This is a genomic window from Methylobacterium terricola, assembly GCF_006151805.1.
Taxonomy (GTDB): domain Bacteria; phylum Pseudomonadota; class Alphaproteobacteria; order Rhizobiales; family Beijerinckiaceae; genus Methylobacterium; species Methylobacterium terricola.
Map to the genome: position 1 here is coordinate 272,554 of NZ_VDDA01000002.1, position 55,120 is coordinate 327,673.

Genomic DNA, 55,120 nt, shown 5'->3' on the forward strand with positions numbered 1-55,120 from the left:
AGTGAGATGAGCGCGCAGACCAGCACGGAGACCGTCCCGGTCGAGGCCGTACGGGGCAGCCTCAACGGCTGCCTGGGCACACCCGCGTTCCGGCGCTCGCCGAAGCTCGCCGCCTTCCTGAGCTACATCGTCGAGGAGGAACTGGCCGGGCGCGGCGAGGCCATCAAGGCGTACACGATCGCCACGCAGGCCCTGCGCCGGTCGGACAGCTTCGATCCGAGCAACGATCCGAGCGTGCGTGTCGAGGCCGGCCGCCTCCGGCGCGTCCTCGACGAGGTCTATGCCGGCGAGGGCCGCCGCCTGCCGGTCCGCATCGTGGTGCCGGTCGGCGGCTATCGCCCGGTCTTCGAGCTTCAGGCCTCCGAGGAGCCGGGCCCGGATCCCGCCGCCCTGCCCGCCCCGTCCCCCGACCCGGTGCCCACGCCGGCCCCCCCGTCCGCCGCGCCGGCGTGGCGGACGGGGGGCGGTCCGATCGGCGCCCAGGCGGGCGCCCAGGGGCAGGTCCGCCTGCTGGCGCTGTTTGAGACCCGCGGCCAGGCCGTGCTCGCCCTGCTGCTCGCGCTGATCGCGGTCCTGCTCGCCCTGGAGATCGTGCTCCAGATCTACGTGCTGGCCTACGTCTGAACCCCGCCCCGTCATCCCCGGCCTGCGCCGTCGCCACGGAACCGAACGACGACTGTCCCTGTTCAGTCACGTCGATGACGTGACGTACGGGAGTTTGCCATGCGCAAGATGATCGCCGGTACCGTGCTGGCCGTGGGTCTGGCCGGATTCGCCGGGGCTGCGGAGGCCAAGGGTTGCATCAAGGGCGCCGTCGTCGGCGGTATCGCCGGCCATGCCGTCGGTCACACCTTCGCGGGGGCGGCGGCGGGCTGCGCCCTCGGCCGGCACCAGGCCAACAAGCGCCAGCGCGACCGCGACGCGACGGCGCAGCCCGCCCCGCGCTGAGGGCGCCCTCGCTGCGCCGCAGCATCGTCCCGCCAGTCGCCGGCCCGGTCCCGAAGGTCGAGCTTGGCCGTTACGAGGCCCGAATGCTCAGGGCCGCTTACGGCGAAGCTTGAACAGGGATCGGCTGAGCTCTGCGAGCGTCGCCGTTTTATCGCCACATCTCGCCGGCTTCTTGCACCTCACAGGCAGGGAAACCGGGGCGATACATCAGATGCGACGTCGAGTGGACGGACCGGCGCAACGGGGCGGCCTGCGGATGGCGGGGGCCCGCGGGGACGTTCTCTCGGGGGACGTCCTCTCCTTCGGCGGCGGCGCCCGTGCCGCCCAGGGCGGCGTTCCGGTCCTGGCGCGGACGCTGCTCGCCGCCGGGTGCCTGGCGGCGGGCCTCTCCGCCCTGCTGCACCAGTACGGCAGCGATCTCGTCACCGCCCGCCCGGCCGTCACCCTGATCATGGCCGACCTGCTGGTGATGCCGCAGCCGAAAATCCAGACGCTCAAGCCGCAGGTCTCCCCGCCCCGCGAGGCCACCGCGATCGCGCCGCTGCGCGAGCCGGTCCACGACCTCGACACCGCCCTCGGCTCGTCGGGCGTCGACCGGGTCTCCTACGACGACCTCCTGGCCGCCAGCACCGGGGGCGACCCCAACGAGGTCCTGACCTTCGGCCCGATGCGGATCCGCCGCCACCTGGTCCAGACCATCGTGCGCGCCGCCGCCACCGTGCGGACCGACCCGGTGCTGCTGATGGCGGTGGCCGACAAGGAATCGAGCTTCCTGACCGAGGTCCAGGCGCGGACCTCCTCGGCGACCGGCCTGTACCAGTTCATCGAGCGGACCTGGCTCCAGGTGATGCGGGAATTCGGCGCCCAGCACGGCTATGCCCGCGAGGCCGGCCTGATCGGCGACGACAACGGCGTCGCCGATCAGGCCGAGCGCGCCCGCATCCTCGACCTGCGCCGCGATCCCTCCCTCTCCGCCGTGATGGCCGGCGAGATGCTGAAGCGCGATGCGGCCCGCATCGCCGCCCGGATCGGCCGCGAGCTCACCCTCGGCGAGACCTACCTCGCCCACTTCCTCGGGCCGGACGACGCCGAGCGCTTCATGGCCAAGGTGGTCGAGGAGCCGAGGGCCGAGGCCGCCGCCCTGCTGCCGAAGCCCGCCAAGGCGAACCGCCCGATCTTCTACGAGCGCGTCGGCCGCCGGAAGGCGCGCAGCCTCACGGTGGCGCAGGTCCACGACAAGTTCGAGGCGATGATGAGCACCCGCGGCGCCCGCTACCGCGATGTCGGCGCCCTGATGGGCATGATGGCCTACGCCGCCGAAACGCCCTGAGACACGCGGCTCTGATCCGACGCGGCCTGTTCGGGTCGCCGATACCCCGCTGGGGCACCAGCCCGGCGGCGGCCTTCCCCGGCGTGAAAGCTCTTGGTCCGAAAAAGGTTTCCCGGCCGGGCTCCTGCTGGGGAAACCTCGCCGCCCCTCGCGGCTTATTCTCCTGACGACGGACATCAGATCAGGAGGTGGCGATGGGCGTGGCAGGCGCCGGACGCCGGACAGGCGGTACGCAACTCACCCCCACCCTCTCCCTCGACGCCCTCGGGTCCGGCCTCGCCGCCGCCTATGACGGGCTGATGCTCGACGCGGTGCCGCAGCGGCTGAGCGCCCTCCTGCGCGACCTGGAGGCGCGCGAGGCGCAAGGCGGCGGCGAGACGATCCCCGATTCGCCGCGGCCGAGCGGTACGGACGGGTCCGCCTCCTGGAGCGCGGCCGGGCGGCTCGCTTTGCTGGTCGGCGACGTGCTCGGCGCCGGCGAGGCCGCCGCCCTGATCGCCCGGGCCGGGCTCGAGGCCGTCCATTGCGCCGATCCGGATGCCGGCCTCGAGGCCCTCCGGCTGCGCGCCGACGAGGTGGCGCTGGTCCTCATCGGCCTGCCGACCGCGCGGGACGGCCATCTCGACGGGGCGGGCCTCGCCCGGGCGGTCGCCACGCTCTGGCCCACCCTCCACCTCGTCGTCGCGCAGCCGCGGAGCCTCGAGGCCCGGGTGCCGGAGGCCCACCTGCCGCCGCAGGCGGTGCCCCTCGACCGGGGACCCGATCTCTTGTCCCTCGCCGAGACCGCCGCGCGCAGCCCGCGTCCGCCTGTCGCGTGAGCCGAGGGGGTGTTGCGGGTGCTGCGCGGACCGGCGGGCGTCCTCCCGGACGGCGCAGCCCGCGCGAGCGCCGTCGATTTGATCGATGTCGTCGATTTGATCGATACGGCATTCCTGCCTTATTCTCCCATGACCCGCCGCGCCGGCATCGGCCAGACGCGGCTGTCGGGGGACCGGAGGCCGGAGGGACCGGCCGGCACGGACGGACCAGTCGGATCGGGGGATCTGCCATGAAGACGAACGAGCGCGACACCAGCTACCGGGACGATTACGCCGCGACGGCGGGGCAGCAGGCGGCCTTCTTCCGCGAGCAGGCGGAGCGCCACCGCCAGCAGGCCGAGCAGGCCCGGGTCTTCGCCGACCTGAGCCCCGGCGAGGAGGGACGCGAGCAGAACCGGCGCGCCGAGCGGCTCGAGACCCTGGGGCGTCACGGCGACACCATGGCGGCGGCCTTCGAGGCCCGCGCCCGGCGCACCTGACCGCCGCCCCACCCGGACGACCCGAACCTTGGTATGCCGCCGCGGCCACCGGCTGCGGCGAGCCGGAGTCCTCGTGCCGATCCTCACCGTCGACCACGTCACCACCTATCGCTACCGCCAGCCGGTCGGCTTCGGCGAGCATCGGATCCTGTTCCGCCCCCGGGACAGCTGGGACCAGCGCCTGATCGAGGCCTCCTTGGCGATCACGCCGGAGCCGCACAGCCTGCACTGGATCCACGACGTGTTCGGCAACTGCGTGGCGGTGGCGCGCTTCCGCGGCCGCGCCGCCGAGCTGAGATTCTCCTGCCGCATCACCCTGGAGCACACCTCCGACCCGCCGCTGGCCTTCGCCCTGGCGCCGCGCGCCGCCCGCCATCCCTTCGCCTACGATGCCGACGAGATGCCGGACCTCGCCCGCTACATCGAGCGCCGGCACGCGGACCGCGCCCGGGCGGCCGATGCGAGGGCGGTGGAGGCGTGGGCCCGCAGCTTCCTCGACCCCGACGGCACCGCCGACACCCGCGCCCTGCTCGCCGCGATGAATGCGGCGTTGCGCCGCGACTTCACCTATGCCGCCCGGATCGAGAAGGGCGTCCAGGAGCCGGCCGAGACCCTGCGGCTGCGCCGGGGCACCTGCCGCGACTTCGCTCTCCTGATGATCGAGGCGGTGCGCGCCCTCGGCCTCGCCGCCCGCTTCGTCTCTGGCTACCTCTACGTGCCCGAGCGCGACGGCGTCGCGATCCATGCCGGCGGCGGCTCGACCCATGCCTGGGTCCAGGTCTACCTGCCGGGGGCGGGCTGGGTCGAGTTCGACCCCACCAACGGCATCGTCGGCAACCGCGACCTGATCCGCGTCGCCGTCGCCCGCCATCCCGGCCAGGCGGTGCCGCTCCACGGCAGCTGGATCGGACGGCCGGAGGATTTCCTCGACATGAACGTCGTGGTCCGGGTGACCGAGACGCCCGGTGCCGTCGAGCGGCCGGCGGTCCCGACGCAGGAGGCGGAGCGGCTGGTCGCGGATTAGCCGGGGCGGCGCAACTTCCCTCAGGGCCTGCCTCTTCTTCGGGCAACCTCCTGGGTCGCCGGGGCCTTACCCTGTGTTGTACCGCAGGGGCGCCGACGCGCCGGCCGCATCAGGGAGCAGCACCGTCATGAGGATCCGGACCGGGTACGCGATCACCTTCGATTCCCCGGCCCCGACGCCGATGCTGCTGATGCTGAGCGTCCACCCGTCCCGGCTCGGCGATTGCGTCACCTCGCCGGCGCTCCGCTTCGACCCGCCGATCCCGGCCCGGGACTATGCCGACCGCTACGGCAATACCTGCACCCGCATCGTCGCGCCGCCCGGGCGGCTGACGGTCTCGGCCGATTTCCTGATCAACGATACCGGCTGGGCCGACGATTACGCGCCGGACGCGATCCAGCATCCCGTCCAGGACCTGCCGGACGACGTGATGGTCTACCTGCTCGGCAGCCGCTACTGCGACACCGACAAGCTGTCGAACACCGCCTGGCAGCTGTTCGGCCACACGCCCGAGGGCTGGGCCCGGGTGCAGGCCATCGTCGACTACGTCCACAACCACATCCGCTTCGACTACCAGCGCGCCGATTCCACCCGCTCGGCCCTCGACGGCTTCAACCAGCGCGAGGGCGTGTGCCGCGACTTCGCGCATCTCGCCGTCACCTTCTGCCGCTGCATGAACATCCCGGCGCGGTACTGCACCGGCTATCTCGGCGATATCGGCGTGCCGGCGGTGCCGGACCCGATGGATTTCTCGGCCTGGTTCGAGGTCTATCTCGGCGGGCGCTGGTACACGTTCGATGCCCGCCACAACAAGCCGCGGATCGGCCGCATCCTGATGGCACGCGGCCGCGACGCCACCGACGTGGCGATCTCGACCAATTTCGGTCCTTCGCTGCTGGCGGGCTTCCAGGTCCACACCGACGAGGTCGTCTGACCGGCGGCGTTCGTTCGGATGCCGCGGGTCGGATCAAGCGATCGTGAACCCTCCGCCGCAACTCGGTACTGCAGCCCCGGATCAAGCGTCGCTTTAACCGGGAACCGCCGAGCCGCGACAGCATTGTACAGCAAAGGTAATTGCTGAGGTAAGGCTCCGGCCATGAAGATCTTCGCTGCGGCCCTGGCGGGCGTTATGAGCATGTGCGTTCTTGCCTCGGCGCCGTCCAAGGCGGCGCCCTACGATCCGTTCGATGCCAATCCGGGCGAGGATTACTACGCCGGTCAGCCCTACGATGCGCCGAGCTACCGGACGCAGGGCTATTCCGGCCAGGCTCAATCCTACCAGGGCCAGGGCGCCGGCAGCACCGAGCAGGCCCAGGTCGCCCCGATCCCGCGGGAGCTGGTGCCGTTCAACGGCGGCTACGCCCCGGGCACGATCGTGGTCTCGACCGCCGAGCGCCGCCTCTACCTGGTGCTCGGCGACGGCATGGCCCTGCGCTACGGCGTCGGCGTCGGCCGCCCGGGCTTCACCTGGTCGGGCACCAAGACGATCACCGCCAAGCGCGAATGGCCGTCCTGGACGCCCCCGAAGGAGATGCTCGCCCGCCGGCCCGACCTGCCGCGCTACATGGCCGGCGGCATCGACAACCCGCTCGGCGCCCGCGCGATGTATATCGGCGGTACGCTCTACCGGATCCACGGCTCGAACGAGCCCGACACGATCGGCCAGGCGGTGTCCTCGGGCTGCATCCGCATGACCAACGACGACGTCACCGACCTGTATTCGCGGGTCAAGGTCGGCGCCAAGGTGGTGGTGCTGAACTGAGGGGCTCCGGCCTCCCCCCTTCTCGACAAAAAAGGGCCGCCCTCGGGCGGCCCTCTTCGTGTCACGGGACCACGTGGCCCGGTGCCGGCGGCTGCGGCGCGCTGAAGCTCGCCAGCGGCACGTCGCAGAAGCAGCGGGCGCCGAGCGGGCGCGGGCCGGGCAGCGGGCAGGAATACGGCCGCGGGCCGGTGAGGCCGCGCTGCACCGCGTCGCAATTGTAGCCGACCGCGCGCCGCGGGGCCGGGCGCTCGTAGCGGTCGTAGCCGTAGCCGGGGGGCGTGTCCTCCCGGTAGTACTGGGCTTGGGCCGAGCCGGTCAGGACCGCGACCAACAGGACGGCCGACGACAGGCCGGCGCGAACGAACCCTCGCATCATTGCGTTCCTCTCTGGCGGGGAGTTACCCTGCGGGACACCGCGCGCCGCCGCGGGCCCCCGGGCGCCGCATCGGTAGCCGAACCGCCCCGCCCCGGCAAATCGCGGGAGCGCCGTCGGCACCACCTGGTCGTCAAGCCTTGGAGATCCGCCGTGACCACCTCGGCCGAATGGCAGCGCACCCTCGACGCGGTCGTCGCGCTCGCGGAGGACATCGCCCGGCTCTCGCCCGACTGCGCCGACCGGGCGATGCAGATCGTGCGGCTGATCCGCGCCGTCGACCCGCCGCCCCGCGGGGCGGGTGGAGGCTGCCTCGACGAGGCGGAGGATCTCGACATGGCCGATCTGGACGTCGGCCCGTTGCACCGCAGCAAGGCGGCGGACGGGGCCTGACGAAAAAAGCCGCGCCCCCTTCAGGGCGCGGCCATGCGAATCGGTCCGGCGTTGCCCGGCCGACCAACGGGCCTCAGCCTTGGGACGCGGCGTCCTTGGCGGTGTTGGCGGTGTTGCGGGCCGCCTCGGCCCCCTGCTGCATGGCGTTGCGGGCGTGCTCGGCGCTCTGCTGCATCGCCTGCTTGGCGTTCTCGGCGCCCTGCTGCATGGCGCTCTGGGCAAGGCCACCGAACTCGCGGGCCTGGCTCTGCATGGCGGCGAACTGGCTGCGCACGAACTCGGCCTGGTGCTGCATCGCCTCCTGCACGTCCTTCGAGCGCACGAGCTTCTGGGCCAGGTCGAACGCGGCGTTCACGTTCTGCTCGGCGAAGGAGAAGCCGCGGGTCGAGGTCTCCTGGGCGTTGTTGCGGGCGAGCTCGGCCGAGCCCTGGAGCGTGTCGGCGGTCTTGCGCGCGGCGCCGATGAACGAGTCGAACGCCTTGCGGGCCTGCTCGACGCTCTTCTCCGCGAAGTCCCGCATCTCGGTCGGGATCTCGTAGTTCGGGGTCTGGTTCATGTTCGTCTCCTCTGTCTTTGGCGCCGCCCGCGGCGCGGCACGCTGGGCGCCCGGCGCTTTTTTAGGGTCCGGCGCGCGTTGTGCACTGCACAATAGCACGCCCCAGGGCCATATGCCACCTTTCCGCGGGTCGTTAAGGTTGACGGCGAGATAACGCGGCGACTGCGCATTTCGTGCCGGTGCGAGAAGGGGTCAGTTGGTTTAAAGCAGTGCGGATGGGTCCGGTTTTCGCCGGAGCCCGGTGCGGCGTGCGGCGCCTGGGGAGAAGCAGTGGGTCGGGACGTGCTCTTCGAGACGACGATCGAGGCCCTGCGGGCCGTTCCGGCCTTCGGGCAGCGGATCGCCGGACCCGACCGGGCCTTCCTGCTGCTCGACCGGGGCGCGACGCACCTGCTTCACGCCTCCCCGGCGGCGTCCTCCCTGCGCGAGGCGATCGCCGATGCGGAGGGGCGGATCGATCCGTCCCTGAACCTGTCGGGCCAGCTGCGCGGCTCCGCGAGCCTGCCCGTCGGCACGGGCCAGCCGCGGCTCGAGCGCCTGCGCCTCGCCGGGCCCCTCGCCCCGCCGCTCCTCTGCGCCTGCCTGCCGGCCGCCCTGCCGGACGGCAATCCCGGCCTTGCCGTCGCGATCCTCGATCCGCTGCCCGCCCGCCGCCCGCGCCGCGCGCCGGCCGCCGTCGTGCCGGGGCCCGCTCCCGAGCCTGCGCCGGAACCCGAGCGCGAACCCGCACCGGAACCCGAGCCCGCGGCCCCCTCTCTCCCGGCCTCCCCGCGGCCCGGCCTGCGCTTCCTGTGGCGCAGCGATGCCCGCGGCTGCCTCGTCGAGGCGACGGCGGCGCTGCCCGAGTCCGTCGGCGCCTCTCCGGTGGGCCGGACCTGGGACGATCTCCTGGCCGGCCCGGTTGAGGCGGAGCCCGGCCTCGCCGAATCGCTGGCGGAGCGCCGTACCTTCCGGGCGGTGCCGGTGCGCTGGCGCCTCTCCGGCACCCGGCAGGCGGTCGCCGTCGATCTCTCCGGCGCGCCGCGCCTCGGCGCCGGCCGCGCCTTCGCGGGTTTCAGCGGCTTCGGGGTGATCCATCCGGACCGGGTCGTCCCGGCGACCGACCGGCCGGAGGCCGCCGTGAAGGCGCCGCGCCCGACCCTGCGCGAGCGCGCCGCCGCGGTGATCGCCATCGGCCGCCCTGTCGCCGGAGAGATCGCCGCCGGAGAGATCGCCGCCGAGACGTCGCCGCGGTCGGGCGACCGGGAGGCGGCGGCGCCCGGGCGGCGGGACGCGCCCCGTCCCGTGGCCCTGCCGAACATCGCGGACGATCCCCGCGACCTCGCCTCCCTCGCCGGCGCCACGATGGCGGAATTCGCCGGTCTGATGGCGGCGCCCTTCGCGCAACTCGGGATGAGCTGGGGCTTCGGGGCCCGTCCGCCCGCCCCGCCGGCGGAGCCCCCCGCCGAGGCGGAGGCGGCGCCGACCCTCGCCGCGCCGGCCCCGCCGGCCGAGCCCGGCGCGACCCCGCCCCTGCCCGACGAGGAGCCCCGCGCCGCCTCGCTCTCCCTCAACGAGCACGCGGCGTTCCGCGAGATCGCCCGGGCGCTCGGGGCCCGCTTCGCCGGCGATCCGGAAGGCGCCGAGCCGCTCTCGCCGGTCCAGGCCGGCGCGGCGGGCCGGGGCGCGGTGACGCAATTCCGCGGCGCGCACGCCCTCGCCCGTCTCCCCGAGCGCGGCGCCGAGGTGGCGCTCGCCCGCCTGGTCGAGCGGCTGCCGGTCGGGCTCCTGGTCCATCGCGGCGACGAGGTCCTGCTCGCCAACCGGCCCCTTCTCGCCCTGTCGGGCTACGACAGCCCGGAGGCCCTGGCGGCGGCCGGCGGTCCCGGCGTGATCTTCCGCGGCCGCGATCCGGTGGCGCAGGCCGGCCCCGGCGAGAGCGCGCCGGTCGCGCTGGCGACCCGGAGCGGCGGCTCGGTGCCGGTCGGCGTCACCGTCGGCACGGTCGAGTGGGACGGCGCCCCCGCCAGCCTCCTCACCATCCGGCGCCTGCCCGAGGCCGACCCGGCCCAGTCGCTCGCGGCGGCCGAGGCCCATCTCGCCCATCGCGACGCCCATCTGCGCGAGACCACCGCGATCCTCGACGCGGTCACCGACGGGGTGGTGGTGCTCGACGACGAGGGCCGCGTCGTCGGGATGAACCGCGGCGCGCAGGGCCTGCTCGGCGCCGATCCCCGCGAGGTCGCGGGCGAGGCCCTGACGAGCCTGCTCGCCGCCGAGAGCCGCCCGGCGGCCCAGGCCGCCCTGCTGCGGGCGAGCGCCGGCAACGTCGCGACCACCGCCGAGGAGGTGCTGGCGCGGGGCGCCGACGGGCCGCTGCCCCTCGTCCTCACCCTGGCCCCGGTGGCGAGCGGGCCGCAGCGCCGCGTCGCCGCGATCCTGCGCGACGTCTCGGGCGTCCGGCGCACCGAGGCCGAGTTGCAGCGCGCCCGCCGCGAGGCCGAACGCGCCAGCGCCCAGAAATCCGACTTCCTGGCGACGATCAGCCACGAGGTCCGCACGCCGCTCAACGCCATCATCGGCTTCGCCGAGGTGATGCTGGAGGAGCAGTTCGGCCCGGTCGGGAGCGAGCGCTACCGCGACTACCTGCGCGACATCCGCGCCTCCGGCGAGCACGTCGTCAGCCTGGTCAACGACCTCCTCGATCTGGCCAAGATCGAGGCCGGCCATCTCGACCTCGCCTTCGCGGGCCTCGGCCTCAACGACCTCGTCGCGGCGTCGGTCTCCCTGATGCAACCCCAGGCCGCGCGGCAGCGGGTGGTGATGCGCACGAGCTTCGCCCCCGGCCTGCCGGCGGTGCTGGCCGACCAGCGCTCCCTGCGCCAGGCCGCCCTCAACGTGATCTCGAACGCGATCAAGTTCACCGATGCGGGCGGCCAGGTCATCGTCTCGACGGCGACGACCGATCGCGGCGGCGTGGCGCTCCGGGTGCGCGACACCGGCATCGGCATGAGCCCGGAGGAGGTCGAGACCGCCCTCCAGCCGTTCCGCCAGATCGCCACCGCCCAGCGCCGCGGCGGCGGCACCGGCCTCGGCCTGCCGCTCACCAAGGCGCTGGTCGAGGCCAACCGCGCCAGCTTGCGCGTCACCAGCCGCAAGGGCGAGGGCACGCTGGTCGAAGTGCTGTTCCCGGCTGGCCGGGTGCTCGAATCCTGACCTATCGCCCGTGCGGCCCCGGGCGTAGGCTCGGGGCCGCCCATCGGGACTCGTCGTTTCAGGACCCGGCCATGCCGCCCCGCCCCGCCGTCGCCGCCCTCCTCGCCCTGCTGGCGCTCGCCCCGGCCTGCCAGGCCGGCGCGGCCGACGGCCTGCCGCTGACCGTGCTGACCGAGCGCAGCGGCCCGGCTTCCGCGACCGGCACACCGCTGGCAAACGGCCTGTCCGACTACCTCACGATGCTCGACCGGCGCGACGGCGGCGTCGGCGGGATCCCGCTCGCCGTCGAGGAATGCGAGACAGGGGGCGAGGCGGCGCGGGCGCTCGCCTGCTACGAGGCGGCGCTCGCCCGCGGCAGCATCGCGGTGGTGCCCGGCACCGCCGATGCGACGCTCGCCCTGCTGCCGCGCCTCGCCGCGGGCCGGACGCCCCTGGTCTCGTCCGGCTACGGCCCCGCCGCGATGGCCCGGGGCGACGCCCTGCCCTGGGCCTTCGCGCCGCCCGTCACGGTCTGGGGCGCCGCGGCCGCGGCGCTGGCCCATCTCGCGCAGGACGGCAGCGAGGGCAGCCCGCTCGGACGCAGCCTCGCCTACCTGCACCGCGACAGCCCGGCCGGGCGCGAGCCGGTGGCGGTCTTGCGGGCGCTCGCGGCGGAGGCCGGGCTGGAGTTCCGGGCCTATGCCCTGCCGGATCCGGGCCCAGAGGGGGGCGAGGCGCGCTCGCCCGATCCGTCGCCCGACCCCTTGCCCGACCGTCCACCTGATCCCTGGCGCACCGCCCGTGCGGCGGACCCGGATTACGTGATCCTCGACGCCAGCGCCGGCCTCCCCGGCACGCCGCTGCGCGACGCCGCGGCGGCGGGCTTTCCCCTCAACCGGATCGTCACCGTGGGCTGGACCGGGGAGGACGACCTGCTGCGCCCGGCCGCCGGCGCCCGCGACCTCACGGCGAAGGGCCTGCGCATCGTGACCTGGCACGCGCTCGGCGACAGCTTCCCGGCCTTCGACCAGATCGACCTTCTGGTGGTCGATGCCGGGCTGTCGCGCACGCCGAAGGACGAGGGCGCCGGCCCCCTCTACAATCGCGGCGTCTATGCCGGGGTGATCCTGGCCGAGGGGGTCCGCAATGCCCAGCGCCTCGCCGGCCGGGCGCGGATCGACGGGGCCGAGATGCGCCGCGGGCTCGAGGCGATCAACCTCGACCCGGTGCGCTGGAAGGAACTCGGGCTCGTCGGCTTCGCCCGCCGCCTGCGCCTGTCCTGCGCCGACCATAGCGGCCACCGCCCGGTCACCGTCCAGGAATGGACCGGCGCGCGCTGGGTCCAGGTCGGCGACGAGATCCCGGTGCCGCGCGAGCGGCTGGCCCCGCATCTCGACGCCGCCGTGGCGGCCTATGCCGAGCGCGCCGCGACCGGGACCGGCAGCGCCCGGGAGACCCCGACCCGGGAGACCCCAACCCGGGAGGCTTGCCCGGCCCGCCCGTGACAAGTCTTCGCGCGATGGCTGTGTTGCGCGACGACGTCCGTCCTGGTCCGACGGGTTTCCGCGACCGGTCTTCGGTCGCCGGGTCGGTGCATTCGGCATCCGGGGCGACCTTGCGGCAGCCCGCTATCCTTGGGGCAGCCTGCCGCGACACCGCGAAAACGCCGGATGAGCGCGGTGCGGGGCTGTACCCCGGGCCGTCATTCTCCTAGTGCGGGCATGGCGCAGGGCTCCACGGCCCGCGTCGCGCCGACATCGCTCACCCCGGGGAGGAGACCGAACCCGCGATGACCAGCACTGCCCAGAGCCGGCCCGGATCAGCCGACGGCCTCGCCTCGCAAGACCCCACCATCGCGGCCTACGACAACAAGGCGCGCATCAAGGCCATCATCGGCTCCTCGTCGGGCAACCTCGTCGAGTGGTACGATTTCTATGCCTATGCCTTCACGGCGATCTACTTCAAGGACGTGTTCTTCCCGGGCTCCGACCCGACGGTGCAGCTCATCAACACGGCGGCGGTGTTCGCCATCGGCTTCCTGATGCGGCCGATCGGCGGCTGGCTGTTCGGCCGCGTCGCCGACCGCTACGGCCGCAAGACCTCGATGCTCATCTCCGTGATGATGATGTGCGCGGGCTCGCTCGTCATCGCGATCCTGCCGACCTACGCCCAGATCGGGATCTTCGCGCCGGTGCTGCTGCTCTTCGCCCGCATGGCGCAGGGCCTGTCGGTCGGCGGCGAGTACGGCACCTCGGCGACCTACATGAGCGAGGTGGCGCTGAAGGGGAAGCGCGGCTTCTACGGCTCGTTCCAGTACGTCACGCTGATCGGCGGGCAGCTGCTGGCCTCGCTGGTCGTGGTGCTGGTGACCCTCACCCTCGACGACAAGGCGATGACCGCCTGGGGCTGGCGCATCCCGTTCTTCATCGGCGCCGCCGCCGCCGTGGTCGCGCTCTACCTGCGGCGCTCCCTGCACGAGACCTCGACCGCCGAGACCCGCACCTCGCGCGAGGCCGGCAGCATGGCGTCGATCTGGCGCAACCACCGCCGTGCCTTCGTCACCGTGCTCGGCTACACCGCCGGCGGCTCGCTGATCTTCTATACCTTCACCACGTACATGCAGAAGTACCTGGTGAACACCACCCACATGGACAAGAAGACCGCCAACCTGGTGATGACGGCGGTGTTGTTCACCTACATGGTCGTGCAGCCCCTGTTCGGCATGTTCGCCGACCGGTTCGGCCGCAAGACCGCGATGCTGCTGTTCGGCGCCTCGACCACGCTGCTGACGGTGCCGCTGCTGCACGCGATCGCCGGCGCGCAGAACCCGATCGTCGCCTACGGGCTGATTACCGCAGCGTTGCTCTGCGTCTCGTTCTACACCTCGATCAGCGGCCTGGTGAAGGCCGAGATGTTCCCGGCCGAGGTGCGGGCGCTCGGCGTCGGCCTGTCCTACGCCATCGCCAACGCGATCTTCGGCGGCTCGGCCGAGTTCGTGGCCTTGACCTTCAAGGAGGCCGGTTCCGAGACGACCTTCTACTGGTACGTGACGGCGATGTGCGCCATCGCGTTCCTGGTCTCGCTCCAGATGCCCGACAGCCGCCGCTCCGGCTACCTGCAGGGCGACGGGACGGCCTGATCGGCCAGCGCTCCCGTATCGACGAGTCGATGCGGGAGCATCCGGCGCATGGGCGCCGGTGCCCATGCGGGCTTGCCCGCCCCACGCGAGCGAGGGACGGGTCGCCAACGGTGTCATACCCTCGCGCCTTCGGACGGGTTCGTTCGAAGGCGCAAGGCATCAGACGAACAGGCGCTCCTTCTCGAGCCCCTTGTACAGGTCGGCGACCTGGGCGCCGTAGCCGTTATAGATCAGCGTCGGCACCCGCTCGTCGGTGCCCAGCACCCGCTCGCTCGCCTGGCTCCAGCGCGGATGCGGCACCGCCGGGTTCACGTTGGCCCAGAAGCCGTATTCCGAGGCCTGCAATCCCTCCCAGAAGGTCTTGGGCCGCTCCGCCGTGAAGGTGATGCGGTTGATCGACTTGACCGACTTGAAGCCGTACTTCCACGGCACGGCGAGCCGCAGCGGCGCGCCGAACTGGTTGAGCAGCGGCTTGCCGTAGATTCCGGTCACCATGAAGGCCAGCTCGTTGTTGGCCTCCGCCATCGTCAGGCCCTCGGTGTAGGGCCAGGGATAGAAGAAGGCGCGCTGGCCCGGCGCCATCGCCTTGTCCATGAAGGTCTGCATCTGGATGTACTTGGCGTCGCCCTTGGGCTTGGCCAACGCCACCAGGGCGCTGAGCGGGAAGCCGGTCCACGGCACCGCCATCGACCACGCCTCGACGCAGCGGTGCCGGTAGAGCCGCTCCTCCAGCGCCATCTTGCGCACCAGGTCCTCGAAGCCGATCTCGAACGGCGTCTCGACCAGGCCGTCGATCTTGATCGTCCAGGGCTGGACCTTGAGCGCGTTCGAGCCGGGGGTCACCGTCTTGTTGGTGCCGTACTCGTAAAAGTTGTTGTAGTCGGCGCTGTAGCGCTCCGCCGTCACCGGGCGGTCGAGGGTGTAGGCCGGGTTTTGCTTGGCCGGGTAGAGGTCGGCGGTCTTCACCGCGCCCGTCCCCTCCCCCGGCAGCGCCGCGAGGGCCGGTCCGCCGGCGAGCGAGGCCGCCGCCATCCCCAGGCTGCCGCCGAGCAGCGCCCGACGGTTGAGGAAGACCGATTCCGGGGTGGCGAGGCGCTCGGGCATCTCCCAGCCGCGCTTGACCTTGATGAGCATGACGCAAGTCCCTGGAGGCACGTCTCTGAAAGGCAGAGTGTTGCAGCGGACATCGGGGCGAATGGCCTGCGGCGCAAGTCACGGTTCAGCGAGGTTCCACCGCGCGGCGGCGCGGCTGCATCGGGGTGGGAAACCGGTCCGCCACCGCGGCGTGAGCGACGACAGCGGGGTCGCATCGTGCGATAGAACCCCCATGCCCGCCAAGAATCCCCAAGCCAAGAAGCCCCAAGCCAAGAGTAACCAGGCCAAGATTACTCAGGCCAAGAATCCGTCAGCCAAGGGTACTCAGGCCAAGGATCCTCCCGCCAAGGATCCTCAGGCGAAGGATCCTCAGGCGAAGGATTCTCAGGCCAAGGGTTCTCAGGCCAAGGGTCCTCAGGCGAAGAAGCCCCAGGCGAAGAAGCCGAAGCACACCGCCTTCACGGTCGCCGTCTCGGCCGCCGACGACGGCACCAGCGCCCCGGCCCTGCGGGTCTACGTCGCCATGGCGACGGATCCCCTCGCCGCCGTGGCCATCGTGCAGGCGCTGATGCCGGAGGCGGCGATCGAGCTGAGCGGCACCCTCTCCGACCGCCTCGCCGCGCGGCTGAAGCTGAAGCCGGGCGAGGTCCGGCCGATCTGAATTCGGATCGCGCCCGGGGCCGCCTCGGCAGCCTCCGACGTCGCTCGAGGTGATCCCGGGTTCCGCGAGGCGGCCACGGGGTGACGTCGAGGTCGCGCAGACGCGTCCTGCGTGCGCACGGATCCTCTCGCGTATAGGCTGTCGCGCCATGAGCGATGCCCCCCGGATACGCGCAACGATCGGCCGGACCGCCGCCGGCCTCGCCCTCGCGGCCCTGCTCCTCGGCCTGGCCGCCGCGCACGAGATCCCGCCCGCCAAGCGCCGCTCCGGCTTCGACCAGATGGCGCCCGAGACCCGGGCGATGCAGGCCGACGACACCGCCAATCCGGGCATGCTCTGGGTCCAGGACGGGGCGGAGCTGTTCTCGCGCCCTCCCTCCCCGGGCGCCCCCGCCTGCACGGCCTGTCACACCGAGGCGTCGCTGCGCGGCACGGCCGCGCGCTACCCGGCCTGGGACGAGGGAGCGGGCCGGCCGGTCGACCTCGAAGGCCGGATCGACCTCTGCCGCACCCGCCACCAGGGCGCGGCGCCGCTGCCGCGCGAGGGCCACGACCTGCTGGCGCTCACCGCCTATCTCGGCCACCTCGCCCGCGGGCAGCCGCTGGCCCCGCCGACCGACCCGCGCCTCGCGCCGGCCCGGGACGAGGGCCGCCGGCTGTTCGAGACGCCGATGGGCCAACTCGGCTTCTCCTGCGCCGCCTGCCACGACGCGCTCTGGGGCCGGCGCCTCGGCGCCGCCACGATCCCGCAGGGCCATCCCACCGGCTACCCGCTCTACCGGCTCGAATGGCAGGATCTCGGCGCGCTGGAGCGGCGCCTGCGCAACTGCCTCACCGGCATGCGGGCCAAGCCGTTCACCCCGGGCTCGGCGGAGGTGGTGGCGCTGACCCTCTACCTGATGCAGCGGGCCGCCCCCCTGCCCGTGGAAACCCCGGCCGTGCGTCCGTGACGGTGGCGGTGCGGGGGCCGGGCGCGTATCCTCGGCTCTCCGGGAGGGCCCCGCATGGCGCAAGACCACGATCATCACCACGACCACGACCATCACTCGCACGATCACCACGACCACCCGCATGGCAGCGAGCTGTCGCCGATGGACCTGCGGGTGCGCGCCCTCGAATCGATCCTGGTCGAGAAGGGCTACGTCGATCCGGCCGCCCTCGACACCCTGATCGAGACCTACGAGACCAAGGTCGGGCCGCATAACGGGGCCCGGGTGGTGGCGCGGGCCTGGGTCGATCCGGCCTTCAAGGCGCGGCTGCTCCAGGACGGCAGCGCGGCGATGCGCGAGCTGGACGTCGGCGGGCGCGGCGGCGAGCACATGGTGGTGGTCGAGAACACGCCGGAGGAGCACAACGTCGTCGTCTGCACCCTGTGCTCCTGCTACCCCTGGCCGGTGCTCGGCCTGCCGCCGGTCTGGTACAAGTCGCCGCCCTACCGCTCCCGCGCCGTCATCGACCCGCGCGGGGTGCTGGCCGAGTTCGGCACGGTTCTGGCCCCGGAGACGCGGATCCGCGTCTGGGATTCGACCGCGGAGCTCCGCTACATGGTGCTGCCGATGCGCCCCGCCGGCACCGACCATCTCGACGAGGCGGCGCTCGCTGACCTCGTCACCCGCGACGCGATGATCGGCACCGGGCTGCCCCTGAGTCCCGACCAGGGAGCCCGCGCATGAATGGCGGACAGGATCTCGGCGGCATGCAGGGCTTCGGCCCGCTCGGCCTCGAGGCGGACGAGCCCCGGTTCCACGCGGAATGGGAGCGCCGGGTCTTCGCCATGGCGATGGCGATGGGCTATACCGGCGCCTGGAACCTCGATGCCAGCCGCGCCGCCCGCGAATCGCTGCCGCCCGGCGAGTACCTGACCTCCAGCTACTACCGGATCTGGTTCCGGGCCCTGGAAAGCCAAGTGCAGCGGCACGGCCTCGTCGAGGCCGGCGAGCTCGCCGCGGGTGCCGCCCTGGCGCCGCCGGCCCCGGTCGCCCGGGTGCTGAAGGCCGAGGAGGTAGCCCCGCTCTTCTCCCGCGGCTTCCCGAGCGACCGGCCGGTGGCCACTCCCGCCCGCTTCGCCCCCGGCGACGAGGTGCGGGCCAAGATCGTCAACCCGACCGGCCACACCCGCCTGCCGCGCTACGTCCGCGGCCGTACCGGCACGGTCGAGCGGGTCCATGGCGGCTTCGTCTTCCCGGACACCAACGCGGCGCTGTCCGGCGAGGCGCCGCAATGGCTCTACACCGTGCGCTTCGCCGCGGTGGAAGTGTGGGGCGAGGATGCCGATCCGGGGCTCACCGTCTCGGTCAACGCCTTCGAGAGCTACCTCGAGCCCGCCCGTATCGCCGCGCCGGAGCCGCCGCGCTCATGAGCCGCCCGCCCGAGCCTCCGGTCTTCGCCGCCCCCTGGGAGGCGCAGACCTTCGCCCTGGTGGTGTCGCTGCACGATGCCGGCCTGTTCACCTGGGCCGACTGGGCCCAGGCCCTCGGCCGGCACGGCGATCGCACGGCGGATTACGCCCTGTGGCTCGAGACGATCGAGGCGCTGATCGCCGAGCGCGGGCTGACCAGCCCGGCGGCCCTGGCGGAGCGCCGCGCGGCCTTCGCCCGTGCCGCGGCGGCGACGCCGCATGGGGAGCCGATCCGGCTGGAGAACGATCCGGGGCCGGCGTGAGGCCGAGGGATGGACGGTTCTCCCCGCCATTCCGGGCTTTCGCCTGCGGCGAGCCCCGGAATGGCGGGGAGATTGGCGAGCGGCGATAAGGGCCCGCGCATGGGCGGCCGCGCTTAACGCCCCGCCCGCCGGGCCGACACCGTCGCCAAGGCCGCCAGATCCTTCTCCCCGTCGCCATGCGCCAGCGCGTCGAGCAGGCTGTCGCGCAGCACGCTCGCGAGCGGCATCGGCACCCGGGCGGCCTCGCCGGCCGCCAGCGCCAGGCGCACGTCCTTGGCGCCGAGCGCCAGCCCGAAGCCCGGCGGCTCGTAGCGGCCGGCGGCGATCGAGGCGCCGTAGTTCTTGTAGACCGGGGCGGCGAAGATCGTGTTCGTCAAGAGGTCGAGGAGATCGGCGGCGGGAACGCCGTGCGCCTCGCCGAGGGCGGCGGCCTCGCCCATCGCCTCGATCGCCGCGACGATCATCATGTTGCCGGCGAGCTTGACGGCGTTGGCCCGGGCCGGTGCCGCGCCGAACCGCCAGGTCTTCGCGCCCATCGCATTGAGGAGCGGCTGCGCCCGGGCGATCGCCTCGTCCGGCCCGGCGGCCAGGATGTTGAGCTTGCCGGCCTCCGCCACGTCCGGCCGGCCGAAGACCGGGGCGGAGACGTAAGGGATGCCGGCCCGGCCATGGATCGCCGCCAGCTCCTCGGCGAGCGCGACCGAGATGGTGCTGGTGCCGAGATGCAGCCCCGGTCCCTGCGCCTGATCGAGCAGGCCGCCCTCGACGATCACGGCGCGGAGCGCGGCGTCGTCGGCCAGCATCGTCACCGCGGCATCGCCCCGGAAGGCCTCGGCCGGCGTGGCCACCGGTTCGGCGCCGTGGGCGCGCAGCGCCTCGGCGGCGGCGGCGGAGCGGTTCCAGACCCGGACCCGGTGGCCGGCCCTGACCAGGTTGAGCGCCATCGGCCGGCCCATCCGGCCGAGCCCGAGAAATCCGACATCCATCGCGAACACTCCCGCATCCTCGCGCGGGAGATATGGCGGGTTCGGCGCGTGTCAGCCCTCGTCGGCGTCAGGCTCTTACACGCCGAGAAGCGCGGCCTTCTCGACGCCGAGCACCTCGGCGATCTCGGCCAGCGCCTTGTGCTCCAGCTCGCTGATGCCGCCCTGGTCGGCAACGTCGGCGGCGATGAGGAAGATGTCCTGGCGCTGCTCCAGCGCCCGGTCGGCGATGGCGCCGACGAGGCGCAGGTTCTCGAGCCGTCCGGCGCGGCTCTTCGCGCGGGCGATCGCCTCGTGCAGCTCCTGCTCGAGCTTCAGCACCCCGTAGGACTTGTGCAGGACCGGGTTGTTGCTGAGATCGGCCAGAGCCGTCTCGATCTCCTCCTCGTCGATCTCCTGATCGGCCAGGATCACGGCGGCGGCCGCCGAGCAGGCGGCGTGGAGGAAGGCGGTATCGCCGGCATAGGACATGACGACCCGGCCGACCCGGGCAAAGGCATCCTGAAACAGCCCCATGACACGTCCTTGGTGAGAAGATCCTTCGGGCCGGCAGCGGGCGGGCCCCTCGTTACGGCAGAGCCGTCATCGAAGCATGGCTTCACCGCCGCGGGCAAGGCCGGCCTCGTCCCGACCGGTGACCGGGGCCGCTGACCACAGGGATCTGCGAGGAAAAAAACCTGCGGCGTGCTCTCGTCGACACGCCCGCATGCGGCGCCATCGATGCGGTGGGGCCGCGTCCTGATCGGCGCTTGACCGGTCCTGCCATCGGAGACGTCTGGCGACCTCTCCTGACGGCACGGAAACTCCCCTGGATCGCCCCGGGTTCCGATGGCGCGGCCCCGGAAGACCCAAGGGCCAGCCGCTCGGTCCCGCGCCGACGAAACCGGAATGTCACATCGTGATCACCTGCCGGATCGCCTCGCCGCGGTCGAGCCGGTCGAAGCCCTCGTTGATCTGGTCGAGGGTGAGCGTGCCGGTCATCAGCTTGTCCACCGGCAGGCGGCCCTGGCGGTACATCGCGATGTAGCGCGGGATGTCCCGGGCCGGGACGCAGGAGCCCATGTAGCTGCCGCGCACCACCCGCTCCTCGCCGACGAGCCCGACCGGCGGGATCGCGAAGCTGTGGTTCGGGTTGGCGAGGCCGGCCGTCGCCGTGGTGCCGCCGCGGCGGGTGATCCGGTAGGCGGTGTCGAAGGCCTTCACTGAGCCGGCCATCTCGAGGGCGTAGTCGACGCCGCCGTCGGTGGCGTCCCGGATCGCCGCGACCGCGTCGGGATCGGTGGCGAGGAAGGTGTCGGTGGCGCCGAGCGCGCGGGCGACCCGGAGCTTGTCCTCCGACAGGTCGACCGCGACCACCCGGCCCGCGCCGCTGGCGACGGCGCCGATCAGCGCCGACAGGCCGACGCCGCCCAGTCCCACCACCGCGACGCTCTGGCCCATCTGCACCCGGCAGGTATTCACCACGGCGCCGACGCCGGTCATCACCGCGCACCCGAACAGGGCCGCCTCGACGAGCGGGATGTCGGGATCGATCCTCACGATCGAGCGGCGCGAGATCACCGCGTACTCGCCGAAGGCCGAGACACCGCTGTGGTGGCTCACCTCGACCCCTTCGCAGCGGATGCGCTTGGCCCCCGACAGGAGCGTGCCGCGGCCGTTGGCGGCGTTGCCGGGCTCGCACAGCGCGCCGCGCCCCTCGCGGCAGGGCGCGCAGCCGCCGCAGGTCGGCACGAACGACATCACCACGTGGTCGCCGCGCTTGAGGTCGGTGACGCCGGGCCCCAGCTCCTCGACGATGCCCGACGCCTCGTGCCCGAGCGCCACCGGCACCGGCCGGATCCGGTCGCCGTTGATCACCGAGAGGTCCGAGTGGCACAGCCCGGCGCCCGCGATCTTCACCAGCACCTCGTCCGGCCCCGGCGGATCGAGCTCGATCGTCTCGATGGTCAGCGGCCGGGTCTCGGCATAGGGCCGCGCCACGGGAGCATGGTGCAGCACGGCGGCGCGAACGCGTAGGGACACGATACATCCTCCCGGCGGGGCATTCTCTGGCTCTGGCGGACCCCGACGGGAGCAGGCTGGCAGCGGCATTGCCGCCGGTCAACCGGCCGCGGAGACAGGCCGACCGGCTCAGGCCGCACCGTCGGCGCCCGGCCGCCAGAACGGCCGGCGCGCCTCGGCCTCGGCCTCGCGGCGGGTGAGGCCGACATCGGCCAGGGCCTCGTCGGTCGTCCAGGGAAGGTCGCGCGCCAGGGCGCGGCGGGCGGCCCAGCGCCGGGCCCAGCCCCGCAGGATCGCCACCCCGGCTAGCCGCGGTTCGTGCATCCGGCTCACGGCCGGCACCCGCGGGAGCGCCGCGATGCGGTGCGTCGGGAACGGGATGACGGTGGCGGCCACGGCGGATCTCCTTCTCGTCGTCAATCTTGCGGATCTTCGGGCCCGGAAGGGCTACCCGATCGAGGGGCTGCCGACTATTGAGTTCTCGCGCATGCTTCGTGCGTAAAACTCACGGATGGCCCGATGCGCCAGCTGCCGCCGCTCTCGTCCCTGCGCGCCTTCGAGGCCACGGCCCGCCTCGGCTCGGTCACCCGGGCCGCGGACGAGCTCGGACGCACCCACGGGGCGGTGTCGCGGCAGGTGCGGGCGCTCCAGGAGCAGGCCGGAACCCTCCTGTTCGAGAAGGCCGGCACGGGCCTGCGGCTCACGCCGGCCGGCGAGGCCTTCCGGACCGTGGTGACGGGGGCGCTCGACGACCTCGAACGGGGCTACCGGCGCCTGCGCGATGCCGGGCACGGGGCCAACGTCCATCTCGCCTGCGGGGCGACCTTCGCGATGCGCTGGCTGGTGCCGCGCCTGTCGGGGTTCTACCGCGCGCGGCCGACGGTGCAGGTGCGCCTGTCGATGACCTCGGCGCGGGAGATCCGCGACGAGGGGGCCGACCTGGTGCTGACCTGGGACCGGCTCGCCCACCCGATCCGCGACGAGGCGCGGGCGATCCGCCTCGGCGACGTGGCGTTCGGCGTCGTCTGCGCCCCTGGCTATCCGGTCCGGGCGGAGGGCCGGACGCTCGCCGCCGCGGCCCGGATCCGCCACGAATACACCCCGCATGCCTGGCCGGCCTGGGAGACGGCGGCGGGCTGGCGCATCGCCGCGGAGCGCGACCTCGCCTTCCCGCATAACGGCCTGTGCATCGAGGCCGCGCTATCGGGACTCGGCCTCGCGGTGGTCGAGCAGATGCTGGTGCGGGACGACCTCGCGGCCGGGCGCCTCCTGGCGCCCTGCGGCTTCCACCGCTTCCCCGACGGCTTCGCGGTCCTGCCGGCGGCCGACCGCCCGCTCTCGCCGGCCGCCGCGGCCTTCATCGACTGGCTGCGGCGGATGCTCGCCGAGGAGGCATGAGGCGCGCCATGCCGGCCGGTGCGAGGCGTCTCGCGAATCGCCCGCACCCGACGCGGAGCCGGCCGCTCACGACATCGGGCGGCGTGACGTTGCCGCAGCAGTAGATCGCCCCATTTGCCGTCACCGAGGTATCACACGCGTTGCGCGAAAGACACGGCGCGGCAGGCATGCATTCGTCAGTTCCTGGATTGCCTAACTTTTGAGCAAACGCACAACAAATCGTTTTGCCACGTTGCCGCCACACTGCCAGCTTGGCCGCAGTTGATGTCCAGATGGATTCTCCCGTGGCAATGCGCTTCACCCTCAGCAGCCTGACCGTCGCCCTGCTGTCGTCCGGCTCCGCCTTCGCCGCCGACCTGGCCGTCCCGGCCCCTGCTCCGGTGGCGGTTGTCGAGCGCTGCAAGGCGACCCTGTCGCTCCCGGCCTATGGCGGCATCATCAAGCCGAACCCGAACCCGTCCTGCATCACGCTGGGCGGCTTCGGCGACATCTATGTCGGCGGCGCGCTCACCGGCTACGCCTATACCCAGACCAACCCGTTCCCGTTCTCGGCCGCCCCGCTGCCGAGCGACCGGGCGGCCCGGGTCGACTTCACCAACATCCAGGGCTGGATCCAGAAGGCCGACGGCCCGTTCCAGTTCTACGTCCAGGGCGGCGCCTACGCGATCCCGTCGCTCGGCTTCGTCAACTACAGCGCCCTGCAGCAGACCGACCTGCTGTTCACGCCCCTGCCGGTCGCCTTCGGCAAGTACGTGTTCAACGACAACTGGTCGATCCAGGGCGGCCGCATGCCGACCCTGATCGGCACCGAGGCGCCGTTCACCTTCCAGAACCTGAACATCTCCCGCGGCCTGCTGTTCAACCAAGAGAACATCATCAACCACGGCGTTCAGGTGAACTACAGCGACGGGCCGTGGTCGGCCTCGGTCGCCGGCACCGACGGGTTCTTCTCCGGCGAGCTCAGCTGGCTCACCGGCGCCATCACCTACAAGCTGGACGACAACAACTCGTTCGGCATCAACGGCGGCACCAATCTCGGCCGCACCAACGCCTTCGCCCGCAGCCTGCGCTACCAGTACGCCACGCCGGGCCTGCAGCAGAACAGCGGCATCGTGTCGGTGAACTACACCTACTCGAACGGCCCGTGGGCGATCACCCCGTACTTCCAGTACACCAACGTCCCGCGCGACTTCCGCCTCGGCATCGTCGAGGGCGCCTCGACCTATGGCGGCGCGGTGCTGGCGAGCTACACCTTCACCGACAACTTCGCCCTCGCCGGCCGCGTCGAGTACATCGCCCAGACCGGCGACCGGCTCGCCGGCGGCACCAGCCTGCTCTACGGCGCGGGCAGCTCGGCGCTGTCCTTCACCGTCACTCCGACCTTCACCTTCGACCGCTTCTTCGTGCGCGGCGAGTACTCGCGGGTGCAGCTCTACGACATCACCCGCGGCAACCTCGCCTTCGGGACCCTCGGCACCGGATTCGGCCGTACCGGCAACCGCGTCTCGCAGGACCGCTACATGATCGAGGGCGGTATCACCTTCTGACGCCACCCCGATCACACCGGCGTCATTCGCGCCCGCCCGCGGTCTCCCGGGCGGGCGCTCCTCGTTTCGGGCGGCTTTGAGCCCGGCTCGGCCGCGGCTACAGACCGGGACATCCTTCCGGAGCCGCCCGATGAGCGCCCTGCCCGACACCCCGACGCTGCTGGCCTATCTCGCGGCCTGCCTGGTGCTGTTCGTCACCCCGGGGCCCGACATGAGCCTGACGCTCGCCCGCACCATCGGCTCCGGGCGGCGGGCCGGGATCGTCACGGTGCTGGGCACCAGCCTCGGCACGCTCCTCCACACGCTCGCCGCGGTGCTCGGGATCTCGGCGCTGATCGCGGCTTCCGCCACCGCCTTCCTGGTGCTGAAGGTGGTGGGCGCGCTCTACCTCGCCTGGCTCGCCGTCGACGCCCTGCGCCGCGGGTCGGCGCTCACGCTCCGCGTCGAGACGGTGCGGGGCGGCCTGTGGCGCACCTTCTGCCTCGGCCTCGGCGTGAACCTCACCAACCCCAAGGTGGTGCTGTTCTTCCTGACCTTCCTGCCGCAATTCGTCCGCGCCGATGCCCCCAACCCGACCGGCCACCTCGCCGTCCTGGGCCTCGCCTTCGTCGGCCTGTCGCTGCCGCTCGGGATCCTGATGGTGCTCGGCGCCGCCCGCGTCACCGGGGCGCTCCAGGCCCGGCCGCGGCTGATGCGCGGGATCGACTGGCTGTTCGCCGGGCTGTTCGGAACCTTCGCGGCCCGCATCCTGCTGACCGTGCGCTGACGCCGCGTCCGGCCAGCCACCCAGCCGCTTTCGTCGGAGAGCGCTCCCGGGCCCTCACGAAGCCTCGGCGATGCCCGTGCCCGCCACGAGGCGCAGATGCGCGGCCGCCGGCCGCATCTCGGCCCGGCAGGTGCGGTTGCGGCCGCCGTTCTTGGCGGCGTAGAGCGCCCCATCCGCCGCCCGGTAGAGTTCGGCCCGCGAGCCGGGGCAGGCCGCTACGGCGAGCCCGATGCTCACCGTCACCGCGCCGGCCGGGAGGTCGGCCGAGGCGACCGCCAGGGTCGCCACCGCATCGTGCAGACGCCCCGCCACCCGGGCGGCCCCGTCGGCGTCGGTATCCGGCAGGATCACGGCGAATTCCTCGCCGCCGATCCGGCAGAGCAGGTCGTCCGGCCGGTGGATCGCCGCCGACAGGCAGCGCCCGAGCCCGCGCAGGATCTCGTCGCCGACCGTGTGGCCGTAGCGGTCGTTGAAACGCTTGAAGTGGTCGGCATCGACGATCAACAGGGCGAGCGGCCGCGCCGCGTCGGCCGCCGTCTCCTCGGCCCGGCACAGGGCCTCGTCGAAGCGGCGGCGGTTCGGCAGCCCGGTCAGCCCGTCGGTCATCGACAGGCGGCCGAGCTCGGCCTCGACCGCGCTGCGGCGCCGGAGTTCCCGCCCGCACAGCAGGGCGAGCAGCACCGCGACGCCGAACAAGGCCAGCAGCATGACGCCGATCATCAGCGCCCTGGCGCGCCAGCCGGCCTCGATCGCCTCGGTGCCGATCCCCAGCGACAGGAACAGCGGCAGCTCGCCGACCTGCGTGAAGGTGACCAGCCGGGAGATGCCGTCGCGGTGGGCCCGCGCGGTGAAGCTGCCGTTCCGCTCGACGATGACGCGACGCAGATTCGACCCCCCGGAGATGTCGGTGCCGACGTCGCGCACGTCGTAGGGGAAGCGCACGATCCGGATGCCGTCCTGGCGCATCAGGTTGATGCTGCCGTCCTGTCCGAGATCCACCTTCGCCAGGATATGGGTGAAGTGCGACAGCTTCAGGGTCGCCACCGCCACGCCGCCGAACGACCCGTCGGGCTTGGAGATCCGGCGGCTGAAGGCGACCGTGTAGGCGCCCGACATCCGCGACTGGTAGGGCTTGCTGACGTAGAGCCCGACATCCGGGCTGAGCCTGTGGACCTGGAAATAGTCGCGGTCGGCGAAGCTGCCGCCGGCGCCCGACGGGTAGCGCGAGTTCAGGATGCCGTGCCCCTGCTCGTCGAACAGGACCAGGATGCCCGAGCCATCGGCGGTGACGACGCGGTCGAACAGCACCATCCGGCGCACGGCCTCCGGCGCCGCGGCGATGAGCGGGCTCTGGACCTTGTCGATCAGGCCCCGCAGCGCCTGGTCGGTGATCTCGACGTTGCGGGCGATGTCGGTCTCGATCACCTTCAGCAGGTTCCGGGACGTCTCCTCGGCCCGCGCCCACATCTCGCGCCGCAGCTCGTAGAGCATGAAGCCGGAGACCAGCAGCATGCCGAGGGGAGCCAGAACGCCGAGCGCGATCCAGACCCGGGCGGTCTGGAGGCCGGCGAGGAGGCGGCGCGGCAGGGACATCGTCTGGGCTCTTTCCGCGTGGAATTTTTTCTCGGACCCATCTCACGCCATCAGGTCTAAACAGAACTTTCACGCGAGTCGGGCCGCTGCGGTTCTACACAGGATCGACTGTGGCTCGACAGGGACGAACGGGATCGATCGCTAACAGGAACTTGCCAGCCCCGACGGCGCCCGGATCTCGACTTGGCGTTCTATCTGGCTTGCCTGCATTGCCCGACGGAACCGATATCGATTTGCCGATAAAAATGTTGAATTGCACGATATACAATATAGGGCGAGCGCGGCCCGGACGAGTCCTGCTTGGGGTCGTCGATCGCGGCGCGTTCTCCCCGGCGGGCCGGGGTCCATTGCCTCGTCGACTGCTCTAGCGTCGCGGCGCGGCCCACATCGTGGCCGGTCCGCGTCCGGCGAAGCGGCCGGCGGCGAGCCAGTAGACCAGTCCGGCGATGCCCCCGGCGCAGAACAGGATCGCGGTCACCCGCCCCTCGCCTGCGCCGGCCGGGCCACTGGCGCCGCGCATCAGCCAGGGCAGGAGGGCGGTGAGGAGGCCGGTGGCGCCGCCGTACCAGGCGAGCGAGCGCCAGCCCAGAACCTCGCCGACGACCGCGTTGAGCGCCGGCGGCACCGCGACGAGGAGCAGGATCGCGCGTCCGAGGTTCACCGCGCCCTCGACCATGCCGGGATCGGGCGCGTAGCCCTCGGCGAGGTCCGACAGCACGGCTTCGAGCCCCGACAGGCCGAGCTGGCCGAGGATGTCGCGCAGGGCAGGATCCATCGCGACGCCGATCCCGAGGGCGACCGCGCCGCAGGCGATCGCCATCAGCAGCGCCGTCGCGATCGCGAGAAGGCGGCCGAGGGACATCCCCGTCTCAATCGTCGTCGTGGCTGGCGGCGTAGACGCCCTCGGCGCCGATGCCCTCTTCCAGCATCATCCGGGCGCGGGCCCGCAGCTTCTCGGTCTCGCTCTTGAGCTGGCCGCAGGCCGCCAGGATGTCGCGGCCCCGCGGCGTGCGCACCGGCGAGGCGTAACCGGCATTGAACACGATCTCGGAGAAGCGCTCGATCCGCTCCCAGTCCGAGCACTCGTACTTGGAGCCGGGCCAGGGGTTGAACGGGATCAGGTTGATCTTCGCCGGAATGCCCTTGAGCAGACGCACCAGTTCCCGGGCATCGGCATCGGAATCGTTGACGCCCTTCAGCATCACGTATTCGAAGGTGATGCGGCGGGCATTCGACACGCCCGGATAGTCGCGGCAGGCCTGGAGCAGGTCGCGGATCGGGTACTTGCGGTTGAGCGGCACCAGCTCGTTGCGCAGGTCGTCGCGGACCGCGTGGAGCGAGATTGCCAGCATGGCATTGGCCTCGATCCCGAGGCGCTCGAATTGCGGCACCACCCCGGAGGTCGAGACGGTGATGCGCCGGCGCGACAGGCCGAGGCCCTCGTGGTCGCTCATCACGCCCACCGCGTCGATGACGTTGTCGACGTTGTAGAGCGGCTCGCCCATGCCCATGAACACGATGTTCGAGACGAAGCGCGAGCCGTCGACCGGCACGAAGGCGCCCTTCGGCGGGGTCCTGCCCGGCCAGTCTCCGAGGCGGTCGCGGGCCACCACAAGCTGTGAGACGATCTCCTGGCACGAAAGGTTGCGCACCAGGCGCTGCGTCCCGGTGTGGCAGAACGAACAGGTCAGGGTGCAGCCGACCTGCGACGAGACGCAGAGCGTGCCGCGGTCATTGGCCGGGATGTAGACGCACTCGATCTCGGCGCCGCGGTTGTGGTCGTGCCGGCCGGTCGACGGCATGCGGATCAGCCACTTGCGGGTACCGTCGCGCGACACCTGCTCGTTCACCACCTCGGGCCGGTCGAGGGTGTGGATGCCGGCGAGCTGCCCTTTGAGCACCTTGCTGACATTGGTCATCTCGTCGAAGGAGGCCGCCCCCCGCACGTTGATCCAGTGCCAGAGCTGGCCGGCACGCATGCGCTGCTCGCGCTCGGGCACGCCGATGGCGGCGAGCCGCCCTTTCAGGGCCTCGCGGGTCAGGCCGACGAGGGAGGTCGGCCCGGTGGCCTCCAGCGCCTCGGGGCGGATCTCGGGCGTCTTCTCGATCGCCGGAGCCTGTGCTGCTGGTACGGCGCCAGTCCCGCGCCGGGCGGTGTCGAACGACGCCGTCGCCATGAGTATTCAAACCTTCGAATGAAGCGGATTACCGCGGCATATAGGGGTATTCGGGCCGAAACGCGATGGGCCCGGCGCCGAATGCCGCCGAGGGCGCACAGCCGACACCTACCGGCAATCCCCCTGGTCATCCCGGGTCGGCGCAGCGGAACCCGGGATGGCAGGCGCACATCCGCTTACTTGCACTCGCTTACTTGCACTCCTCGCGGGTGCGCTTCATCGCCTCGCCGAAGCCGTCGAGGGCGTATTCGTCGGTCGAGGCGTTGCCGCGCTGCGAGACCGCCTTGATCACCACCTTCTTGCCCCGCCCCATCTCGGCGACGACCTTGCCCTCGTCGGCCGGGTTCTGGACCCAGGCATTGGCGCCCTTCACCACCAGCGCGTAGCGGGCCGCGCCGATCGCGAGGCTCGGATCGGAGGCCGAGGAGGCCGGGGTCGGCACGGCGCCGTTCGCCGCCGCGGTGGTCGTCGCCTGCCCGCTGCCGGGCTTGGGGGCGAAGCCCAGCATCACCGCGACCTCGTTGTTGACCTTCTCGCCCTTGCGGACCGTGACGAACAGGTAGGCCGGGTCGCGCTTGAGGCTCTTCGGGAGCCGGACCTGCGGCTGGCTGATGGCGTAGCAGATGCGCGACTTGCCCTCGCCGGCGGCGAAGACGTTCCAGTCGCCGAAGGTGCCGATCGGGCTCGCCTGGAGGCTCGGGGGGGCGGCGTCCGCCTTGGGCTTCGGCTTGGCCGCGGCAGGCAGGACGAGGAGGAACAGGCCGGCGGCGGCGAGGAGGGATGCGCGAATCATGCGGGCACTCTAGTCGCGGGTCGTACGCTTGCCCACCCGATTGCCGGAAAATGCGGCGAAATCAGTGGGCTATCGACAGGTCCCGACGAATTGCTGCGGTGCAGGAATGACCCGCGGCCACCGGTGGGGCATGGTCCGGCCAGGAAACGCACGCGAGAGGCCGCGAAGGTCGCATGACTGCCCCATCCCCATCGGACCTGCCCGAGACGATCCCGGTGCGCGAGGCCCACCGCTTCCCGACCGAGGCGCTGGAAGCCTTCCTCGCCGAGCAGGGCCTGGGGCGCCTGCGCGAGCTGCGGCAGATGCGCGGCGGCCAGTCGAACCCGACCTTCCTGGTCATGGCCGAGGCCGGCGAGTACGTGCTGAGGAAGCAGCCGCCGGGCAAGCTCCTGCCCTCCGCCCACGCGGTCGACCGCGAGTTCCGGGTGCTGCAGGCCCTGTCGCGCACCGACGTGCCGGTGCCGCAGGCGGTGGCCTATTGCGCCGATCCGGGCGTCATCGGCACCCCGTTCTACCTGATGGAGCGGCTGCACGGCCGGGTGTTCTGGGATCCGATGCTGCCGGAAGTGCCGCGCGAGGAGCGGGCGGGGATCTATTACGGCATGAACGAGGCCCTGGCGCGCCTCCACCTCGTCGACCCGGCGGCGATCGGGCTCGCCGATTTCGGCCGTGCCGGCAACTACTTCCAGCGCCAGATCGACCGCTGGTCGAAGCAGTGGGTCGCCTCGAAGACCCGCGAGAACCTCGCGATCGACCGCCTCGCCGAGTGGCTGCCCGCCCACATCCCGGCGGACAGCGACGAGACCCGGATCGTCCACGGCGATTTCCGCCTCGACAACATGATCTTCCACAAGACCGAGCCGCGGGTGATCGGCATCATCGACTGGGAGCTGGCGACGCTCGGCCACCCGCTCGCCGATCTCGGCTACAACTGCATCGCCTACAACACCGACCCGTCCGCCTATCGCGGCATGCTGGGCCGCGACCTCCCGGCCCTCGGCATCCCGACCCAGGACGAGTACGTGCGCCGCTACTGCGCGCGCACCGGGCGGCGCGACGGCATCACGCCGTTCCACGTCGCCTTCGCGCTGTTCCGCCTGGCGGTGATCCTCGAGGGCGTGCTCGCCCGCTCGAAGGCCGGCAACGCCTCGAGCGACGAGGCGAGCCAGAAGGGCGCGCTCGGCATCGCGCTGGCCGAGCGGGGCTGGGAGCTGGCGCAGGGTCAGGCTTGACGAGCGCTCCGCCCCAAGGATACGCTGTGTCTCCCAGCAGAAGGATGGAAGACGATGGTTCGCTCGCTCGCACGACAGGGGTTTCCCACGCGGTGACGTGAGCGCACGTGTCGTCTGCCGGCAACCCCGATGGCGCGAGCCCTCGGGGTTTTTCTTTGCCCGGATTTGTCTGCTGTGAATCAAACAGAAGAGGAAAGGTCATGACCACGCACTACGTCCAGTGCGAGCTGTCCCGTCATCGGCTCGTGCAAGTCACCTGGCTGCCGGAGCGCTTCGCCCGCGCGGGTGACTACGTGAAGCTGAAGGCAGAGGGAGGCTGGCAGGACGGGTGGCGGGTCATGGCGACCTATCCGGGCGTGCGGCTCAGCCACGACGTGCTGATGGAGCGCAGCCAGGACTACAAGCGCACCCGCGCCGCCTCGGACATCTGACCGCGAGGACGGGCCGTCGCCGGACGGCCCGTCACGCCTCGGCGGCCTCGCGCTCGCGCCGCCGTTGCAGGCGGGTGACGCCGTAGATCGTCGCGAGGCGCAGGCGGGCGGACCGGACGGGCGGTGCGCTGCGCTCGGCCTGGGCGGCCGCGATGGTGCGGAGCGCCGCCGCGACGGAGCGTTCGAGCGCGGCAGTCTCGTCGCCGCGCATGGTCCGAGCGGTCTGCATCCGGATGTCCCCTCCTGCGATATCCATGCTGGTTTCAGCCGGAAAATTCGGCGTGGACGGGGCCGGACGGTGGCGAAGGGATGCCTTGATTGAAGCGTTCCTTCGTCCGCCGGCGGCTGGGCCGCAGGCCACGCTTGCTCGACCCGGCCGCGCGATCGGGGGGACACCCCGTCTCCGCCTCGCAGGGTCATCCCGAGGCCGCGAGAGCGGAGGGCGGGATCCGGCGCCGCGGGACGTCCAGGATCCGCGACGGCGGATCGACGGCGTGCTCACACCACCGGCAGCACCGGCCACGCCGCCGAGGCTGCCGCCGCGACGTCGAACAGGCTGCCGACGCCCTCGCTCCAGAGCGAGAAGGCGGTGGGCGGGCTGAGCGCGAGCACCGCGTGGATCTCGCGGCTGCCGGTGCCGAACTCGGCGCCGAGGCGGCGGGCCAGCGCCCGCATCGGCCGGTTGCCGGCCAGGCAGCGCAGGTGAAGCCGGCGCGTGCCGCCGTTGCGGGCGGCCTGGGCCAGGCGGGCGCCGAGCGCCGCGCCGAGTCCCTGGCCGCGATGGCCGGGTGCCACCGCGAAGGCGAGCTCGGCCTCCGCCGCGCGGCCGGCGGGGCGCAATTCGCCGACGCCGCACAAGGTGCCGTTCGTGAAGGCGCCGACGATCAGGCCCTCGGCGGAGATGGCGCGGGCGGCGTAGGCGGCAGCCGCCGTCTCGCTGACCGCGCCCATGAAGCGGTCGAAGCGGGAGCCCGGATCGAGGCTCCGGAACAGGGCGACGACCGCATCGCGGTCCGTCGACCAGAGGCGCCGGACCACGGTGCCGGCGGGAGGATGAGTGTTCTGCATTCTCGAGGTGCATTCCTGACGAGGGGGCTGCACGTCTTCGAGCGTTTCCCGTTCCCGGCCGACGGCCGGGATTGTGCAATGCAGCAGAGCGTAGCACCGTTCCGGGCAGCACGGCGCGGCGGACGTGCCGGTGGCGCATGACGCCGCCATGATCTCACCGCATTGCGCGGGCCCGCGCGCCGGGATAAGCCCCCTCGCGTGACGCAGAGCCCCGCTTCCGCCGCCCGCCTCCCCGTCGCCGCCCGCTACGACGCCCTGGTCGAGTCGGGGGCGATCGAGCGCGATCCCGCCCAGACCGACCTCGTCGCCCGACTCGACAGGCTGATCGGCGACCTCGCCGCGGCGCCGCCGCCGTCGAGCCCCGGCCTGCTCGGCCGGCTGTTCGGCCGCCAGCCCGAGCCGGTATCCGGCCCCCCCGGGCTCTACGTCTGGGGTCTCGTGGGCCGCGGCAAGACCATGCTGATGGACCTGTTCTACGAGGCCGCGCCGGGCACCAAGCGCCGGGTGCACTTCCACGCCTTCATGGGCGACGTGCACGAGCGCATCCACCGCCATCGCCAGGCGGTGAAGCAGGGAACGGCCCGCGGCGACGACCCGATCCAGCCGGTGGCCGAGGCCCTGGCGGCCGAGGCCCGGCTCCTCTGCTTCGACGAGTTCACGGTGACCGACATCGCCGACGCGATGATCCTCGGGCGGCTGTTCACCGCGCTCTTCGCCCGCGGCACCGTGATGGTGGCGACCTCGAACGTCGAGCCCGACCGGCTCTACGAGGGCGGGCTCAACCGGGCCCTGTTCCTGCCCTTCATCGACCAGCTCAAGGAGCGGGTGACGGTGGTGCGGCTCGACTCGCGCACTGATTTCCGGCTGGAGAAGCTCGGCGGCAGCCCGGTCTACCACGTGCCGGCGGACGAGGCCGCCGCGGAGGCGCTGACCGGCGCGTTCCGGGCCCTGTCCGGCGAGCCGAGGGGCCGGCCGACGGCGATCACCGTCAAGGGCCACGAGGTGGCGATCCCCGAGGCCGCCGGCGGCGTCGCCCGCTTCACCTTCGCGGATCTCTGCGCCCGGCCGCTCGGCGCGGCCGACTATCTCGCGCTCGCCGAGCGCTTCCACACCGTGATCGTGGAAGACATCCCGGTGATGGACATGCCTCAGCGCAACGAGGCCAAGCGCTTCATCATCCTGGTCGATGCGCTCTACGACACCCGCACCAAGCTGCTCGCCTCCGCCGCCGCCGAGCCGACCGGGCTGTATCTGGCCGATTCCGGCCGCGAGGCGTTCGAGTTCGAGCGCACGGTCTCGCGCCTGATCGAGATGCGCTCCGAGGCCTACCTCGCCCTGCCGCATGGCCGGCCGGACGAGGCCACCGGCAGCACGACGGGACTGGTGGAAACCTGACGGCGCGCGCGGCGCGGTTCTTGATCGCGCCGCAACCGGTGCGCCGGAGCGGTGCCGCGATCCTGTTGTTAGATCATCATTGTTCGATCATCCCGTTGCCGAGGCCCCCGATGACCCCCTCCCCCCTGCCCACCGACATCTCGCCGGACCGCGCCGTCGCGGCGATCTCGCGCTGGCTGGCGGTGGAGAGCCCGACGAATTCGGCTGACGGCGTCAACCGGATGATGGATCTCGTCGCCGAGGAGGCCGCGACCCTCGGCCTCGCCGCCGAGCGGGTGCCGGGCCGTGACGGGTTCGGCGACAACCTGATCCTGCGGGCCGGCCCGCGGACGGCCGAGCCCGGCATCCTGGTCCTGTCGCATCTCGACACCGTGCACCCGATCGGCACCCTGGCCCACGATCTGCCGGTGCGGGTCGAGGGCGACCGGCTCTACGGCCCGGGCGTCTACGACATGAAGGGCGGCGCCTGGCTGGCGCTCCAGGCCTTCGCGGCGGCCTCCCGCGGGACCGCGGGGCGGCGCCCCCTCGCCTTCCTGTTCACCAGCGACGAGGAGACCGGCTCGGTCTCGACCCGCGGGCTGATCGAGGATCTGGGCCGCGCCAGTGCCGCGGTGCTCGTCACCGAGCCCGGCCGCGACGGCGGCAAGGTGGTGACCGGGCGCAAAGGCGTCGGCCGCTTCGACGTCCATGTCGAGGGCCGCCCGTCCCATGCCGGCACCCGCCACGCCGATGGCCGCAACGCCATCCGGGAGGCCGCCCGGCTGATCCTGGAGATCGAGGGCCTGACCGACTATTCGCGCGGCGTCACCACCACGGTCGGGACGATCACGGGCGGCACCGCCGAGAACGTGGTGCCCCAGCATTGCCGCTTCGCCGTCGACCTGCGGGTCGTCACCGCGGCCGATGGTGAGGATCATGCGGGCCGGATCCTGGGGCTTCGCGCGAGGGAGGATTTCCGCGTGACGGTGACCGGCGGCATGAACCGGCCGCCCTACGATGCCGGAGCCGGTGCGGCGCTCTACGCCCATGCCAGGGCGCTGGCCCGCGACGAGCTCGGGATCGATCTCGGCGAGGTGCCGCTCACCGGCGGCGGCTCGGACGGCAACTTCACGGCGGCGCTCGGCATCCCGACCCTCGACGGGCTCGGCATCGACGGCGACGGGGCGCACACGCTGCAGGAACATGGCCTGATCTCCTCGATCGAGCCTCGCATGCGGCTGATGCAGCGGCTGCTGGAGACGCTGTGACCGGCGCCCCCGGGCACCGCCCGGTCACGGTGCAGCCCCGGACCACGCGGCGGGCGGATCCGGCACCGGCGGGCATACGGGCGATCGTGAGCCGCTCCTGTCCCGGACGACCGGATCTCCGTCCACGCCGTTTCAGCCGTCCGGCAGCGCGGTGCGGTTCACCATGCAGGGCCGGCCTGTCGGGATGCGCAGGCGCCGTGTTGCTGCCTATGGGGGCACGACAACCTTGATCGTCCGGCTTGTGCGATGTGAGCCCGTGTCCGTGTCGTCGGCATGCCCGCCCGGTCAGCTCCGGTAGGCGGTGCGGCAGGCGCCCCAGTGCCGGCCGAGCACCCGGATCGGCGCGTCGACCTCGCGCACCTGGACGGTCTCGCCACCGACCTGGCGCCGGTAGGCCTGGACCGTGAAGGGGCGGGTCGAGCGGGCCGCGGTGATGCCGGTGCGGTCGTCGAAGATCCGCCGGTCGCGGCAATGCGCGTCGTTCCAGACCGGGTCGCCGGGCCGCTGCGGCTGCGACACGCGCCGATTGTGGATCGGCAGGAAGCCGTTGCGGTCGGTCGGGATGCAGAACAGCATCCGGTTGTCCTGGGCGAGCGGTGGCTCGATCAGCGGGCGGAGCGCCCGCTCCAGGGTGGCGACGGCCTGGTTGAGGAATTGCGGCGGGTTGCTCCCGGCGATCGGTCGGTAGGCGGTGTCGAACAGGGCTTCCTCGGTGATGCGCCCGGCCCGGATCTCCGCCTCCATCGCCGTCGCCATCGCGCCGGCGATCCCTTGCGCCCGGACGATCAGGGGCTGGTACTCCGCGGCGATCTCGGCGAGCGTCGCGCGCAGCCGCGCCTCGGCCGCCGCGTCGAGGTCCGTGAAGCAGGCATGCAGCCCGACCGGGCTTTCCCCGACGATCCGCGCCGCGACCGCGCCGAGGCGCTCGACCTCGAGGGCGAGCCGCGTCCCGATCGCGGGCGCCTGGCCTGAGAGCACGTCGAGGAGCAGGCCGCCGGTGCTGAGATCGATGCTGCGGGTGCGCCGGCCGTCGGCGAGGCGCACGGCGAGGTCAACCGGGTAGCGGTCGAAGCGGCGGCGGTCGCCGAGCTCGCTTTGCCGGACCACGGCGACGAAGCGGCGCCCGAGCCCCTCGGCCTGGGCGGCGGCGCCGGACGCCTCGGATTCCGCCCGGGCGGCGAGGCCGTCGACCCGGTCGGCGGTGGCGCAGACGTGGCGCGCCTCGCGGCTTACGCCGGCGACGAAATCGGCCGCGCGTCCGGCCTCGCCGGAAAGCCCGGCCACCGCGGCGGCCTGGTCGCCGGTGATGCCGATGACCGTGGCGAAGGCCGGCCGCATCGCCTCGACCGCGCCGGCGAGCGCCGTGATCGCGGTGCCTGAGGCGCTGGCGCCCTCGCGCAGCCGCGCGATCCGGTTGCGGACGTCCTCCGCGGCGCGGCCGGTCTCGACCGCCAGCGCCTTGACCTCCCCGGCGACGACGGCGAAGCCGCGGCCCGCCTCGCCGGCCCGCGCCGCCTCGATGGTCGCATTGAGGGCCAGGAGGTTGGTCTGGCGCGAGACCGTGGCGATCGCGTCGACCACGCCGACGATCTCCTCGGTGGCCCGGGCCAGCGCCTGCATGAAGGCCTGCGCCTCGCCGGCCCGATCGGCCGCGGTGCCGAGATGGCCGTCCGCCTCGCCGATCGCCGCCGCGATCCGGTCCGAGGTCGCCGAGAGCGTGCGGCTCGTGTCGAGGATCTTGGCCGTCATCGCCTCGGCGTCGCCCGCCGCCTCGGCGAGGCCGTCCATCTGGGCGCGGATGTCGGCGATCCCGGCCTGCATGCCGTCGACCTCGGTCCGGGCGCCCGCGATGGCCCCGCCGACCCGTGCGATCGCCGTGAGCACGTCGGCCTCCACCGCGTCCATGGCGTCCCCGGCGATGCGCGTCGACGGGCCTGCGGGGCCGGTCATCGCTCGCACGGCGACCGGCTCGGCGGCCGGCGCCGTTGGCACGGATGGTTTCGGACGGGGCGAGGCGAAGAAGCGCATGGGGCAAGTCATAACGGATGGACGTTAACGATCAATGATCCGGCGTCGTCGCCCGCCAACATCCTTGGGCTCTTCCTCGACAGACATGTCGTTCGGAAGCAGTCGGCCGCCGCGCTGCCGCCGATTGCCTGGGCGTCGGCAGTCAATGCTGCCTTGCGGTCCTTGATCGGGTCGTTCGCGCCTGTCGGTCCGGCGCTCGGCGCGGATGCGCCGGGATCGACGGAGCGGAAGCAGGGCGGGAAGCGCCGGCACCCGCGATCGCGCCGGATTCCCGCCACCCCGACCGGGTGGAACCCTGCGGGAGCAGGGCCGACCTCCCGGGTGGGCAGGCCGTCCGGGGCCTTGTGCCGGGCGGAGACCGCCACAGATGAAGGCGGAGATCACGGGGCCGCCGAGACCGGAATGACCGCGATTCGCCGCGGTGCCCGCCGCCGGTGGGGATCCCTGCCGCGCCGGAACCGGGATTCCGCGGCTCCCCGATCGCTGCGGGCGAGGAGGACCAGGCATGGCCGAACGCGACGACGGTCCCGAATCCTCCCATCCCCCGGCGGCCCGCTCGCCCTGGGTGACCCTCGCCCGCGAGCGCCGGTACGAGGACCGCTATCTCGGCCTCGACCTCGACCAGCTCCGCCACGAATCCGGCCGCGAGCACCCGCATGTCGCCCTGCGCTTCAAGGTGTTCGGCGTCGCGGTGCTGCCGGTCGATCCCGAGGGCCGGGTCACCCTGATCGGCCAATACCGCTACGTGCTCGACCGCTTCACCTGGGAGCTGCCCCGCGGCTCCGGCTCCGTCACCGACGATGCGCTCGCCACCGCCCGGCGCGAGCTGAAGGAGGAGACCGGCGACGAGGCCGAGTCGTGGCTCGAACTCATGCATCTCGACGCCTCGCCCGGCATCTCCAGCGAGCGGGTCCCCGGCTTCGTCGCCTGGAACCTGCGCCGCGGCCCGGCCCACCCGGACCCGCAGGAGAGCCTGCGGGTGCGACGCATCCCCTTCGCCGACGCCGTGGGCGAGGCGCTGTCGGGCGCGATCACCGACGGGCCGAGCGTGGCTTTGCTCCTGTGCCTCGCCGAACGGGTCCGGCGGGGAGATCTGCCGGAGGATCTGTCGCGGCTGGTGCGGGGATAGCGATCGGGGCCGGGAAAGGCCTCACCGCGCCGCCACTTCCCGCAGCAGCGCCTCGTGGAACCGGTCCGGCGCCTCGACCTGCGGCGCGTGGCCCAGGCCTTCGAACGTCACCAGCCGCGCCCCCTTGATCCGCCCCGCCACCTCCGGCCCGAGACGGTCGTAGCGCCCCAGCGTCTCGGCCAGAGCCGGCGCGGCGCGATTGGCGCCCGGGGCCGTGCGGTCCTTGGTCCCGACCATCAGCACCGTCGGCACGCGCAGGCGGTCGAATTCGTGCACCACCGGCTGGGTGAACACCATGTCGGAGGTCTGGGCCTGATTCCAGGCCACCCGCTCGGCGCCAGGACCCGCGTAGAGCCCGGCCTGCATCTCGACCCAGCGGTCGTAGGCCGGCTTCCACTGGCCGTCATAGTAGAACTTGAGCTGGTAGGCCTTGATGCTCGCCGCGTTCGTCCTGCGCTCGGCGGCGTAGGCGGCGTCGATCGTCTGGTAGGGCACGCCCTTGGCTTGCCAATCCTCGAGCCCGAGGGGGTCGACCATCACCAGCTGCTCGACCGCGTCGGGAAACATCAGGGCGTAGCGGGCCGCCAGCATGCCGCCCATCGAATGCCCGACGATGGTGGCCTCCTTGATGCCGAGGGAGGCGAGCAGGCCGTGGGTGTTGGTGGCAAGCTGCTGGAAGCTGAACTGGTAGCCGGCGGGCTTCGACGACTTGCAGAAACCCACCTGGTCGAGGGCGAGCACCCGGTAGCCGGCCCGGGCCAGCACGCCGACCGTGTCGCCCCAGGTCGCGGCGCAGAAGTTCTTGCCGTGGAGCAGCACGACGGTGCGGCCGTTCGGGCGCTCCGGCGTCACGTCCATGTAGGCCATCGACAGATCTTGCCCCTGCGACGCGAAGGCGTGGCGCTTGACCGGATAGGGATAGTCGAACCCCTCAAGCTCGGGCCCGTAGGAGGGCGCGGCGGACGCCGCCGTGGCGGACAGGAGGATGACGGCGAGGAGCGGGAGGCGCATGCGGCAGGGTCTCCGTGACGGTGCGAGGCTCTTACAACGCGCCGTCGCGCGCAGGCATGCACCGGCTTCAGTCCCGTGCTTGCGTTTCCGGCGCCGTCCCGCCATATAGGCCTCGGGAGGTTGGCGAGGGACGTTTCACTCGCCAACCGGGTCAGGTCCGGAAGGAAGCAGCCCTAACGAGACCGAGCGGGTTTTCGTCCAGCCTCCCACCCCTCCCCTTTCAGGAGCGCGTGCGCCCCCCTCCGGGGGCCGCCCTCACGACCCTGCGAGCGCATGGACGAGACCACCGGCACGCCCTCGATCGACGAGCCGGGTCTTCCCGGGTTCGGTTCGGCCCCAAGTCGCGCAGCGCCGGGCCAGCCGGCCCCCGCCTACCGGGTTCTGGCGCGCAAGTACCGCCCGAAGGATTTCGACGACCTGATCGGCCAGGGCGCCATGGTGCGCACCCTGGCCAACGCCTTCGAGGCGGGCCGCATCCCGCAGGCCTGGATGCTCACCGGCGTGCGCGGCGTCGGCAAGACCACCACCGCCCGCATCCTCGCCCGCGGCCTCAACTACGCGCTGCCCGACGATCCCCATGCCGGGCCGACGATCCGGCTGCCGCGCCTCGGGCTGCATTGCGCCGCCATCATGGAATCCCGGCACATCGACGTGCTGGAGATGGACGCCGCCTCGCATACCGGCATCGACGACGTCCGCCAGATCATCGACGGCATCCGCTACTCCCCGGTCTCGGCGCGCTACAAGGTCTACATCGTCGACGAGGTCCACATGCTGTCCGAGAAGGCGTTCAACGCCTTCCTGAAGACGCTGGAGGAGCCGCCGCCGCACGCGAAGTTCGTCTTCGCCACCACCGAGATCCGCAAGGTTCCGGTCACGATCCTGTCGCGCTGCCAGCGCTTCGACCTGCGCCGGGTCGAGGCCGGCGCCCTCATCGCCCACCTGCAGAAGATCTGCGACGCGGAAGCCGTCTCGGCCGAGGTCGAGGCCTTGGCCGCCATCGCGCGGGCAGCCGAGGGCTCGGTGCGCGATTCGCTGTCGCTCCTCGACCAGGCGATCGCCCACGGTGCCGGCCACGTCACCGCCGAGACGGTGCGCGACATGCTCGGCCTCGCCGACCGCGCCCGGGTCGTCGACCTGTTCGAGGCGGCGATGCGCGGCGACGTGCCGGCGACCTTCGCGGAGCTGCGCGCCCAGCACGAGGCCGGGGCCGATCCGGGCGTCGTGCTGTCCGACCTCGCCGAGTTCACCCACCTCGTCACCCGGCTCAAGCTCGCGCCGGACTCCGCCCGGTCCGATACCTCGCTCAGCGAGGTCGAGCGGGCGCGCGGCGGCGACTTCGCCGACCGGCTCTCGGTGCGCGCCCTGTCGCGCGCCTGGCAGATCCTGCTCAAGGCGATCCCCGAGGTGCAGGCGGCGGCCCGCCCGCTCGCGGCGGCCGAGATGGCGCTGGTGCGCCTCATCTACGCCGCCGACCTGCCGACCCCCGACGAGGCCCTGCGCCAGATCAAGGAGGGCGGGAGCCTCAGCCTGCCGGCCCGGGCGCCGGCGGCGCCCGCATCCGCCCCGTCGATGCAGGCGGCCCCGGCCATGGTGCCGGTGATGGCGGCCCCCGTGATGGCGGCTCCGGTCTCGGCGCCCGTCACCGCCCTGCGCGCCACGAGCGCCGCGGCGCCGGCCCCGTCGCGCAGCCTGCCCGAGGCCCCCCCGGCCGAGGCGGCCCCCCGTCCCGCCCCGTCCCCGGCGATGCCGCGCCCGACCCTGGTCCAGTCCGCGCCTGCGGCCAGGCCCGAGTCGAAGCCGGCTTCCGGCCCGCGCCTGCGCCGCTTCGAGGACATCGTGGCGCTCGCCGACGAGCGTCGCGACATCGGCCTGAAGATGGCGCTGGAGCGCGACGTCCATCTGGTGCGGTTCGAGGATGGCCGCATCGCGTTCCGCCTCGCCGAGGGCGGGCGCGCCACCCTCGCCACCGATCTCGGCAACGCCCTTCTCGCCTGGACCGGCCGGCGCTGGGCCGTCACCCTGTCGCAGGAGCCCGGCGAGGCGACGCTGGACGCCCGCGCCAAGGCCGCGGTGCAGAGCCGGCACCAGGGCGCGGCGAGCCACCCGCTGGTCCAGGCGGTGCTGAAGAACTTTCCCGGCGCCCAGATCGTCGACGTGCGCGACAAGGCCCCGGACCCAGCCTCCGATCCCGCGGCGCTCGGCGACGTCCCGCCGCCGGAGGCGGACGACCCGGACCTGTAGCCATCCGGCGCGGGGCACCCCACATCCGTTCGACCACTCTCTCTTGCACCACGAGGACGCCGCCATGGACATCATGGGACTGATGAAGCAGGCCCAGGCCATGCAGCAGAAGATGGCCGACCTTCAGTCAGAGCTCGACGGCGTCCAGGTCACGGGCGCGTCCGGCGGCGGTTCCGTCTCGGTGACGATGACCGCGAAGGGCGACGTGAAGGGGCTCACGCTCGATCCGTCGCTGCTGGTTCCGGACGAGAAGGAGATCCTCGAGGATCTGATCGTCGCGGCCCTCTCCGATGCCAAGGCCAAGGCCGAGCGCGCAGCCCAGGAGCGGATGCAGGACCTGACCAAGGGCCTGCCGCTGCCGCCCGGCATGAAGCTGCCGTTCTAGGATCGACACCTCTCCGCTCGCCTGACCAGGGGGGCGCTTCCCCTTCCCGCACACGGGAGAGGGGATTCCGCGCCCGTTCTGCCGATCGCCCGACACGTACGAAAGTCGAGTCATCCATGCCCCAGGCCGTCGCGGGTCCGGAGATCGAGCGTCTGATCCAGCTCCTGGCCCGCATGCCCGGCCTCGGGCCGCGCTCGGCCCGCCGGGCCGCCCTCCAGCTGATCAAGAAGCGCGAGACGCTGCTGGCGCCGCTCGCCGATGCCATGCGGATCGCCGCCGACCGGATCGTGGTCTGCCAGGAATGCGGCAACGTCGACACGCAGGATCCCTGTACCATCTGCCGCGACCAGAGCCGTGACCCCTCGATGCTGGTGGTGGTCGAGGACGTGTCGGACCTCTGGGCGCTGGAGCGCTCCGGCGCCGTGACGGCGCGCTACCACGTGCTCGGCGGCGTGCTCTCGGCCCTCGACGGGGTGCGGCCCGAGAACCTGAATCTCGGCCGGCTGGTCGAGCGGGTGAGCCGGCCTGAGATGCGCGAGGTGATCCTGGCGCTCAACGCGACGGTCGACGGCCAGACCACCGCCCATTACGTCACCGAGCTGCTCACCCATCTGCCGATCAAGGTGACGCGCCTCGCCCACGGCGTGCCGGTCGGCGGCGAGCTCGACTACCTCGACGAGGGGACGCTCTCGGCGGCGATCCGCCAGCGCACGGCTTTCTAGCGTAGGCCGTCAACGGGTTTGACCCGGAAGACGCGAATCCTTATCTCCGGGATTGTTGCGGGCACCCAGCGGCGCCCGAATCCCCGACATCCTGGCGTCCGAATGAGCATCCGTCCCCTCGTCATCCTGCCGGACGCGCGCCTGCGCGAGATCTCGGCCCCGGTCGGCACGATCACCGGCGACGTGCGGAAGCTCGCGGCCGACATGCTGGAGACGATGTACGACGCGCCCGGCGTCGGCCTCGCCGGCATCCAGATCGGCGAGCCGGTCCGCATCGTCACCGTCGATACCTCGAAGGAGAAGGACGAGCGCAAGCCGCTCGTGCTCCTCGATCCCGAGATCGTCTGGTCCTCGGAGGAGACCCGCCCCTACGAGGAGGGCTGCCTGTCGATCCCCGAATACTACGCCGAGGTGATCCGGCCCGACCGGGTGCGGGTGCGCTTCCGCACCCTCGACGGCGAGACCGTGGAGCAGGAGGCCGACGGGCTGCTGGCCACCTGCCTCCAGCACGAGATCGACCACCTCAACGGCGTGCTGTTCATCGATCACCTGTCGAAGCTCAAGCGCGACCGGGTGATGAAGAAGTTCGCCAAGGCGGCCAAGCGCGAAGCCGCATGATCCCGGTTTCCAGGAAGAAGACGTGTCCCTCAAGGTCGTGTTCATGGGCACCCCGGATTTCGCGGTGCCGACGCTGGCCGAGATCGTCGGCGGCGGCCACGAGGTCGTGGCGGTCTATACCCGCGCGCCGGCCCCGGCCGGCCGCGGCATGGTCCTGCGGCCGTCGCCGGTCCAGGCCCTGGCGGAGAAGTTCGGGCTCCCCGTCCTGACGCCGACGACGCTTCGCACCGAGGAGGCGGCCGAGACCTTCCGCGCCCATCAGGCCGATGTCGCCGTGGTGGTGGCCTATGGCATGATCCTGCCGCCCGCGATCCTCGACGCGCCGGCTTTGGGCTGCCTCAACCTGCACGCCTCGCTGCTGCCGCGCTGGCGCGGCGCCGCGCCGATCCAGCGCGCCGTGATGGCGGGGGACGATGAGACCGGCGTCGCGGTGATGCGGATGGAGCCGGGCCTCGATACCGGTCCGGTCGGCATGGTCGAGCGGATGGGCATCGGCCCCGACATGACGTCCGGCGAGCTGCACGACCGGCTGATGCCGCTCGGCGCCGACCTGATGGCGCGGGGGCTCGGCGCCCTGGAGCGCGGCAACCTGCGGTTCCGGCCGCAGCCGGCCGAGGGCGTCGTCTACGCCCACAAGATCACCAACGAGGAGGCGCGGCTCGACTGGTCGCAGCCGGCACGTGCCCTCCACGACCGGGTGCGCGGCCTGTCGCCGTTCCCCGGCGCCTACCTGATGGCCGATCTCGGCCGCGGGCCGGAGCGGGTGAAGGTGCTGCGGGCGCGCCTCGCGGAAGGGTCGGCCGAGCCCGGCACGCTCCTCGACGCCGCCGGCACGGTCGCGTGCGGCGAGGGCGCCTTGCGCCTCGTCACCGTGCAGCCCGCCGGCAAGGGCGCGATGCCATTCGGGGATTTCGCCCGCGGCCGCCGGCTCGAACCGGGCACCCGCCTCGCCTGATGCCCCGCTACAAGCTCGTCGTCGAGTATGACGGCACCGCTTTCGCCGGCTGGCAGCGTCAGGCCGCCGACCGGTCGGTCCAGCAGGCGCTGGAGGAGGCGATCGCCCGCTTCGTCGGCGGGCCGGTCCGGGTCCACTGCGCCGGGCGCACCGATGCCGGCGTGCACGCCACGCATCAGGTCGTGCATCTCGACCTCGACAAGTCCTGGCGCACCGACACCGTGCGCGATGCCGCCAACGCCCATCTCCGGCCCGAGCCGGTGGCGGTCATCTCGGCCGCCGAGGTCGACCCCGCTTTCGACGCCCGCCATTCGGCGATCAAGCGCCACTACCGCTACCGCCTGCTCAACCGCCGCTCGCCGCCGGCCCTGACCCGCGGCTTCGTCTGGCACGTGCCCTGGCCGCTCGACGCCGGGCTGATGCACGCGGGGGCGCAGCTGATGCTCGGCCGCCACGACTTCTCCGCCTTCCGGGCGGCGGAGTGCCAGGCCAACAGCCCGGTCCGCACCCTCGACCGCCTCGACGTGACCCGGGAGGGCGACGAGATCGTCGTCGTCACCGCGGCACGCTCGTTCCTGCACCACCAGGTCCGCGGCATGGTCGGCACGCTGATGCTCGCCGGTGGTGGCCGGCTCACCCCGCAGGGCGTGCGCGACGTGCTCGATTCCCGCGACCGCACCCGCTGCGGACCGCTCGCCCCGTCGGGCGGGCTGACGCTGATCGGGGTGGATTATCCGGCTGAGTTCGAGTGACCTTGCGTCAGTGAAACGGCTTGTTCGGATCGGACGTTTCTGACATCGATGGCCGTGCCGGAGCCGAGCGACCGATCATGACCGCCATCGCCCTCGACACCTATGCCCTCGTCCGTCGGCTCAAGGCGTCCGGCCTGTCGGAAGATCAGGCCGAGGCGATCACGGGTGTCTTGAGGGACGGTCGTGAGTCCGATCTGGCGCAACTTGCGACCAAGACGGATTTGCGGGCAAGCGAGATCGCTCTGAAAACGGACCTGCGGGACAGCGTGTCCTCCCTCAAGACCGACCTACGCGAAAACGTGTCCGCTCTCAGGACCGACCTGCGCGACAACGTGTCCGCTCTCAAGACCGATCTGCGTGAGACCGAGCTTCGCTTGGACGCCAAGATTGCGGATCTCGCGCACAGGATGGATCTCGGTTTGGCGGCAGCCCGTGCCGACTCGAAGCTCCTCGAGCAGCGAATGACCATCAAGCTCGGCGCGTTGGTCGCCGCCGGCATCGGTATCATGATCGCAGTCTTCCGCTACATGCCGCCCGCCGGCCATTGAGGGCCGCCGGGACGACCCGACGTCCGGTCACACCAGCGCGTGCGCGCCGCCGGCAAAGCCGACGATCAGCCCGAAGCAGGCGAGCGTGATCAGGGCCGCGGCGGGACCCGGCAGACCAAGGATCGCCCGCGCGGCGCGGCCGTGGAGCCACAGCATCACGATGGCGAAGGCGCCAGCCTCGATTGCCGCGATACCGGGCGTCGCGAAGCCGAGCAGTAGCAGGCAGCCCGGCAGCGCCAGGGCGGCGAGGCCCGCCGCCAGGCACCAGTTGGTCACGACCACGAACGGCACGTAGGCCCGGGTCCGGCCGAGCCGGCGCAGGACCGCGATCATCGCGACCGGCACGGCGAGGAAGCCGGCGACGATCCCGGCCAGCACCGAGGCGGTGACGTGATCGAGCTGGAACGGCGCCGTGCCGGTCCCGCGCTCCAGCGCGAGCGCCACCGTGGCCGCCGGCGCGGTCAGCCAGACCGCCCCGAACGAGCGCCAGAAGCCGCGCTCGCTCACGTCGAAGTGGCGCAGCGCATCCGGGCGGCGCCCGATCAGCCCGGCGGTGCCGCGGAGAGAACGAATGACGTCGTCGGCGCTCACGAACATCGGCGGCCTCCGGTCGATCGAGGCCGCCAGACTCTACTTTCGTCTAATGCCGGTCAAGACTGACGCAACGTCGCGGGCAGTGCAGGAAAATAAGCCTCAAGCACCCGTCCGTAGATCGCCGTCAGCCGGTCGAGATCGGCCAGGGCCACCCGCTCGTCGACTTGGTGCATCGTCTGCCCGACGAGGCCGAACTCGATGACCGGGCAGAAATCCTTGATGAAGCGGGCATCCGAGGTGCCGCCGGTGGTCGAGAGGGCCGGCCGGCGGCCGGTCTCGGCCTCGATCGCGTCCGCCACCTGCTCGACGAAGGCGTCGGGCGTGGTCAGGAAGGCGACGGAGTTGGTCGGGCGCACGTCGAGGCTGTAGCGCACGCGATTGCCGGCCGCCTCCGCGAGGCGACGCTCGAGCTCCGCCGCCAGGGTCTCGGGCGTCCAGAGGTCGTTGAAGCGGATGTTGAAGGTGGCGCACGCCTCGGCCGGAATCACGTTGGTCGCCGGGTTGCCGACATCCATGGTGGTGAATTCGAGGTTCGAGGCGTCGAAATGCGCCGTGCCCCCGTCGAGCGGCGTGGCGAGCAGCCCCTGTGCCAGGCGCAGGAGGCCGGGGATCGGGTTCTCGGCCCGGTGCGGGTAGGCGACGTGGCCCTGGACCCCGTGCACGGTCAGGGTCGCGGTGAGCGAGCCGCGCCGGCCGATCTTGATCATCTCGCCGAGGGTGTCGGGGTTGGTCGGCTCGCCGAGCAGGCAATGGCCGAAACGCTCCCCCCGGGCCCGGGCCCAGTCGAGGAGCTTGACGGTGCCGTTCACCGCCGGCCCCTCCTCGTCTCCGGCGATCAGGAACGCGATCGCGCCGCCGAAATCCGGCCCGCGCCGCTCCAGGAAGGCGAGCACCGCCGCCAGCAGGCAGGCGATGCCGCCCTTCATGTCGACGGCGCCGCGCCCGAACAGCTCGCCCCCCTCGATCACGGCCCCGAACGGGTCGTGGCGCCAGGCCGCGGCGTCGCCCGGCGGCACCACGTCGGTATGGCCGGCGAGCAGCAGGCACGGCCCGTCACCGATGCGGGCGTAGAGGTTCTCGATGTCCGGCGTGCCGGCCTCCGAGAAGACCGGCCGCTCGACCGTGAAGCCGGCCTGGCTGAGGAGCCCCGCCAGGTAGGCGAGCGCCCCGCCCTCGCTCGGCGTCACGGACGGGCAGCGGATCAGCCCCTGGGCCAGGGACACGGGTGTCGGGGAATGCGAGTCGGTCACGGGGCAGCCGGCGGTTCGAGGCATATCGGTCGTCGCGAGCCGTAGCGCCGAACGGCGCGGATGAGAACCGCCGCCGGCGGGGGGCCTTCCCCGGGGCGCGCGTCTCGCTTACCTGTGCCGCATGACCGCGCTCAGCCCCGACGAGATCGAACGCTACGCCCGCCACATCGTGCTGCGGGAGGTCGGCGGCCCCGGCCAGGTCCGGCTCAAGGCGGCGCGGGTGCTGGTGATCGGCGCCGGCGGCCTCGGCGCCCCGCTGATCCAGTACCTGGCGGCCGCCGGGATCGGCACCATCGGCATCGTCGACGACGACACCGTCTCGCTCTCGAACCTGCAGCGCCAAGTGATCCACGGCACGCCCGACATCGGCCGCCCGAAGGTCGAGAGCGCGGCGCACGCCGTGGCCCGGCTCAACCCGAACGTTCGGATCGAGGCTCACGCCATCCGGCTGACGCCCGAGAACGCCGAGGAGCTGATCGCCGCGTACGACCTCGTGGCCGACGGCTCCGACAATTTCGCGACCCGCTACGCCGTCTCGGATGCCTGCTACCGCGCCCGCCGGCCGCTGGTGACCGCGGCGCTGGGCCAGTTCGACGGCTCGCTCACCACCATCCGCGCCCACGAGACCGGGCCGGGCGGCCGGCCGAACCCGACCTATCGCTGCCTGTTCCCGAGCCCGCCGCCCGCCGGCTCGGTCCCGACCTGCGCCGAGGCCGGGGTGCTCGGTGCGCTCGCCGGGCTGATGGGCTCGCTGATGGCGCTGGAAGTCATTCGCGCCGTCGCGGGCTTCGGCGAGCCCCTGGTCGGCCGCCTGCTGATGGTCGATGCCCGCTCGCTGCGCTTCGAGACCCTTTCCTATGCCTGGGACCCGGGCAACCTGTTGAGCGGGACGGAGCATTGAGCCCCGCCGACCGGGAGCCTGCGCGGCCGGCCTCGTCGGCCTTGGTGAGCACGCGGCCGATGCTCGCCGAGACGTCCTGGCTGCCGCGCGCCGCCTGAGCGGCCTGCTCCACCGCGGTCGCCGTGATCGCGCCGCTGATCGCGCTCAGCGCCCGGGTGGCAGCGGCGGCAGGGCGGGCAAGCCCTGCTCAACCTTGTCGAGGCAGCACTTCTTGAACTTCTTGCCGCTGCCGCAGGGGCACGGATCGTTGCGGCCGACGTCGCGGTAGGGATTGCGCTCGGGGATCGGCAGGCCGTCCTCGTCGAGGGCGGGCAGGTGGTCGTAGGCGCCCTCGCGGGTATGCACCAGCGCGGCGACCGGGTCGTCGATGTAGTCGATGTTGAGATTGGCGAACCGCGCACGGCTCTTCGGCCGCAGGCGCGCCTCCTGCATCGTGTCCTGCACGGTCTCCCAGTCGACGAAGATGCCGGTATTGCGGCCGTCCTTGCGCGCGGCCTTGAGGCGCGGGACGAGGTCGTCGAAGCCGAGCAGCGCGACGGCGTCCTCCCAGCCCTGCCAGGCCTCGACGTCAGGATCGCCCAGGCGCTCGGCGTCGAAGCGGATCAGGAAGGGCCGCACGGTCTCGCGGTCGATGTCGCCGTCGGCGGTCAGCAGCGCGAGGGCGTGGAACAGCTCCATCCGGGTGAGGCCGTCCGGGACCTCGCCGGCGATGGCGGCGAGCAGGCGGTCGACGTCGCCGTCGAAGGTGCTGGCGATGATGCCCGACAGAGTGACCTGGTAATCCTCGCCGAGCGCCGACGCGACCACCTCGTCGCCGCGGCGCAGCAGGTGCATCAGCGGATCGTAGATCCGGCCCTCGCGGGTCGCCGCCAGGGCGTGCAGGCCCCAGAACAGCAGGTTCGAGTCGGGCGCGCTCAGCGGCTCCGTGCCCTCCTCGAGGTCGGCACCGGCGGCGCGGTGGAGAAGGACGAGCACCGGTCCGGCGATCGCCTCCGGATCCGCCACAGCCCGCCGCAGGGCGTCCTCCGGCAGGTGGGTCGCCGCCGCGAGCGCCTGGACCAGGCCGAAATCGGTCTTGTCGGTGTCCGTGTCCGTCATGCCCGCCTCCCGGCCTCATCTCCGGCGGCGCCCGTCGCGCCGCCGGTTCCCGTCCCGATCAGCCCCGCAGGGTCGCGCCGGTCTTGCGCGTCACCTCGGCGACGATCTTCTGGCTCACCGCCTCGATCTCGGCGTCGGTGAGCGTCCGGTCGGTCGGCTGCAGCCGCACCGCCACCGCGACGGACTTCTGGTCCTCGCCGATGCCGGCACCCTCGTAGACGTCGAACACCTCGATGCCGGTGACGAGGTTGCGCTCGGCACCTTGCGCCGCCTTCAGGATGTCGCCGGCGGCGACGCTGCGGGCGACCACGAAGGCGAAGTCGCGGGTGAGCGGCTGGAAGTCGGGCAGGTTCGCTGCCGGCTTCATCTTGGTCGGCCGGTGCTTCGGCAGCGGCAGGGCGTCGAGGGTGATCTCGCAGACCACCACCGGGCCCTTGATGTCGAGGGCCTTGAGCACCCGTGGGTGCAGCTCGCCGAAGAACCCGATCGGGTTGCGCGGGCCGAATTGCAGCGTGCCGGAGCGGCCGGGATGCAGCCAGTCCGGCCCGCCGGCCACGACCTGGAGGCCGCCGGTCGGCACGCCGAGGGCGGTGAGCAGCGCGAGGGCGTCGGCCTTGGCCTCGAAGGCGTCGACGGGCCGCGCCGCGCCGTCCCAGTGCCGGCCGGCGCCGCCATGGCGGGCCGAGCCGCGGCGGAGCGCCGTCGCCTTGGTGGTCTGGCCCTCGGGCTGGTCGGAGGCGAAGCACTGCCCGACCTCGAACAGCGCGACGTCGCCGTAGCCGCGGTCGGCGTTGCGTTGCGCGGCGCGGGCGAGGCCCGGCACCAGGCTCGGGCGCATGTCCGAGAGGTCGGCGGCGATCGGGTTGGCGAGCGCCAGCTCCGGCTTGCCGCCGCCGAACAGGGTCGCGTCGGCCTGCGCGATGAACGACCAGGTCACCGCCTCGACGAGGCCGCGCGCCGCGAATTCGCGCTTGGCCTGCCGTGTGCGCTTCTGCATCACGGTCAGCACCGGGCGGATGACGGTCGCCTCGATCCGCGGCAGGGGCTTCGGCTCGATCCGGTCGAGGCCGGCGATGCGCACGATCTCCTCGACGAGGTCGGCCTTGCCCTCGATGTCGGGGCGCCAGGACGGGGACAGAACCTTGGCCCGGTCGCCCGAGCCGGCGACGTGGAAGCCGAGCGATTCCAGCGTCACCTTCATCTCGGGCCGCGGCAGGTCGAGGCCCGACAGCCGGCGCACCTCGGTCCACGGGAAGTCGATGATGCGCTCGGTGTCCGGCACCTCGCCCGACACGGTGGCCTGGCTCGGCGTCCCGCCGCAGAGATCGAGGACGAGCTTCGTCGCGAGGTCGAGGCCCGGCAGGGCGAAGGCCGGGTCGACGCCGCGCTCGAACCGGTAGCGGGCATCGGTGACGATGCCGAGGCGGCGGCCGGTGCGGGCGATGGTGAGCGGGTCCCACAGGGCCGATTCGATCAGCACGTCGGTCGTGCCCTCGTCGCAGCCCGAATGCTCCCCGCCCATGATGCCGGCGATCGACTCGACGCCGGTCTCGTCGGCGATGACGATGGCGCCGTCGTCGAGCCGGTAGGTCCGCCCGTCGAGGGCCAGCACCTCCTCGCCGTCGCGGGCGCGGCGCACGGTGAGGTTCCCCTTCACCTTGGCGGCGTCGAAGACGTGCAGCGGCCGGCCGCGGTCGAAGGTGACGTAGTTGGTGATGTCGACGAGCGCATTGATCGGCCGCAGGCCGATCGCGGTCAGGCGCCGGCGCATCCACTCGGGCGACGGCCCGTTCCTGACGCCGCGCACCAGCCGCAAGGAGAAGAGCGGGCAGAGATGCGCGTCCTCCGGCGCGAAGTCGCGGGTGACGGCGACCGGGCAGGCCCCCTCCCCGCGCACCGGGGTCAGCTGCTCGCGCTTCAGGGTGCCGATGCCGGCCGCCGCCAGGTCGCGGGCGATGCCGTGGATGCCGGTGCAGTCGGGCCGGTTCGGCGTCAGGTTGATCTCGATCACCGGGTCGTCGAGGCCGGCAAACGCCGCGTAGGGCTGGCCCACCGGCGCATCGGTCGACAGGTCGAGGATGCCGTCATGGTCGTCCGACAGGCCGAGCTCGGAGCCCGAGCACAGCATGCCGCGGCTCTCGACGCCGCGGATCACGCCGACCGACAGGGTGATGTTCTTGCCCGGCACGTAGGTGCCGGGAGGCGCGAACACGGTCGTCATGCCGGCCCGCGCATTCGGCGCGCCGCAGACCACCTGGACGGGGGCGCCCTCGCCGGTATCGACGGTACAGACCCGCAGGCGGTCGGCATTCGGGTGCTGCTCGGCGGTGAGCACCGCGGCGATGCGGTAGGCCGCGAGCGCCGCCGCCTTGTCCTCGACGCGCTCGACCTCGAGGCCGATGCGGGTCAGCGTCTCGACGATCACGTCGAGGGAGGCGTCGGTGTCGAGGTGGTCCTTGAGCCAGGAGAGGGTGAATTTCATGGGCTAAACCTCTCGGCTCAGGCGAGCCGGGTCTTCGTGATGAGAAGGACGGCCAGGCGGCGGCACTGGTCGTCGTCGAGGGTTTCGAGGTCGGCGACGGCCTGCCTGGCGCGGGCCACGACGTTGCGGGTCACGTCGCGATGGAGGATCAGGCTGGGCGGGCTGTAATCCGCCTGATGCCGGCGATCCTGGAGGTAGGCGAAGGCTGCGCTGATCTCGACGACCGTCGGTCCGAGTTCGGCCGCCTCCCGCGCGGCCAGGCGTCTTCGGATCTGGCCGTGATCGAGGAGCCGATAGATCGGCTCGGTCAGTGCGGGGTCTCGCCGCCAGAGGCCGAGCGCGCGCGTGCTCACGAAGCACAGCCCGTGAAACACCGCGTAGTAGGCGCTGCTGACGGCGCGCCGCATCGCTGCCTTCTGCAGGTTGCGTCGCCCACCCTGCTCGGCGAGCAGGTCGGCGACCACGAGGAGGTCGTAGACGAGAGCGTTACCGAGGCGCGGCATCACGCATCCTCTTCCACGTCCCAATCCTCGTCGCCCAAGGCTTCGTCGCAAAAGGCCTCGTCGTCGGGGTAGTCGAAATCGAGATAGGGGAAGCGCTCCTCCCCCTTCTCGCGCAAGGCGAGCCAGAGCGCCGCGTTGGCGGCGTTGGATTCCTTGCCTCCGGTCACGCCCGCGCCGGGCTTCATATGGGCGACGACGAACAGCGACGGCTCGTCGGACTGGTTGTAGCCCGGGCGCACCTCGACCCGCGCGTAGCCGGACGCGGTGAGATACCGGGTCAGGATCTCGTCGGCGATCGTCGTGATCTCGTCCACGGTCATGGTGCGCCTCGCGCAAGCGTCTCTCAGGCGGTCAGGCCGCCGACCAGGCTCGGGATGTCGAGGGGCCGGAAGCCGTAATGCTCCAGCCACCGGACATCCGCCTCGAAGAACGGGCGCAGGTCCGGCATGCCGTATTTGAGCATCGCGATCCGGTCGATGCCCATGCCCCAGGCGAAGCCCTGCACGGTGTCCGGATCGAGGCCGCAATTGCGCAGCACGTTCGGGTGGACCATGCCGCAGCCGAGGATCTCGAGCCAGTCGTCGCCCTCGCCGAAGCGGATCTCGCCGCCTTTCCGAGAGCACTGGATGTCGACCTCGGCCGAGGGCTCGGTGAAGGGGAAGAACGATGGCCGGAAGCGCATCTTCACGCTGTCGACCTCGAAGAACGCCTTGCAGAACTCCTCCAGGATCCACTTCAGGTGCGAGATGTTCGCCTGGCGGTCGATCACCAGGCCCTCGACCTGGTGGAACATCGGGGTGTGGGTCTGGTCGGAATCGTGCCGGTAGGTGCGGCCGGGGCAGATCACCCGGATCGGCGGCTGCACGTTGCGCATGGTGCGGACCTGCACCGGCGAGGTGTGGGTGCGCAGGAGCTTGCGCTTCCCGTCCCGGTCGGGCCGCAGGAAGAAGGTGTCGTGCATCTCCCGGGCCGGATGGCCCTCGGGGAAGTTGAGCGCGGTGAAGTTCAGGTCGTCGGTCTCGACGTCCGGGCCTTCCGCGATCGAGAAGCCCATGTCGCCGAAGATCGCCGTGATCTCGTCCATCACCTGGGTGATCGGGTGGATGCGCCCGCGCGTCTCCGGTCCCTCGCGCACCGGCAGCGTCACGTCGATGCGCTCGGCGGCCAGGCGTGCGGTCAGCGCCGCCTCGGCCAGGGTCTCGCGCCGCGACTGGATCGCGCCCTGGACCCGGTCGCGCAGGCCGTTGATCAGCGGGCCCTGCTCCTTGCGCGCCTCAGGCGACAGGCCGCCCAGCGTCTTCAGCAGCTCGGAGACGGCGCCCTTCTTGCCGAGGGCGGCGACGCGCACGCCTTCGAGCGAGGCCTCGTCGGCGGCGCCTGAGACCTGGGCGAGGAGATCGGTTTCGAGGCTGGTGAGATCGGTCATGGTCTGCTCAATCGGGGCTTTGAGGCGATGCCCTGCAACGTGCCGCCCCGCCCCGTCAACCCGCAGGGCGGGATACGGTCCCCGCAACGCAAAACGGCCCGCGAGGGCGGGCCGTGCTGTCCGGTCGTCGAGGGGACCAGAAGGCCCGCGCAGCCGCGGGCCGTGGTTCAAGGCGTTAGGCCGCCTTCACCAGCTCGGCCGGCAGGGCCGACTTGGCCTTCTCGACCACGGCGACGAAGGCCGCCGGCTCGTGGATGGCGAGCTCCGAGAGCGCCTTGCGGTCGACCTGCACGCCGGACTTGGCCAGGCCGTCGATGAAGCGCGAATAGGTCAAGCCGTGCGGACGGACCGCCGCGTTGATGCGCTGGATCCAAAGGGCGCGGAAGTTGCGCTTCTTGTTCTTACGATCGCGGTAGGCATATTGCATGCCCTTCTCGACCGCCTGCTTGGCGATCCGGATCGTGTTCTTGCGCCGGCCGTAATAGCCCTTGGCGGCCTTGAAAACCTTCTTGTGCTTGGCGTGGCTGGTCACGCCGCGCTTGACGCGGGCCATGGTGATCTCCTGGGGGTTCTACGAAACAGATTCGGGATGAAGCGTCTTCTTGTCGAAGCCGGTTCTTAGCGGGCGTTCGGCAGGAAGTACTTCTTCACGTTGGCGGCGTCGCCCTCGAACAGGGTGGTCGTGCCGCGCAGGTTGCGGATCTGCTTCGTGGTCCGCTTGATCATGCCGTGGCGCTTGCCGGCCTGGGCGTACATGACCTTGCCGGTCCCGGTGATCTTGAAGCGCTTCTTGGCGCCCGACTTGGTCTTCAGCTTGGGCATTTTGCTCTCCTGACGCGAACTCCACCAGGGTTCCGCCACGGGCGGGCCCCGACGATCGCGACCGATCGATGGTGTGGAGCGACACGAACCGCCACGGCAGCCCTGACGGCCGGGCGGTTCGGTGAGGCGCGCGCTATAGCAGGGAGCGGCGCGTCGCGCAATCGCCGCATCGGCCGAGGCCCTTGTCCTGTGTGTGGCGGGAACAGATGCGGTTTCGCCGTAGCGTTGTGCGCTGCACCGGAACCATAAGCTCGGGTGCGCGGTTTCGTTCATGTCCCGCTCAGGCCCCATCCTGCTTAAGTCCCCCCAACGTGACCCGCCATCGTTGGGCGTCTCAGGAGAATCCGTCGTGCGCATTGCCCAGGTAGCCCCTCTCGCGGAGGCCGTTCCGCCGAAGTTCTACGGCGGCACCGAGCGTGTCGTCTCGTGGCTCACCGAGGAGCTGGTCCGGCAGGGCCACGACGTCACGCTGTTCGCGAGCGGCGACTCGGAGACGAGCGCCAAGCTGGTCGCCTGCTGCCCCGAGGGCCTGCGCCTCGCCGGCATCCGCGACCATGTCGCGAGCCATCTCGCCATGCTGTACCACCTGCGCCGGCGGGCGGACGAGTT

58 protein-coding genes and 1 other RNA gene (1 of these 59 cut by a window edge) are annotated in these 55,120 nt (G+C 72.1%); 35 read left to right on the forward strand and 24 right to left on the reverse strand.

All coding sequences use genetic code 11. From position 1 onward, the window contains the following. Positions 1-6: 6 nt before the first annotated feature. The 8 genes from FF100_RS36915 to FF100_RS05625 all read left to right on the forward strand — a co-directional run bounded on the left by FF100_RS36915 (position 7) and on the right by FF100_RS05625 (position 6,361). Positions 7-624, forward strand: a complete 618-nt coding sequence (locus FF100_RS36915) for a hypothetical protein (RefSeq protein ID WP_171070061.1) — start codon at positions 7-9, stop codon at positions 622-624. Between the two features lie 99 nt (positions 625-723). Further along, positions 724-948 carry a hypothetical protein gene (locus tag FF100_RS05595; protein WP_139034579.1) on the forward strand — a complete coding sequence of 75 codons (225 nt, stop codon included), beginning with the start codon at positions 724-726 and terminating at the stop codon, positions 946-948. A 256-nt stretch (positions 949-1,204) separates the two neighbouring features. After that, on the forward strand, positions 1,205-2,278 hold the full coding sequence (locus FF100_RS05600; RefSeq protein ID WP_139034901.1) for a transglycosylase SLT domain-containing protein: 1,074 nt from the start codon (positions 1,205-1,207) through the stop codon (positions 2,276-2,278). Positions 2,279-2,472: 194 nt separating this feature from the next. Continuing rightward, positions 2,473-3,096, forward strand: coding sequence for a hypothetical protein (locus FF100_RS05605; protein WP_139034580.1), 624 nt, complete (start codon positions 2,473-2,475; stop codon positions 3,094-3,096). Positions 3,097-3,326: 230 nt separating this feature from the next. After that, positions 3,327-3,575, forward strand: coding sequence for a hypothetical protein (locus FF100_RS05610; RefSeq protein ID WP_139034581.1), 249 nt, complete (start codon positions 3,327-3,329; stop codon positions 3,573-3,575). A gap of 73 nt (positions 3,576-3,648) precedes the next feature. Then, a complete protein-coding gene (locus FF100_RS05615; RefSeq protein ID WP_139034582.1) occupies positions 3,649-4,599 on the forward strand; it encodes a transglutaminase family protein in 951 nt (316 codons plus the stop codon). A 127-nt stretch (positions 4,600-4,726) separates the two neighbouring features. After that, entirely contained in the window at positions 4,727-5,533 is an 807-nt protein-coding gene (locus FF100_RS05620) for a transglutaminase-like domain-containing protein (protein WP_139034583.1), read from the forward strand. 162 nt (positions 5,534-5,695) lie between these two features. After that, the gene (locus FF100_RS05625) at positions 5,696-6,361 is read left to right on the forward strand and encodes a L,D-transpeptidase (protein WP_139034584.1); all 666 of its coding nucleotides are present in this window, start codon (positions 5,696-5,698) and stop codon (positions 6,359-6,361) included. Between the two features lie 61 nt (positions 6,362-6,422). On the opposite strand, the gene FF100_RS05630 is transcribed toward FF100_RS05625, so the two are convergent. After that, positions 6,423-6,734 carry a DUF4136 domain-containing protein gene (locus FF100_RS05630; protein WP_139034585.1) on the reverse strand — a complete coding sequence of 104 codons (312 nt, stop codon included), beginning with the start codon at positions 6,732-6,734 and terminating at the stop codon, positions 6,423-6,425. 153 nt (positions 6,735-6,887) lie between these two features. Between FF100_RS05630 and FF100_RS05635 the strand changes: the two genes are divergently transcribed. After that, entirely contained in the window at positions 6,888-7,127 is a 240-nt protein-coding gene (locus FF100_RS05635; RefSeq protein WP_139034586.1) for a hypothetical protein, read from the forward strand. 73 nt (positions 7,128-7,200) lie between these two features. On the opposite strand, the gene FF100_RS05640 is transcribed toward FF100_RS05635, so the two are convergent. Further along, complete coding sequence (locus tag FF100_RS05640; RefSeq protein ID WP_139034587.1) at positions 7,201-7,683, reverse strand: phasin; 483 nt, start codon at positions 7,681-7,683, stop codon at positions 7,201-7,203. 270 nt (positions 7,684-7,953) lie between these two features. Between FF100_RS05640 and FF100_RS05645 the strand changes: the two genes are divergently transcribed. The 3 genes from FF100_RS05645 (at position 7,954) to FF100_RS05655 (ending at position 13,996) form a co-directional block, all read left to right on the forward strand. Further along, on the forward strand, positions 7,954-10,878 hold the full coding sequence (locus FF100_RS05645) for an ATP-binding protein (RefSeq protein ID WP_139034588.1): 2,925 nt from the start codon (positions 7,954-7,956) through the stop codon (positions 10,876-10,878). 71 nt (positions 10,879-10,949) lie between these two features. Next, a complete protein-coding gene (locus tag FF100_RS05650; RefSeq protein ID WP_139034589.1) occupies positions 10,950-12,362 on the forward strand; it encodes an ABC transporter substrate-binding protein in 1,413 nt (470 codons plus the stop codon). 284 nt (positions 12,363-12,646) lie between these two features. Then, positions 12,647-13,996, forward strand: a complete 1,350-nt coding sequence (locus FF100_RS05655) for an MFS family transporter (protein WP_139034590.1) — start codon at positions 12,647-12,649, stop codon at positions 13,994-13,996. Between the two features lie 159 nt (positions 13,997-14,155). On the opposite strand, the gene msrP is transcribed toward FF100_RS05655, so the two are convergent. Further along, complete coding sequence (gene msrP, locus FF100_RS05660) at positions 14,156-15,130, reverse strand: protein-methionine-sulfoxide reductase catalytic subunit MsrP (protein WP_139034591.1); 975 nt, start codon at positions 15,128-15,130, stop codon at positions 14,156-14,158. A 193-nt stretch (positions 15,131-15,323) separates the two neighbouring features. Between msrP and FF100_RS37710 the strand changes: the two genes are divergently transcribed. The 5 genes from FF100_RS37710 (at position 15,324) to FF100_RS05685 (ending at position 18,412) form a co-directional block, all read left to right on the forward strand. Continuing rightward, positions 15,324-15,752, forward strand: a complete 429-nt coding sequence (locus FF100_RS37710) for a hypothetical protein (protein WP_246101931.1) — start codon at positions 15,324-15,326, stop codon at positions 15,750-15,752. Positions 15,753-15,900: 148 nt separating this feature from the next. Continuing rightward, positions 15,901-16,701: a sulfur oxidation c-type cytochrome SoxA gene (gene soxA / locus FF100_RS05670; protein WP_139034592.1), complete on the forward strand. Its 801-nt coding sequence runs from the start codon at positions 15,901-15,903 to the stop codon at positions 16,699-16,701. Positions 16,702-16,755: 54 nt separating this feature from the next. Further along, entirely contained in the window at positions 16,756-17,424 is a 669-nt protein-coding gene (gene nthA, locus FF100_RS05675) for a nitrile hydratase subunit alpha (protein WP_139034593.1), read from the forward strand. Continuing rightward, positions 17,421-18,110, forward strand: a complete 690-nt coding sequence (gene nthB, locus FF100_RS05680) for a nitrile hydratase subunit beta (protein WP_139034594.1) — start codon at positions 17,421-17,423, stop codon at positions 18,108-18,110. The genes nthA and nthB overlap by 4 nt, the downstream gene beginning before the upstream one ends. Continuing rightward, positions 18,107-18,412, forward strand: a complete 306-nt coding sequence (locus FF100_RS05685; RefSeq protein ID WP_139034595.1) for a nitrile hydratase accessory protein — start codon at positions 18,107-18,109, stop codon at positions 18,410-18,412. The genes nthB and FF100_RS05685 overlap by 4 nt, the downstream gene beginning before the upstream one ends. A gap of 113 nt (positions 18,413-18,525) precedes the next feature. Here FF100_RS05685 and FF100_RS05690 read toward each other — a convergent pair whose 3' ends face one another. The 4 genes from FF100_RS05690 to FF100_RS05705 all read right to left on the reverse strand — a co-directional run bounded on the left by FF100_RS05690 (position 18,526) and on the right by FF100_RS05705 (position 21,792). After that, a complete protein-coding gene (locus FF100_RS05690) occupies positions 18,526-19,398 on the reverse strand; it encodes an NAD(P)-dependent oxidoreductase (RefSeq protein WP_139034596.1) in 873 nt (290 codons plus the stop codon). Between the two features lie 75 nt (positions 19,399-19,473). Further along, entirely contained in the window at positions 19,474-19,911 is a 438-nt protein-coding gene (locus tag FF100_RS05695) for a Tellurite resistance protein TerB (RefSeq protein WP_139034597.1), read from the reverse strand. Between the two features lie 375 nt (positions 19,912-20,286). Further along, positions 20,287-21,417, reverse strand: coding sequence for a zinc-dependent alcohol dehydrogenase family protein (locus FF100_RS05700; RefSeq protein WP_246101932.1), 1,131 nt, complete (start codon positions 21,415-21,417; stop codon positions 20,287-20,289). A 108-nt stretch (positions 21,418-21,525) separates the two neighbouring features. Continuing rightward, positions 21,526-21,792, reverse strand: a complete 267-nt coding sequence (locus FF100_RS05705) for a DUF1127 domain-containing protein (protein WP_246101933.1) — start codon at positions 21,790-21,792, stop codon at positions 21,526-21,528. A gap of 123 nt (positions 21,793-21,915) precedes the next feature. On the opposite strand from FF100_RS05705, the gene FF100_RS05710 reads away from it, so the two are divergent. From FF100_RS05710 to FF100_RS05720, 3 genes are all read left to right on the forward strand, one after another. Continuing rightward, positions 21,916-22,794 carry a LysR substrate-binding domain-containing protein gene (locus tag FF100_RS05710; protein WP_139034599.1) on the forward strand — a complete coding sequence of 293 codons (879 nt, stop codon included), beginning with the start codon at positions 21,916-21,918 and terminating at the stop codon, positions 22,792-22,794. A gap of 284 nt (positions 22,795-23,078) precedes the next feature. Beyond that, on the forward strand, positions 23,079-24,341 hold the full coding sequence (locus tag FF100_RS05715) for a porin (RefSeq protein ID WP_139034600.1): 1,263 nt from the start codon (positions 23,079-23,081) through the stop codon (positions 24,339-24,341). 130 nt (positions 24,342-24,471) lie between these two features. After that, positions 24,472-25,107, forward strand: a complete 636-nt coding sequence (locus FF100_RS05720) for a LysE family translocator (protein WP_139034601.1) — start codon at positions 24,472-24,474, stop codon at positions 25,105-25,107. Positions 25,108-25,161: 54 nt separating this feature from the next. Here the strand turns inward: FF100_RS05720 and FF100_RS05725 are convergent, their stop codons facing one another. The 4 genes from FF100_RS05725 to FF100_RS05740 all read right to left on the reverse strand — a co-directional run bounded on the left by FF100_RS05725 (position 25,162) and on the right by FF100_RS05740 (position 29,670). Continuing rightward, positions 25,162-26,700 carry a sensor domain-containing diguanylate cyclase gene (locus FF100_RS05725; protein WP_139034602.1) on the reverse strand — a complete coding sequence of 513 codons (1,539 nt, stop codon included), beginning with the start codon at positions 26,698-26,700 and terminating at the stop codon, positions 25,162-25,164. Between the two features lie 364 nt (positions 26,701-27,064). Continuing rightward, a complete protein-coding gene (locus FF100_RS05730) occupies positions 27,065-27,562 on the reverse strand; it encodes a hypothetical protein (RefSeq protein WP_139034603.1) in 498 nt (165 codons plus the stop codon). Between the two features lie 7 nt (positions 27,563-27,569). Next, positions 27,570-28,877, reverse strand: a complete 1,308-nt coding sequence (gene rlmN / locus FF100_RS05735; protein WP_139034604.1) for a dual-specificity RNA methyltransferase RlmN — start codon at positions 28,875-28,877, stop codon at positions 27,570-27,572. 190 nt (positions 28,878-29,067) lie between these two features. Next, on the reverse strand, positions 29,068-29,670 hold the full coding sequence (locus FF100_RS05740) for an invasion associated locus B family protein (protein WP_139034605.1): 603 nt from the start codon (positions 29,668-29,670) through the stop codon (positions 29,068-29,070). Positions 29,671-29,843: 173 nt separating this feature from the next. Between FF100_RS05740 and FF100_RS05745 the strand changes: the two genes are divergently transcribed. Both FF100_RS05745 and FF100_RS05750 read left to right on the forward strand, forming a co-directional pair. Then, positions 29,844-30,902 carry a phosphotransferase gene (locus FF100_RS05745; protein ID WP_139034606.1) on the forward strand — a complete coding sequence of 353 codons (1,059 nt, stop codon included), beginning with the start codon at positions 29,844-29,846 and terminating at the stop codon, positions 30,900-30,902. Positions 30,903-31,102: 200 nt separating this feature from the next. After that, positions 31,103-31,333, forward strand: a complete 231-nt coding sequence (locus tag FF100_RS05750; protein ID WP_139034607.1) for a hypothetical protein — start codon at positions 31,103-31,105, stop codon at positions 31,331-31,333. Positions 31,334-31,364: 31 nt separating this feature from the next. On the opposite strand, the gene FF100_RS05755 is transcribed toward FF100_RS05750, so the two are convergent. Both FF100_RS05755 and FF100_RS05760 read right to left on the reverse strand, forming a co-directional pair. After that, positions 31,365-31,562 carry a hypothetical protein gene (locus FF100_RS05755; protein WP_139034608.1) on the reverse strand — a complete coding sequence of 66 codons (198 nt, stop codon included), beginning with the start codon at positions 31,560-31,562 and terminating at the stop codon, positions 31,365-31,367. Between the two features lie 269 nt (positions 31,563-31,831). Beyond that, positions 31,832-32,401 carry a GNAT family N-acetyltransferase gene (locus FF100_RS05760; protein ID WP_139034609.1) on the reverse strand — a complete coding sequence of 190 codons (570 nt, stop codon included), beginning with the start codon at positions 32,399-32,401 and terminating at the stop codon, positions 31,832-31,834. 198 nt (positions 32,402-32,599) lie between these two features. On the opposite strand from FF100_RS05760, the gene zapE reads away from it, so the two are divergent. Beyond that, a complete protein-coding gene (gene zapE, locus FF100_RS05765) occupies positions 32,600-33,796 on the forward strand; it encodes a cell division protein ZapE (RefSeq protein WP_139034610.1) in 1,197 nt (398 codons plus the stop codon). A gap of 110 nt (positions 33,797-33,906) precedes the next feature. Then, positions 33,907-35,043, forward strand: coding sequence for a M20 family metallopeptidase (locus tag FF100_RS05770; protein ID WP_139034611.1), 1,137 nt, complete (start codon positions 33,907-33,909; stop codon positions 35,041-35,043). Positions 35,044-35,328: 285 nt separating this feature from the next. Here the strand turns inward: FF100_RS05770 and FF100_RS05775 are convergent, their stop codons facing one another. Further along, complete coding sequence (locus tag FF100_RS05775) at positions 35,329-36,993, reverse strand: methyl-accepting chemotaxis protein (protein ID WP_171070063.1); 1,665 nt, start codon at positions 36,991-36,993, stop codon at positions 35,329-35,331. A gap of 583 nt (positions 36,994-37,576) precedes the next feature. On the opposite strand from FF100_RS05775, the gene FF100_RS05780 reads away from it, so the two are divergent. Then, positions 37,577-38,200, forward strand: a complete 624-nt coding sequence (locus tag FF100_RS05780) for an NUDIX domain-containing protein (RefSeq protein ID WP_139034613.1) — start codon at positions 37,577-37,579, stop codon at positions 38,198-38,200. A gap of 21 nt (positions 38,201-38,221) precedes the next feature. Here the strand turns inward: FF100_RS05780 and FF100_RS05785 are convergent, their stop codons facing one another. After that, positions 38,222-39,211, reverse strand: a complete 990-nt coding sequence (locus FF100_RS05785) for an alpha/beta fold hydrolase (protein WP_139034614.1) — start codon at positions 39,209-39,211, stop codon at positions 38,222-38,224. A 114-nt stretch (positions 39,212-39,325) separates the two neighbouring features. Here FF100_RS05785 and ffs point away from each other — a divergent pair. The 8 genes from ffs to FF100_RS05825 all read left to right on the forward strand — a co-directional run bounded on the left by ffs (position 39,326) and on the right by FF100_RS05825 (position 45,435). Then, positions 39,326-39,422: signal recognition particle sRNA small type (gene ffs, locus FF100_RS05790), an RNA gene on the forward strand. A 62-nt stretch (positions 39,423-39,484) separates the two neighbouring features. Continuing rightward, entirely contained in the window at positions 39,485-41,455 is a 1,971-nt protein-coding gene (locus FF100_RS05795; protein WP_139034615.1) for a DNA polymerase III subunit gamma/tau, read from the forward strand. 64 nt (positions 41,456-41,519) lie between these two features. Then, positions 41,520-41,840, forward strand: coding sequence for a YbaB/EbfC family nucleoid-associated protein (locus FF100_RS05800; RefSeq protein WP_139034616.1), 321 nt, complete (start codon positions 41,520-41,522; stop codon positions 41,838-41,840). 116 nt (positions 41,841-41,956) lie between these two features. Further along, entirely contained in the window at positions 41,957-42,562 is a 606-nt protein-coding gene (gene recR / locus FF100_RS05805; RefSeq protein WP_139034617.1) for a recombination mediator RecR, read from the forward strand. Positions 42,563-42,664: 102 nt separating this feature from the next. Beyond that, positions 42,665-43,180, forward strand: coding sequence for a peptide deformylase (gene def, locus FF100_RS05810; RefSeq protein WP_139034618.1), 516 nt, complete (start codon positions 42,665-42,667; stop codon positions 43,178-43,180). 22 nt (positions 43,181-43,202) lie between these two features. Then, positions 43,203-44,135 carry a methionyl-tRNA formyltransferase gene (gene fmt, locus FF100_RS05815; protein WP_139034619.1) on the forward strand — a complete coding sequence of 311 codons (933 nt, stop codon included), beginning with the start codon at positions 43,203-43,205 and terminating at the stop codon, positions 44,133-44,135. Continuing rightward, positions 44,135-44,887: a tRNA pseudouridine(38-40) synthase TruA gene (gene truA, locus FF100_RS05820; RefSeq protein WP_139034620.1), complete on the forward strand. Its 753-nt coding sequence runs from the start codon at positions 44,135-44,137 to the stop codon at positions 44,885-44,887. The genes fmt and truA overlap by 1 nt, the downstream gene beginning before the upstream one ends. A gap of 77 nt (positions 44,888-44,964) precedes the next feature. After that, positions 44,965-45,435 (forward strand): CCDC90 family protein, encoded by a 471-nt coding sequence (locus tag FF100_RS05825; RefSeq protein ID WP_139034621.1) that lies wholly within the window; start codon positions 44,965-44,967, stop codon positions 45,433-45,435. A 27-nt stretch (positions 45,436-45,462) separates the two neighbouring features. Here FF100_RS05825 and FF100_RS05830 read toward each other — a convergent pair whose 3' ends face one another. Together FF100_RS05830 and dapE are read right to left on the reverse strand one after the other, a co-directional pair. After that, complete coding sequence (locus FF100_RS05830) at positions 45,463-46,032, reverse strand: hypothetical protein (protein WP_139034622.1); 570 nt, start codon at positions 46,030-46,032, stop codon at positions 45,463-45,465. Between the two features lie 53 nt (positions 46,033-46,085). Beyond that, on the reverse strand, positions 46,086-47,303 hold the full coding sequence (dapE, locus tag FF100_RS05835) for a succinyl-diaminopimelate desuccinylase (protein WP_139034623.1): 1,218 nt from the start codon (positions 47,301-47,303) through the stop codon (positions 46,086-46,088). Between the two features lie 97 nt (positions 47,304-47,400). Between dapE and FF100_RS05840 the strand changes: the two genes are divergently transcribed. Beyond that, a complete protein-coding gene (locus tag FF100_RS05840; protein ID WP_139034624.1) occupies positions 47,401-48,180 on the forward strand; it encodes a HesA/MoeB/ThiF family protein in 780 nt (259 codons plus the stop codon). Between the two features lie 144 nt (positions 48,181-48,324). Here FF100_RS05840 and FF100_RS05845 read toward each other — a convergent pair whose 3' ends face one another. From FF100_RS05845 to rpmI, 7 genes are all read right to left on the reverse strand, one after another. After that, the gene (locus FF100_RS05845; protein ID WP_139034625.1) at positions 48,325-49,278 is read right to left on the reverse strand and encodes a DUF1186 domain-containing protein; all 954 of its coding nucleotides are present in this window, start codon (positions 49,276-49,278) and stop codon (positions 48,325-48,327) included. A 58-nt stretch (positions 49,279-49,336) separates the two neighbouring features. Beyond that, positions 49,337-51,760, reverse strand: a complete 2,424-nt coding sequence (pheT, locus tag FF100_RS05850; protein WP_139034626.1) for a phenylalanine--tRNA ligase subunit beta — start codon at positions 51,758-51,760, stop codon at positions 49,337-49,339. A gap of 17 nt (positions 51,761-51,777) precedes the next feature. After that, positions 51,778-52,266: a hypothetical protein gene (locus tag FF100_RS05855; protein WP_139034627.1), complete on the reverse strand. Its 489-nt coding sequence runs from the start codon at positions 52,264-52,266 to the stop codon at positions 51,778-51,780. Beyond that, on the reverse strand, positions 52,263-52,583 hold the full coding sequence (locus tag FF100_RS05860; protein ID WP_139034628.1) for a hypothetical protein: 321 nt from the start codon (positions 52,581-52,583) through the stop codon (positions 52,263-52,265). The genes FF100_RS05855 and FF100_RS05860 overlap by 4 nt, the downstream gene beginning before the upstream one ends. 23 nt (positions 52,584-52,606) lie before the next feature. After that, positions 52,607-53,689, reverse strand: coding sequence for a phenylalanine--tRNA ligase subunit alpha (gene pheS, locus FF100_RS05865; RefSeq protein ID WP_139034629.1), 1,083 nt, complete (start codon positions 53,687-53,689; stop codon positions 52,607-52,609). Positions 53,690-53,864: 175 nt separating this feature from the next. Continuing rightward, positions 53,865-54,242, reverse strand: a complete 378-nt coding sequence (gene rplT, locus FF100_RS05870; RefSeq protein WP_135417262.1) for a 50S ribosomal protein L20 — start codon at positions 54,240-54,242, stop codon at positions 53,865-53,867. Positions 54,243-54,307: 65 nt separating this feature from the next. Then, positions 54,308-54,511 carry a 50S ribosomal protein L35 gene (gene rpmI, locus FF100_RS05875; RefSeq protein ID WP_007561407.1) on the reverse strand — a complete coding sequence of 68 codons (204 nt, stop codon included), beginning with the start codon at positions 54,509-54,511 and terminating at the stop codon, positions 54,308-54,310. 349 nt (positions 54,512-54,860) lie between these two features. Between rpmI and FF100_RS05880 the strand changes: the two genes are divergently transcribed. After that, on the forward strand, positions 54,861-55,120 hold the beginning of the coding sequence (locus FF100_RS05880) for a glycosyltransferase family 4 protein (RefSeq protein ID WP_246101934.1). Its footprint extends 874 nt past the window's final position; the window shows 260 of its 1,134 coding nt (coding positions 1-260); its start codon is at positions 54,861-54,863; the stop codon falls past the right edge of the window.

Coding starts and splice junctions, on each gene's coding strand:
- rpmI (WP_007561407.1), bottom strand. CDS start 54,511: ATGCCCAAGCTGAAGACCAAGTCGGGCGCCAAGAAGCGCTTCAAGATC.
- pheS (WP_139034629.1), bottom strand. CDS start 53,689: ATGACCGATCTCACCAGCCTCGAAACCGATCTCCTCGCCCAGGTCTCA.
- FF100_RS05720 (WP_139034601.1), top strand. CDS start 24,472: ATGAGCGCCCTGCCCGACACCCCGACGCTGCTGGCCTATCTCGCGGCC.
- FF100_RS05830 (WP_139034622.1), bottom strand. CDS start 46,032: ATGTTCGTGAGCGCCGACGACGTCATTCGTTCTCTCCGCGGCACCGCC.
- FF100_RS05655 (WP_139034590.1), top strand. CDS start 12,647: ATGACCAGCACTGCCCAGAGCCGGCCCGGATCAGCCGACGGCCTCGCC.
- nthB (WP_139034594.1), top strand. CDS start 17,421: ATGAATGGCGGACAGGATCTCGGCGGCATGCAGGGCTTCGGCCCGCTC.
- FF100_RS05690 (WP_139034596.1), bottom strand. CDS start 19,398: ATGGATGTCGGATTTCTCGGGCTCGGCCGGATGGGCCGGCCGATGGCG.
- FF100_RS05685 (WP_139034595.1), top strand. CDS start 18,107: ATGAGCCGCCCGCCCGAGCCTCCGGTCTTCGCCGCCCCCTGGGAGGCG.
- nthA (WP_139034593.1), top strand. CDS start 16,756: ATGGCGCAAGACCACGATCATCACCACGACCACGACCATCACTCGCAC.
- FF100_RS05650 (WP_139034589.1), top strand. CDS start 10,950: ATGCCGCCCCGCCCCGCCGTCGCCGCCCTCCTCGCCCTGCTGGCGCTC.
- recR (WP_139034617.1), top strand. CDS start 41,957: ATGCCCCAGGCCGTCGCGGGTCCGGAGATCGAGCGTCTGATCCAGCTC.
- FF100_RS05625 (WP_139034584.1), top strand. CDS start 5,696: ATGAAGATCTTCGCTGCGGCCCTGGCGGGCGTTATGAGCATGTGCGTT.
- FF100_RS05780 (WP_139034613.1), top strand. CDS start 37,577: ATGGCCGAACGCGACGACGGTCCCGAATCCTCCCATCCCCCGGCGGCC.
- FF100_RS05605 (WP_139034580.1), top strand. CDS start 2,473: ATGGGCGTGGCAGGCGCCGGACGCCGGACAGGCGGTACGCAACTCACC.
- FF100_RS05695 (WP_139034597.1), bottom strand. CDS start 19,911: ATGGGGCTGTTTCAGGATGCCTTTGCCCGGGTCGGCCGGGTCGTCATG.
- dapE (WP_139034623.1), bottom strand. CDS start 47,303: ATGCCTCGAACCGCCGGCTGCCCCGTGACCGACTCGCATTCCCCGACA.
- FF100_RS05595 (WP_139034579.1), top strand. CDS start 724: ATGCGCAAGATGATCGCCGGTACCGTGCTGGCCGTGGGTCTGGCCGGA.
- FF100_RS05710 (WP_139034599.1), top strand. CDS start 21,916: ATGCGCCAGCTGCCGCCGCTCTCGTCCCTGCGCGCCTTCGAGGCCACG.
- FF100_RS05730 (WP_139034603.1), bottom strand. CDS start 27,562: ATGTCCCTCGGCCGCCTTCTCGCGATCGCGACGGCGCTGCTGATGGCG.
- FF100_RS05785 (WP_139034614.1), bottom strand. CDS start 39,211: ATGCGCCTCCCGCTCCTCGCCGTCATCCTCCTGTCCGCCACGGCGGCG.
- FF100_RS05640 (WP_139034587.1), bottom strand. CDS start 7,683: ATGAACCAGACCCCGAACTACGAGATCCCGACCGAGATGCGGGACTTC.
- msrP (WP_139034591.1), bottom strand. CDS start 15,130: ATGCTCATCAAGGTCAAGCGCGGCTGGGAGATGCCCGAGCGCCTCGCC.
- FF100_RS05750 (WP_139034607.1), top strand. CDS start 31,103: ATGACCACGCACTACGTCCAGTGCGAGCTGTCCCGTCATCGGCTCGTG.
- FF100_RS37710 (WP_246101931.1), top strand. CDS start 15,324: ATGCCCGCCAAGAATCCCCAAGCCAAGAAGCCCCAAGCCAAGAGTAAC.
- pheT (WP_139034626.1), bottom strand. CDS start 51,760: ATGAAATTCACCCTCTCCTGGCTCAAGGACCACCTCGACACCGACGCC.
- FF100_RS05775 (WP_171070063.1), bottom strand. CDS start 36,993: ATGACCGGCCCCGCAGGCCCGTCGACGCGCATCGCCGGGGACGCCATG.
- FF100_RS05740 (WP_139034605.1), bottom strand. CDS start 29,670: ATGATTCGCGCATCCCTCCTCGCCGCCGCCGGCCTGTTCCTCCTCGTC.
- FF100_RS05610 (WP_139034581.1), top strand. CDS start 3,327: ATGAAGACGAACGAGCGCGACACCAGCTACCGGGACGATTACGCCGCG.
- FF100_RS36915 (WP_171070061.1), top strand. CDS start 7: ATGAGCGCGCAGACCAGCACGGAGACCGTCCCGGTCGAGGCCGTACGG.
- FF100_RS05755 (WP_139034608.1), bottom strand. CDS start 31,562: ATGCAGACCGCTCGGACCATGCGCGGCGACGAGACTGCCGCGCTCGAA.
- FF100_RS05825 (WP_139034621.1), top strand. CDS start 44,965: ATGACCGCCATCGCCCTCGACACCTATGCCCTCGTCCGTCGGCTCAAG.
- truA (WP_139034620.1), top strand. CDS start 44,135: ATGCCCCGCTACAAGCTCGTCGTCGAGTATGACGGCACCGCTTTCGCC.
- FF100_RS05795 (WP_139034615.1), top strand. CDS start 39,485: ATGGACGAGACCACCGGCACGCCCTCGATCGACGAGCCGGGTCTTCCC.
- FF100_RS05860 (WP_139034628.1), bottom strand. CDS start 52,583: ATGACCGTGGACGAGATCACGACGATCGCCGACGAGATCCTGACCCGG.
- FF100_RS05800 (WP_139034616.1), top strand. CDS start 41,520: ATGGACATCATGGGACTGATGAAGCAGGCCCAGGCCATGCAGCAGAAG.
- FF100_RS05620 (WP_139034583.1), top strand. CDS start 4,727: ATGAGGATCCGGACCGGGTACGCGATCACCTTCGATTCCCCGGCCCCG.
- rplT (WP_135417262.1), bottom strand. CDS start 54,242: ATGGCCCGCGTCAAGCGCGGCGTGACCAGCCACGCCAAGCACAAGAAG.
- FF100_RS05840 (WP_139034624.1), top strand. CDS start 47,401: ATGACCGCGCTCAGCCCCGACGAGATCGAACGCTACGCCCGCCACATC.
- soxA (WP_139034592.1), top strand. CDS start 15,901: ATGAGCGATGCCCCCCGGATACGCGCAACGATCGGCCGGACCGCCGCC.
- FF100_RS05630 (WP_139034585.1), bottom strand. CDS start 6,734: ATGCGAGGGTTCGTTCGCGCCGGCCTGTCGTCGGCCGTCCTGTTGGTC.
- FF100_RS05725 (WP_139034602.1), bottom strand. CDS start 26,700: ATGTCCCTGCCGCGCCGCCTCCTCGCCGGCCTCCAGACCGCCCGGGTC.
- rlmN (WP_139034604.1), bottom strand. CDS start 28,877: ATGGCGACGGCGTCGTTCGACACCGCCCGGCGCGGGACTGGCGCCGTA.
- FF100_RS05770 (WP_139034611.1), top strand. CDS start 33,907: ATGACCCCCTCCCCCCTGCCCACCGACATCTCGCCGGACCGCGCCGTC.
- FF100_RS05845 (WP_139034625.1), bottom strand. CDS start 49,278: ATGACGGACACGGACACCGACAAGACCGATTTCGGCCTGGTCCAGGCG.
- FF100_RS05760 (WP_139034609.1), bottom strand. CDS start 32,401: ATGCAGAACACTCATCCTCCCGCCGGCACCGTGGTCCGGCGCCTCTGG.
- FF100_RS05745 (WP_139034606.1), top strand. CDS start 29,844: ATGACTGCCCCATCCCCATCGGACCTGCCCGAGACGATCCCGGTGCGC.
- FF100_RS05600 (WP_139034901.1), top strand. CDS start 1,205: ATGGCGGGGGCCCGCGGGGACGTTCTCTCGGGGGACGTCCTCTCCTTC.
- def (WP_139034618.1), top strand. CDS start 42,665: ATGAGCATCCGTCCCCTCGTCATCCTGCCGGACGCGCGCCTGCGCGAG.